Below are 57,671 nucleotides of genomic sequence, written 5' to 3'. Positions count from 1 at the left end.
CCGGCAGCTCGATTGGCAATGTGGATATCCGCTTTGGCCTGCGGGGCAACGAGAACGAGTTGGACGACTTCAAGGGCAAGGATGTGCTGGTGGTCGCCTCACTGGCTCAGCGCGCCTTCTATCAGCGGCTGTTGCAACAGGTGCCTTTTGCGCTGAACGATAGCGGCGGGCTGGTGGTGAAGGCGCAGTCTACGCTGGAAAAACTGCAGTCCTACCTGAAAGGTAACTGGCGGACCCAGGGCATCGACGCCGATCGTTATCTCTCCTCAGTGACGGACTGGCGTGGATTTTTCAGTTTCCGTTCCGGTTGGGATCCGCAACGGGTAGTGGTGGTCGCCAGCGCCTCTTCCGATGATGGCCTGAACAAGATCTATGGCGATCTGAAATTGGCCCGGCTCAACGCCGGGGTGCGTGGCGATCTGGCGGTGATCACCGATCAGAACGGCGTACGCAGTTTCCAGGTTGGCGAACAGTTCCCGAGCGGGGAGCTACCCTGGTATCTGATTTTTATCTGGTATGCCAGTAAACATGTGGTGCTTTTATCGCTGACCGTGTTGGGGATTTCCGTGGTGTTGGGGCTAGGGCTGTATATTTTGCTCCGCAAGCATGCCGCCAAACGCCTGGGGAGAGATGCAGAAGATGAAAGTTAAAACACGTCTCGACCAGAAGCTAGACAGGAGCCGCCAATGAACCTATTGCTGAAAAAGAAACTGTATTGGGTCTCTCTGGCAGGGCTGACGATTTTTTCGGTGTCGGCGTTGGCGGATGACAATAACCCGGCGCTGAAAGCCCTGTTTCAACAGGCGGCTTACTGGCATGACAAATCGCATGACGAGCTGGCCCAGGGGGCGTTGCAGAAAGTCCTGTTGATCGACGAGAACAACGCCGAGGCAATGTATCTGCTATCCCTGTATGCCATGCAGGGCGGGGATAAGGCCAAGGCCGAAATCTGGCGCAAAAAACTGAGCGCCGTCGTGCCTAACGATCCTCGTCTCCAGGCGTTGAGTAACACCGAAGCCGCTCCGTCGGTCTCCAAGAATCTGTTAGCACAGGCTCGGCAGTTGGCGGCCAAGGGGGAGTTTGCCCAGGCGGCTGCGGCCTATCAGACGGTGTTCAACGGTAAGACACCGATCGATAACCTTGCCAATGAGTATTACCTCACCTTGGCGGGGTCACCGGCAGGCAGGCAGGAGGCGATTGACGGCCTCAAACAGCGGCTGGCTATTCAGCCCAATGACACTCAAACCCGTGTGGTGCTGGGCAAGGTGCTGACCTATCAGGAATCGACCCGCCGTGAGGGGATCGATATGTTGGCGGCGATGGCCCCTGGCAATAATGAGGCGGACCAGGCGTTGAAACAGGCGCTGCTGTGGCTGGCACCGCAACCGGCTGACAAGCCGCTGTATGATGCCTATCAGCAACGGCACCCGGCAGACAAGGCCGTGGCGGGCTATTATCAGCAGACTATTGCCGGCTCGGCCAAAGGCGTTGGGTTCTCCGAACTGAATAAAGGGGATCTGGGCAGCGCCAAGGACCAGTTTGCCGCTATCCTGGCCAGCAACCCGAATGATGGGGATGCTCTGGCCGGGATGGGATTTACGGCGATGCGCAGCGGAGACTTCGCGCAGGCAGAAAATTATCTCACCCAGGCGGCAAAACAGGGCGGCCCACAGAGTGCACAGTGGGGAGCTTTGGCTCAGGAAGCGGCGTTTTACGCGACATTGGACAAAGCCAAGCAGGCTGCCAACGCAGGGCAATTGGATGAAGCCCTGGCGATCAGTGCGCCCCTGAGCCGTGCCACAGGGGATAAAGGCAACGCGGCGACGCTGTTCCGGGCCGATCTGGCTCGTAAGAAAGGGGATTTCATGGCGTCTGAGCAGATGTATCGCGGCTTGCTGACGCAAAATCCGCAGAATAATGATGCCAGGCTGGGGCTGTATTATTTGTTGCAGCAACAGCGTGACAAAGGCCCGGAAGCTGCCCAGATACTGCAAACGATTCCAGCCGAGCAACGACCTAAAGTCCCGCAGGCGGTGGTGGGGGTGAATGTCGATCCCCAGCGCAGGCAGGCCGAGGCCGCCATGCAGAATGGCGATCCGCAGCGAGCGATGATGATCCTGCAACAGGCGCTGGAAAAGCAGCCATCGAACGTTTGGGTGCGGCTGGATATGGCACGCATCCTGAACAAACAGGGGCAAGAGTTGCAGGCGCAAACCCTGATCTCCCCGCTGATGCAGGTTGGCGCTTCGCCAGACAGCCTGTACGCGGCAGCGCTGTTTGCCTCGGAACGTAACGACTGGCTGAACGTTTCCACCCTGATGGCGCGTATCCCGCAAGGGAGGCAGAACAGCAGCATGCGGGCTCTGGTGGCCACTGCGTCGGCCAACCAGCAGCGGGCCAGTGCAGAAAGTTATCTTCGCCAGGGCAACACGGCCAGCGCGGCGGCCATCTTGCGGCAGTTGGCGCAAAAGCCGCCGACTGAACCCGCGGCCCTTGGGGAGCTGGCAAAAGATTTGATGACGGTGGGGGATACCTCAACGGCGGTCCAACTGGTGCGTGACAACATGCGTCTGGGGGTTAAAGGCAATGCGGGTGATTACGCGGCCCAGATCGCGGTGCTCAATCAGGCCGGGTTAAGCCAGGAGGCCGATGCCTGGCTGAATAACCCGGCGTTGCGGGCGCGCAGTTCAACCCGCGAGATTGGCCAACTGCGCAACGGCAGCGTGATCAATGAGGCGGATAAACTGCGTTTACAGGGGCAGTACAGCGCCGCGTATGACAAGCTGATCGGCGCGTTGCAAAACGATCCGCAAAATACCGATATCATGCTGGCGATGGGGCGTCTCTATCAGTCTGGCAATATGAACAAAGAGGCCGGGCAGGTTTACAACTACCTGCTCAGCCGTGACAGCCTGAACCAGGGCGCGCGCGAAGGCGCCGTTGGGGTCGCATTGTCCGATGGCGATGTCGATCGGGCCAAACAGTTGCTGCGCGGCTTGCCTGCGCTTAAAACGCCGGATCAGTTGCTGCTGGCGGCGCGCGTGGCTCAAGCGGACGGTAACTATCCACAGGCGATGGTGTTCCTGCGCGAGGCGAAAAACCGAGTCAATGGCGTAAGCGGTGCGCCAGGCGGGGGGCCTGCAGTGATTGGCGGTTTGCGGCTGGCGGATAATCCGTTTGCCGCGCAGAGCACGGCATCGTCGAGCGTGAATACCTCTTCCTCGGCTTACGGTGAGGTGCTGCCTTGGCAGGTTGCAGCCCCGGGTTATGCTCGCGCTCCAACTGCGGTGGTGAAAAATCCTACCTTGCAGCAGATTGATAAGTTGATGGACGAGGTGCAGGGCAAGACTGCCACCTGGGTACAGGGGAATATTTCTCTGCGTGATAACAGCAGTGGTGAAAACGGCCTGAGTAATATCACGGAAGTGAGAAGTCCGATCACCCTGTCAGGCATGCCGTTCGATAATGGCAGGCTCAGTGTTGATGTGACGCCGGTGATGCTGAAATCCGGTACGCCATCCGACAGCGCCAACAGCCGTTTTGGTACCGGGGCGCTGCAACAGGCCAGGGCTATCGAGGCCGCAACTCAGGCCTCAGTGATTGCCTCACAGACCTCAATTGCTGCCGCACAGGCCGCCGATCTGCGTTATCAGCAACTGCATGCTACCCGCGATAGCCTGTGTTCTATTGACGCCACCTCGCCAGAGTGTGCTGCCGCCACGGTGGCGCAGGATCAGGCCTTTAACGAAAGGCAGACGCTGGCTGGCCTGGTGACACAGCCGAAGACCTTTGGCCCTAACGATATCTATGCCGATTCACCGGGTCAGCAGCAAGATACCGGGGTAGAGCTGGCGTTAGCACTAAGCGGTGACAGCTATAAGTTGGACGTGGGCAGTACGCCTATGGGCAGCGGTATCAGTTCGGTGGTGGGAGGCGTGAAATGGTCACCCAAGCTGACCGAGCACTCAACGCTGGATATGACACTTGAACGCCGCGCGGTAAAAGATAGCCTGCTCTCCTATGTCGGGACCGAAGATACCATTACCGGCAAGAAATGGGGGGCGGTGACCAAGAACGGCGGTGGCGTAAATCTTGGATACGATGATGGCGTGCTCGGAGCTTACGGTGGCGCGGGTTATTACAGCTACGTGGGTGATAACGTGGCGGATAACCATAGTGTGACCGGCATCCTGGGAGCTTACATCCGCCCTTATAAGGATGATGATAGCGAGCTGAAGGTGGGCGTTAACGTCAACTATATGGATTTTGACAAAAACCTCAGCTACTTCAGCTACGGCCAAGGGGGTTATTTCAGCCCGCAGGACTATCTCAGCATCTCGCTGCCGGTGGAGTACACCAAAAAGCAGGATAACTTCACTTATATTCTGAGCGGCAACGTCGGTTATCAGACCTATAACAATCAGGAAAGCCTGTATTATCCGAACGATCCGGATCTTCAGTCTCAGTTGGAAAGCCTGGTCAGCCAGGGTTACGGCAAAGAGGCCAGATATGCCAGCGAGGACAAGAGTGGCATTGGCTACAGCCTGAAGGCGGGGGGGACCTATAAGGTCACGCCAAGCGTGTTGGTTGGGGGGCAGTTGGGTTATGACACTTTCGGCAGCTATTCCGAGAGCACGGCTTTGCTCTATTTTAAATATCTGTTAGATGGAAAATAACCATGCAAGATATTAACACTACCGGGTATGAGCTTGATTATTATCGTCAGCGTCAGTTTAAGGCGGGTTGGCAGGATCTGATCGAAGTGGTTTTTTCCGGCATTCTGGCTTCTGCTGATGATGCGGACAGCCGCGATTTTCTGCGTTTGATGGGGAGTAACCTGGCGAAGAAGCTGCCATTGCCGGAGGCGGAAACGGTGGGAGAGCTGGAGGATGCTCTCAATGCCTTACTACGCCAGTTTGACTGGGGCAGGGTGCAGATTGAGGCCAATGGCGAACAGATGGTCCTGACCCATTATGCCTACCCGCACAGTGCCGATCCGGCCAACGAAGACGTCTGGGCACTCTCTTTTGCCACGGTGCTTGAGGGGGCCTATGACGCCTGGCTGCTGGCTCAGGGCGGTGAGGCGCATGTTTCCCTACGCTGGCGCAGCCCGGCCAAGGATAACACCCTGGTCTTTTGCTACAGAAACGAGCAACGCAGGTAAACATGATGGCGAAAAGCAGGTTTGGTAGGCTCCGCGTACTCCTGCTTTGGCTGGGGTTGGTGTTGTCCCTTGGTGCCCAGGCTGCCGACAGCGGTTGGGCGCAATACAAACAGCGTTTTCTATTAGCTGACGGACGGATTGTCGATAGCGGCAATAACAACGTCAGCCATACCGAAGGGCAAGGGTTTGCCATGCTGTTGGCGGTCTACAATGACGACCGTCCTGCGTTTGACAATCTCTGGCAATGGACCCGCAAGACTTTGTATCGCCAGGATATCGGCCTGTTTTCCTGGCGCTATGAACCGGGGAAGGCGGTGCCGATAGCCGATAAAAACAATGCCACCGATGGCGATATCCTAATTGCCTGGGCCTTGTTGAAGGCGGGGAAACGCTGGAATGTGCCTGCTTATCTCGCTTCCTCGGCGCAGATACAGCAAGCCCTGCTCAAACATACCGTCATCGACTATGCCGGATATCGGGTGATGTTACCCGGTGCTAACGGTTTCAGGCAAAACGGTTCAGTGATCGTTAATCCTTCCTATTTTGTCTTTCCCGCCTGGCACGCATTTTACCAAGAAAGCCATTTGCCAGCGTGGAAAAAGCTCATCGACGATAGCATGACCATGGTCAGCCGAATGCGCTTTGGCAAACAGCATCTGCCCAGCGACTGGGTCACGCTACGGGCCAATGGGCAAATGGCTCCGGCTAGCGATTGGCCACCGCGCTTTGGTTTTGATGCGGTGCGGGTTCCGCTCTATCTCTATTGGGACAAGGCCGACAGCCTGTCACTGAGTCCGTTTGCCAGCTTTTGGCGCGGCTTTGATCGCCGGGCGACACCGGCCTGGTTGGATGTGCTTAGCGGCCAGCGCGCCGAGTATAATCAAAGCCCGGGAATGAGGGCGGTCAGGGATCTGACGGTGGGAGATCGGGGGCCGCTGAAAGATCGCCTGGCACCCGATGAGGATTACTACTCTGCCAGCCTGCACCTGCTGGCCTACTGGGCACAGCGCAGCCAGCTTGTCCCCTCACCCTAACCCTCTTCCGCAGGGAGAGGGAGCTGATAGCCCCTGCTCGTTTGGAAGTAAAGAAGTAGTCTCAGCAAACTCGATCTCCCCCCTCATCTAAGGTGAGTCACTCTAACTTCAAGCCAACTCGTGGGGAGAGGGTTAGGGTGAGGGGCGTTGCACCGCTCCCGTCATCCTACCATTTTGGCGCATTTCGCCTCAGCGGCAAGCGCCTCGCCGGGCTTTATGCTATCTTACGCGCCAGAAAACCCTTTCAGAGAGCCCGTCACGGTGGAAAAAAAGAAAAGTTTCCCGCAGCAGAAAAGCGGCCTGCATCCGCGCAATCGCCATCGCTCACGCTATGATTTCCCTACCTTGATCGCCACCTGTCCGGGATTGGAACCCTTTGTGAAGCCCAACGCCTGGGGCGATATCTCGGTGGATTTCGCCGATCCTGCCGCGGTGAAAATGCTCAACCGTGCCTTGCTGATGCACTTTTACGGCATCGAACATTGGGATATCCCGGCTGACTATCTTTGCCCACCGATCCCAGGGCGTGCTGACTATCTGCATCACCTGGCCGATCTGCTGGCGACCAGCAACGGCGGCGAGATCCCGCGTGGTAAAGGCGTGGCGATCCTGGATATCGGCGTGGGGGCCAACTGTATTTACCCGATCATCGGCCAGCGCGAATATGGCTGGCGCTTTACCGGCTCGGAAACCGATCCGGTCTCGCTGGGGGCTGCCAAGATGATAGTGGCCATGAACCCGACGTTAAAAAATACCGTGCGCCTGCGCCAGCAGAAACAGCTGGAGTGTATCTTCAACGGCATTATCGGCGTTGCCGAGCGCTTTGATGCCACCTTGTGTAACCCGCCGTTCCACGGTTCCGAGCAGGAAGCGCGCGCCAGCACCCGCCTCAAGTTGCATAAGTTGGGCAAAGGGGCGGTGGCAGAAAAGCCGGTGCAGAACTTCGGTGGCAAGAACAACGAACTGTGGTGCGAAGGAGGCGAAGAGGCCTTTGTTCGCAAGATGGTTGAAGAGAGCGTCGGCAAAGCCAAGAACTGCCTGTGGTTCACCTCGCTGATCTCTAAAAACACCACGCTGCCTGCCATTTATTATGCGCTCAAGCAGGCTGGGGCCGCTGAGGTGCGCACCATCGAAATGGCACAGGGGCAGAAGATTAGCCGCTTTGTGGCCTGGACCTTCCTTGATGCCGAGCAGCAAGCCGCCTGGGCGGCAGAACGCTGGCAGTAATTGCCCGACCGTTGCCGGCGAGATCGTGCCGGCAACGATTATTTATTCTGTCGTTCCTTTCATTCTGTCTGGCTTGCGTTATCCTCAATATTGTTAATAAATTCCACGCTGCTCATTAGTTAAAAAAACAATAATTACCTAGCTTAATAACCGTTTTTATCCAGTTAATCTGGAGCATTGTCGTGCGCAATGTTCAGGGCGATAGCGCGCTTACTGGCGAGCAATAGATGCAGAAAAAATAGAGAGTGCTTGCCGTTAACTCCATCTGCCAGAAGGATTTACCCGATGTTTTTAAACCTCCGTCAGTCAAGCAGCCCGTGGCGTGCCGAATTGGACGCCATTGAAGATGCGGTAGCGATGATCGTATTTAAACCCGACGGCATCGTATTACGTGCCAACGAACTGTTCTTGCAAACTATGGGGTTTGAGCGCCAGGAAGTCATTGGTCAGCATCATCGTATTTTCTGCGATCAAAGCTATGTCGCCAGCCCGGCCTATCAGCGGCATTGGCAAAGGTTAAATAGCGGCGAGGCCATTACCGATAATATCAGGCGTATTCGCAAGGGCGGTGAAGTGGTCTGGCTGCAGGGAACTTATACCCCGGTGTTAAATAAGCACGGTGAGGTGGTGGAGATCATCAAGATCGCCAGCGAGGTGACCAGCCGTATCATTCAGGCTCAGGAGCATCAGAGCCTGTTAACGGCGCTGAATCGCTCAATGGCGATGATCACCTTCTCGCCAACCGGCATTATTCTGGATGCCAACGACAATATGCTCGATCTGATGGGCTATCGGCTGGAAGAGGCACGCGGCCAGGCGCACAGCATACTTTGTACGCCGGAGTTCGCCGACTCTGACGAATATCATCAGCACTGGCAACGGCTGGCCCAGGGGGAGTTTTTGACCGGGCGTTTCGAACGCCTCAACCGGCGTGGGGAGCGGGTATGGCTGGAGGCCAGCTATAACCCAATCATCGACAATGAAGGGCGGGTATTAAAGGTGGTGAAAATTGCCCAGGACATCACCCGCGAGACTTTCCAACAGCAGCATGAAGAGGAAATGGTGCGAAATGTTCACCATCTCTCCCTGGGGACCGATAAAACCGCTGCTCAAGGGGCGATCATTGTTCAGCAGGCGGTGCAGGGCATGCAACAGGTAGAGGTGGCCGCGCGGCAGACCTCGGACGTGGTCAGCGACTTGGGGCGCTGTTCGCAACAGATTGGCAATATGGTTGAGGCGATCCGCAAAATTGCCGCCCAGACCAATCTACTGGCGATTAACGCCTCGATCGAAGCGGCGCATGCGGGGGAGCATGGGCGCGGTTTCTCGGTAGTGGCTAATGAGGTGCGTACCTTGGCCGAACAGTCCCGTAAGGCGGCCAGCGAGATTGAGCAAGTCACCAAAACCATTCAGCAAGGGGTAACGGCTGCAATCAACAAGATGGTGACCTGCGTGGAACAGGCGGGCGGCGGCGTGGCGCTAGCCAAGGATGCCGGGGAGGTGATCAATCAGGTCAATGTGGGCATGCAGGACGTGGTCAAGCTGATGCAGGCGTTTACCTCGGTCAAACAGGGTGATGTGATCCACTGAGGTTCTGTATCTGAGGCGGTTAAACGGACGCAGCATCCAGCGCCTCTTAGGTCGAACAGGTCATTGAGCAACATTGTCATCAATAAAAAGCCCCTTGCGGGGCTTTTTAATATCGCTTCAGGAAACGTGCTGTAAGAATTCGCGCAGGCGTGGGCTTGGCGGGTTGTTGATCAGGTCATGAGGGTTGCCATCTTCGGCGATCCGGCCTTTGTCGATAAAGATCAGGCGTGAGGCCACTTTTTCGGCAAAGCCGACTTCGTGAGTCACGATCACCATCGTCATGCCTTCTTCGGCCAAATCCTGCATGACCTTCAGCACCTCGTGACGCAATTCCGGATCGAGCGCCGAGGTTGGCTCATCGAACAGCATCATTTTAGGCTTCACCGCCAACGCCCGGGCGATAGCTACACGCTGTTGCTGCCCACCCGAAAGCTCGGAAGGGTAGTGGTGAGCACGTTCGGCCAGGCCCACCTTGGCTAACAGCACGCGCGCATACTTCTCGGCTTCTGCCTTCTTCATACCCCGAACGCGGATCGGGCCGAAGGCCACGTTTTCCAGCGCCGTTAGGTGTGGGAACAGGTAGAACTGTTGGAACACCATACCGGCTTCCTGACGGATCAGGCGGTCATCTACCTTCGGATCGTTAACCCTCAGGCCGTCGACAACCAGCTCACCGCTGGTGATCTCCTCCAGCTTATTGATGCAGCGCAGCAAGGTTGACTTACCGGAGCCAGAAGGCCCGATGATCACCACCACTTCACCCTGTTTGATGTTCAGGTCGATATTGTGCAGCACCTGGGTCTGGCCGAAGTGCTTGGAGACGTTTTTAAATTCAATCACAGGATTTTCATCCTTCTTTCCAGACGACGCAGCACGAAGCTAAGCATCAGGGTAATAATCAGGTACACCACCGCAACGGCGCTCCAGATTTCCAGCGCGCGGAAGTTACCGGCAATAATTTCCTGCCCTTGTCGGGTCAGTTCCGCTACCCCTATCACGATGAACAGCGAAGTATCCTTGATGCTGATGATCCATTGGTTACCCAACGGCGGCAGCATACGGCGCAGTGCCAACGGCATAATCACATAGCGGATGGTCTCGCGGCGTGATAGACCCAGCGCCAGCCCGGCCTCACGGAAACCGCTGTGGATCGACAACACTGCGCCACGGGTAATTTCCGCAATGTAGGCGCCCGAGTTGATCATGATGGTGACCACGGCGGCGGTGAAAGGATCGATGCGGAAATCGCTAAAGGCCATGGGCAGGGCGAAGTAGATAAACATCACCTGTACCACAATCGGCGTACCGCGGATCACTTCAATAAATACCAGTGCCACATGGTTGGCGATCCAGCCGCCATAGGTGCGGGCGAAACCGGCAACCAGGCCGATGATCAGGCCGCCAATCAGACCGAGGACCGAAATCCACAGGGTCATCTTGGCGCCTTCTAACAAAATTGGGATGGCGGGCCAAATGGCGCTCCAGTCGAATTGCATAGTGTTATCTCCCGGTGATCCAAGCAAGGGGATCAATAAACAACAAAGCACAGGGGGCGGGTACACCTCCCCTGTGCTTAACTAATAACTTATTGGCTTATTAACTTCATCAATTACTTAGGTTCGGTACCAAACCATTTTTTGTAGATTTCGTTGTAAGTCCCGTTGTCGCGCAGCGTTTTCAGTGCGGCGTTGACCTTTTCACGCAGCTCGTCGCTGCCTTTCGGGAAGGCGATGCCATACTGCTGGGCTTCAAGGGAATCGCCTACGGTTTTGAACTTGCCAGCGCCTGCAGTTTTGATGAAGTACAGGATGTTTGGCGTATCGTGCAGCACGGCGTCAGCACGCTTGGTGCCCAGTTCCATATAGGCGTTGTCGATGTTCGGGAACTGGCGCAGATCTTTGGTTTTGATGTGCTGCTTGGCGTAATCCACCGAGCCGGTGCCGCTCTTCACTGCTACCACTTTGCCGTCCAGATCCTGGATGCCTTTCACGCTGTCGTTGTTAGCGTTGACCATCACCAGCAGGCCGCTTTTGTAGTAGCCATCGGAGAAGTCGATCGCTTTTTTGCGTTCGTCGGTAATGGTGATACCGGCCAGCGCCAGATCGACGTTCTTGGTTTGCAGCGCAGGAATGATGCCGCTAAAGTCCATTGGCTTCAGGGTGTAATCCAGCTTCAGCTCTTTGGCAATCGCCGCCCACAAGTCGATATCGAAACCGACGTATTGGTCACCTTGTTTGAATTCAAACGGCACGAAAGCGGTGTCCGTGGCGACAACCAGCTTGTCTGCTGCGTGAGAGCTAACGGCGAAGGCCAGGGAAAGTGCGGCCAGGGAAACTTTAAAAATAGACTTCATGAGAGGAATTCCTGTACAGGTTGCGGATTACCCATTTTTTATGTTGCATTTTGTGCTATGGAAGAATCGTGCCAAGTTTGCAATCATTATAAAAACAAGGGGTTGCGTTGTGATGTTGAGTTTGGATAGCCAATTATAATTTTTATGCACCACTGGTGGGCACCAAAATGGTGCAATAAGACCGTGGTGGTGCATCTGAGCTATCATCAACTAAACAATAGCCGGGAAACAACCGATAATTAACAATTATCGATCAATAATGATAACTAACTCTAACTTTATAGTCATAGTCCGATTTCATTTGGTGCAAACAGGCGTGTTTTGGAGGGAAGTTAGTGTTAGCGCAGCTGGCTGTCTTTGCTGCCCCGGCGATTGAATAGGCTGCTGGCAGCCTGTTTTTTATCCATTTCAGCCTGGCAGTTAACACAATAACGCACCCCTTGCAGCGCCAGACGTCGGGCTTCGGGGATCTCTGTGCCACATTCCTGGCAATAATGTTCGCTTTCGCCGTGGCCGAGCGCCTGACGAGCACGTTGCACGGCATCATCTACCGTTGAGTCGATTTGATCCTGCACCGCGCCGTCCGCAGTCCATCCGCCTGCCATGCCCACCTCACTATTGAACCTGTGAATGCTTGCAATCCTGATTGGATTATAATCAGTGTAATCCAGCCTATTTTTTATACAACTCGGCTTGCAGATAAAAAAACAGGTTGGGGCAAGGCCCACAACCTGTTGTTTCGCGTAAAGACGCCTGCCTTATTCGATGTTGGATTCGATAAACCACAGGAACTTGTCCAGATCGCGCGATGCGGCGGTGAACATGTCTGCGGTGTCTTCATCCGGAACTTCTGTAATGGCTTGGCGGATGTCGTTGGCGACGGCGGCATAACGATCGGCCAGCGCTTTCAGGTGATCTTGCACGCTGTGAATATTGGTCGGATAGCTTTTCAGCGGGGTTTTGTCATTCACCACCTGTACCGTACCCAGCGCAACGCCACCGAGCTGTACGACACGTTCTGCAAAAGTATCTTGATGGTCGGTGATGGCGGTGCGGAAGCCGTCGAGCATTTCATGCACGGCAATAAAATTGGCACCACGCATGTTCCAATGCGCCTGCTTGGTGATCAACGACAGATCGATGAACTGCACAACCTGACGGTTCAGCGCCTTGATGGCGGCCTGCTTGGTTTGCTCATCCACGTCATTACGGGTGTACAACAGGTCAGAAGATTTCGTTTTCACCAGTTTAGCGGTACTCATATAGATATCCTCTTCTTGATGGGTGTGATCCTATTTTGTTACGGGAGAAATTATAGCAGCTTAAATTTATTTTGCAGGGCGAAAAGGGCGATTAAATAAATAGGCAATAACCGCTGGATATTTTTATCAGAAAGGCGTATGGCATATTTTATGATTCGTGAGGTGTTGATAAGAAACGTTTTTTAAGCTTTTAGAGGATAAGGGTTGAGATCCCCCACTAATAATAGACACCGATTGAAGGGATATTTCAATGCGTAATTATTGCAGGGTGTTTCTGAGTGTTGAAATAGGGCTTGTTTTTTCCATTAATTCATATTGATAGCCAATTATCCCCAGGGTGTGCGCCGTAACTCTTTTTGTACAATCACAGCTTGATATGGATCGAGTCTCTGTTGAGTAAGGGCGCGGGTATTTTGACCGTATCGGTCTGCGTCTTGCCCTGGATAATATGCAGCGCAGCATGGCGACCTATTTCGTAATGCGGTAGTTGTACCGTCGAGAGCGGCGGTAAGAATAGCTCGCCAATGCCAACCATATTGTCGTAACCCACGACCGCCACATCTTGCGGGATGCGCAGGCCCTGCGCCAGTAGCGTCTGATAGACCATAAAGGCGATACGATCGTTGCCGCAAATGACCGAGTCGAACATCGGATTACCCTGCTTGATATGCGCCAGCACAATGGCTGGGATATCACGGTAGTGCTCATCGCCATGCTCCATATAGACATGCATGAGGGTGTCAGGGTTGATACCTGCTTGCCGGCAGGCGCGCTCCAATCCCTGACGGCGGCGCAAGGTGGCAAGATGGTGTTTTGGCAGATGCAGGCAGAGTGGTTGACGATTACCTGCCGCGAGCAGAGCCTGCACCGCCTCGAACTGACCTTGTTCGTCGTCTGGAATGTAGCTGGCTACCGGATCGTGCAAACTTTCACAGTTGGCCAGCACGCACGGGAGGGTGAGCAGTTTGGGCGGCAGTGGCACCTGACGTAGCCCCATGGTGGTGTAGATGATGCCGTCTGGCCGGTGTGAAAGCAGAAGGTCGACAATGGTATCTGGGTTATCGTCAGAGAACATATTTACCACGAAACTGTTCCAGCCATACGCCCGGGCGGTCTCTTCGATCGACAGAGTGATTTCCACCGAGAATGGTGTGGTAACAGTATCGAGAGCCAGCACCCCGATGGTATTCGGCGTAGCATGAGCACCGCGCATTTTTTTCGCTGACAAATCGGGAACGTAATTGGTCTCATTGATGGCGATCTGCACGCGTGCCAGGGTCTCAGGCTTTAGCCTTTCCGGGCTATTGAGCGCGCGGGAGACCGTCATGAGCGACACATTGGCCAGTTTCGCCACATCCTTCAGAGATGCCATATCTATTACTCCCGTCATTACTTTCAGGTAACAGGCTATACGACGAAGTTACTGATGTAAAAGGTTCAGCGGCTATTCTGTCGTAGAAAGCGAAAGAACCGTAGCGAGTAATTTTTGATCTCGATCTCACTTTTTTAATGTTAACGTTAACTTTTGTGATTAACATCATGAATCTCAGCAAAACGACAAGCGCTTTTTTATTTGTTAACGTTACCATGCTGGCATTACTCCAATACGAGAATGCCATAATGAAAGCGCATCACTCTCATAGCTACCCACTACTCAGTGCATTACTGTTCTTCTTTTTCGTGTCCTGGTCCTCTACTGGCTCTTTACTCTCTATCTGGTTGCACCAGGAAGTGGGGCTCAAAGCCGGAGATACCGGTATTATCTACGCGGTGTTGTCTGTCTCCGCGCTACTGGCGCAAATCTTCTACGGCTTTATCCAGGATAAACTCGGCCTGCGTAAAAACCTGCTCTGGACCCTTACCGGGCTGTTAATCCTTTCCGGGCCTGCCTATTTGCTGTTTAGTTATCTGTTACAAATCAATATATTGCTCGGAAGTCTCTTCGGTGGGATCTATATCGGTATAACCTTCAACGGCGGTATCGGCGTACTGGAATCGTATACCGAACGCGTGGCGCGCCAGAGCCAGTTCGAATTCGGCAAGGCGCGGATGTGGGGATCGCTGGGTTGGGCAGTGGCGACGTTCTTCGCAGGGCTCCTGTTTAACATCAACCCGAAACTCAACTTCGCGGTCTCCAGCTGTGCCGGGCTGGTGTTCTTTATCCTGCTGGCGCGGTTGCGGGTGTCTTCTGCACCGCACGCGATGCAGGAGGCGGTGTCCGGTGGCAAAGTGAAGCTGGATGACGTGCTGCGTCTGCTGACGTTACCGCGTTTCTGGGCGCTGGTGTTTTTCGTCATCGGTACCTGTATTTACGGCGTTTACGATCAGCAGTTCCCGGTTTACTTCTCTTCACAATTCGCCACGTTGCAGGAAGGCAACGCCATGTACGGTTATCTCAACTCGTTCCAGGTGTTCCTCGAAGCCGCCGGGATGTTTTGCGCCCCGTGGTTAGTGAACCGCATCGGCGCAAAAAATGGCCTGATTTTCGCCGGGATGGTGATGGCGTTACGTATGGTGGCCTCCGGGCTGGTGGAAGGGCCGCTGCTGATTTCCATCACTAAACTGTTGCACGCGGTAGAGCTGCCGATCCTGCTGGTCGCTATCTTTAAATACAACAGCTTGAATTTCGACAAACGCCTGTCTGCCACCCTCTATCTGGTGGGGTTCGCCTGTACCAGCTCGGTTATCGCTTCGGTACTGTCACCGCTGGCAGGCTATAGCTACGAAAAATACGGCTTTGCCCAGTCTTATCTGATTATGGGACTACTGGTGTTCTGCACCACCTTTATCTCCATCTTCCTGTTGCGCTCCAGTAAGTTATCTTCAGATCCTCTGATGTCGCAACCTTCCGCTATATGATTGAAAAGAGTAAAGAATATGACGTATTCAATATCCAAGGCTGAACAGGAACTGCAGGCTAAACGTGAAACGCTGAACTTGCGTTGGTATCCGCGCTACCATCTTGCCGCGCGCGCGGGCTGGATTAACGATCCTAACGGTCTGGTGTGGTTTAACGGTTGGTATCACGCTTTTTACCAGCATCATCCGTATTCCACGCAGTGGGGGCCGATGCACTGGGGCCATGCGCGCAGTAAAGATCTGGTTCATTGGGAGCACCTGCCGGTCGCGCTGGCCCCGGAAGGCCCGGAGGATAAAGACGGCTGTTTCTCTGGCTCGGCGGTTGTTGATGGCGACACCCTGGCGTTGATTTATACCGGGCATAAATTCCATGGCGACGCCAGCGATGAGGCTAACCTTTATCAGGTGCAGTGTCTTGCGACTAGCCGCGACGGGGTCTGCTTCGAGCGTCAGGGGATCGTGGTGGATACTCCGCCGGGCCTGCACCATTTCCGCGATCCGAAGGTGTGGCGTGAAGGGGATAGCTGGTACATGATCGTCGGCGCTCGCGATGGCGAGACCGGCCAGGTGCGCCTGTATCGTTCCGCCGACCTGCATCAGTGGCACGATGCCGGAGTCCTTGATGAGGCGGAAAAAGAGATGGGTTATATGTGGGAGTGCCCGGACTTCTTCACCCTCGAGGATAAACGCATACTGATGTTTTCTCCTCAGGGGATGGCGGCTGAAGGTTTCAACAACCGTAATCTGTTCCAGAGCGGCTATCTGATTGGTGAATGGCAGCCGGGGCAGCCGTTTGTTCGCAAAAGCGAGTTTATTGAAATCGACCACGGTCACGATTTTTATGCACCGCAAAGCTTCCTGACTCCCGATGGCCGCCGCATCGTTATCGGCTGGCTGGATATGTGGGAATCACCGTTGCCCGAACAGCAAGATGGCTGGGCGGGAATGCTTTCTCTTCCGCGAGAACTGAGCCTCGGTGCAGATAACCGTCTGCAAATGCGTCCGGCCAAAGAGGTAGAAGGTCTGCGTGGTGCGTGGTTCCCATGGCCAGTGAGTACGTTGAAAAATCAGCAGACCACGATGGTGGAAAACTGCGAGGCGATGGAGGTGATCCTAAACTGGGATTGTGCTAACAGCAGCGCAGAACAGTATGGCATCAGCTTCGGCGACGGTCTGCGCGTGTATGTTGACGCGCAGATGCAGCGTCTGGTTCTGGAGCGCCGTTATCCGCAGCATGGCCTGTGCGGGGTACGAAGCGTACCGTTGACAACCGGAGCATCGCTGAAACTGCGGTTGTTCTTTGATAGCTCTTCAGTGGAAGTTTTTGCCAATGATGGTGAAGCGTGTCTCAGCAGTCGTATTTACCCGGACGCTGCGCGCCGTGAGCTAATGCTATTTGCCTGGAGCGGTTCGGCCTCCATATCCGAGGCGGGGGCCTGGCAGCTCGAATAATCTATTTTCATATGTAAGGGATGTGGAAAACAAATTTTGTGCACACTTGTACCGCATCCCGAATTCTTCAAGTCATAGGATTTAAATATTTTAATAACCCGTTTGGTGTGACGGGGTAATTGTTGTCGTCATCATCGAGTTTCACCCATAAATATAAATTAAATAATAATGGATTAACGATGAAAAATAATGATGGTTTACATGTAAAAAAAATCCGGGTCGGATGTTTGCTCACGTTTTTAGCAAGCGCTTGCGCGAACGCCCAAGCACCTCAATCTATTGAGGAGCGTTTGGCGCACCTGGAACAGCGACTGAAAGAGACCGAGCAGCGGGCCGTCCGTGCGGAAATGGAGATTCGTGCGCTGAAACGGCAGGATACACCGGTAACGATGGCCAACGCGACGCCAACCAAGCCGGCATTACAGCTTAATGACTATGGTGAATTAAAATTCTATGGTGACGTTGAGTTTAATATGGATGGCGCTAGCCGTACCGGCAGTCTGACCTCGTTGAAAACCAGCGCTAATAAAAACTGGGCGCCGGGCGATAAAGAGCGCTGGGATATTAACGGGCGTATCCTGCTTGGCTTTGATGGATTACGTAAAGGGTCGAATGGGAAATATGCCGGTTTCAGCGTACAGCCGCTTGCGGATATGAATGGTAAAATGAATCTTGATGACGCGGCATTTTTCTTCGGCCAGCAGGATGACTGGAAGATTAAAATGGGTCGTTTTGAGGCCTTTGATATGTTTCCGCTTAATCAGGATACCTTTATTGAATATTCTGGTAATACGGCCAACGACCTGTATTCCGACGGCTACGGTTACATTTACATGATGAAAGAGGGGCGTGGGCGCAGCAGCAGCGGAGGCAACTTCCTGCTCAGTAAAACACTTGATAACTGGTATTTTGAAGTGAATACGCTGGTGGAGGACGGTAGTTCGCTGTTTGTCGATCAGAACTATCACGGCAACGCGCTGGATAGCCGTAAAAACGTGGTTTACGTGCGCCCTGTAGCCGCGTGGCAATCCGGAGAGTGGTCGGTGGCTGCAGCGTTGGAGAGCAACCTTGTTAATAATGCTTACGGCTATCAGAATCAGCAGGGCCTTTGGGTCGACCAGTCCAGGCGTACCGGCTACGGTATGACCATGAGCTGGAACACGCTGAAAACCGATGCGCAGAACGGGGCGGTGGTGAACCTGAGCACCGCATATCTTGATGCGACGGATGAAAAGAACTTCAGCGCAGGTATCAATGCACTATGGCACCGCGTTGAGCTGGGCTATATCTACGCGCATAATAAAATCGACCGTTTCAATATGGATAGTGTGAATGCTGAATGCGACGGCGATTGCGCGATCCTGGCACCAGGAAACTACGATATCCACACCATTCATACTTCCTGGCAACTGCCGAATATTATGGATATGCCAAACTTTAATACCTACCTAGGGGCTTATGCTTCCTGGCTGGATGCGTCGACGATAAATCCAGGTGACACCGATATGCGCTATGGCATGAGGGTGCGCTTCAAATATTTATTCTAAAATTGGGGGGTTAAGGAAACACTATGAAACTGTGGACAGTTGGCGATGCGGTAATCGATTTATTACCTCAGCCAGATATGCAATATAAAGCTTGCGCTGGTGGTGCGCCGTTAAATGTTGCTGTGGGTGCAGCTCGTTTGGGATGTGATTGTGGTTTTATTGGCAGAGTCGGTGATGACCCATTTGGCCACTTTCTCCAGCAAACACTCTATTCAGAGGGAGTCGAAACGCAGCATATACAATTTGATGAGCAATATCATACCAGTACCGTGCTGGTAGCGCTGGGGAATGATGGCGATCGCAGTTTTACATTTCTGGTAAATCCTTCTGCCGACCAGTTTTTATCCTCTAAAAATCTACCCGATTTTGATGATGATATATTGCACTTTTGTTCGTTGGCTCTGGTTGCCAAGCAGAGCCGGGAAACCTTGGTCAAGGCGATAAGTTTAATAAAGCAACGCGGTGGCATCTTGAGCTTTGATGTCAATCTGCGGGAGAAAATGTGGGGGAATCCACAGGAGATGCTGGCAACGGTAACTGAATTTGCTCATCAGTCCGATATTTTAAAACTCTCAGAGGAAGAATTATACTGGATAACCGGTACGACTCATTATGAAAAAGCGTTGGAAAGAGTTAAGCGATTTCCTTCTAGCCTTAAAATTGTCACCCGTGATATCCAAGGGGCTATCGCCTTATGGCAAGACCTGGTCATACACGTAGACTCGTACAAGGTGAACAGTTTAGATACGACGGGGGCAGGAGATGCCTTTATCGCTGGGCTGTTGGCAAATATCTCTCTTGGAAATGGTTTGCTTGATTTTGAACAATTGAAATTAGCCCTGACGCAAGCCAGCGCCTGTGGAGCGCTGGCGACGACACAAAAAGGAGCTTTATCAGCATTACCCGATGCGGAGGGTGTCAGAAGTTTTATTGAATCTGAGCATAGACTGACATTTAAGGTTAATTCTCTAAACCCTCATGAGTAAAATGCAGCAGACCTATTGTAATATAAGATGTCTATAAGTCAGTTAAAATGGATATCGACGGAAAGCATGAAAATTAACGTGGTGGGCACCAGCGGCAGCGGTAAAAGCACCGTTGCCCGCCAATTGGCGCAAAAGCTTACCGTACCCTATATCGAGATGGATAAGCTTTACTGGCGGCCAAACTGGCAAAATGCCTCAGATGACGAGTTCTTGCACCTGGTCAAACAGGCGCTGGTATCAGCCCCTGCGGGCTGGGTATTGGATGGCAACTATACCCGGACCAAAGCCGTGAAATGGCGGGATGTTGACTGGGTTGTCTGGGTTGACTACGGATTTTGTCGCACGCTGTGGCAGGCCGTTCGTCGCGCATCGGTGCGGGCTTGGTACCAGACTGAGCTCTGGTCCGATACCGGCAATTGTGAGAGCTTTCGCCGCTCTTTCTTTAGCCGTGAGTCGATCATCCTGTGGACCATCAAAACCTACCGCAAGAATCGTATAAAGTATCTGGCAGACCAGCAGGACCCAGCCAATCGCCATGTTCGTTTTATCCAACTGCGCTCTCCGGCGGAAACAGCGGCTTTTCTGGCTAGCCTCTGTTAGTGAGCTTTACTCGATTCAGCTTTTTATGTTCGCCATGCATGAGCCTCTGTTTCAGGCTGAATCTACTTCAGCCTGAAACACGATCTTCATCTGATTAATTTGTCAGCTAAGCTTCAATGCTCATTATTTTTCTCGCTGTTAGTCACGGAATTTTTGTTTTTTCCATCCTCATTGTAGAAAAAGTGACCCTCATCGCATTTTAAAATGGGCTAAGAACTTAGTTTGTGATGGTTTTGCTAAAACCATTCAGCTAATCAGGAAGGAATAATAAATGAACAAGCTTACTGTGCTTTCTCTCGCTATCTCTTTGATTTCTGGGTATGCCGGTGCTCAAACTATCGTATTGACCGACAGTGAGAACGGTATTGAACTGGGCAATTGGCGGATTGACAGCTCACAGCTGAAAATCCCCGCTCCGCGTTTCAGCCTGCAACAGCAAGTCTTGCATGGTGGCAAGCAAGAGGGATCGAAAGTCCTTACCCTGACCAGTGAGGGGTTGACCATCACCCTTAGCCCAACGCGCGGTATGGATATTCTGCATGTCAACGGCTCCGGCGTAAGGTTGGGATGGGATTCGCCGGTGACTGAGGTGGTCAATCCGGCTTATATCAACCTTGAGAGTCGTAACGGGGTGGGTTGGCTTGACGGTTTTAATGAAATGATGGTGCGCTGCGGCTACGAATGGACCGGGCACCCGGGCGTAGAAAACGGCACGCTGTATACGTTACATGGCCGCGCAGGAAATACCCCGGCTTCCAAAGTGGTAGTAGATATTGCTGAAAAAGCGCCTTATGAAATCCGTATCCGCGGTCTGCTGAAAGAAAATACCTTTAAGAAAAGTAATCTGGAAACCTGGACTGAACTGCGTTACGTCCCCGGCACACAGCAGTTTACGGTTCACGATCGTCTAACCAATCGTGCTGACTATCCTCGTGACTATCAGATCATTTATCACAGCAATTTCGGTAAGCCGCTGCTGGAAGAGGGCGCCGTGTTCAGTGCGGCAATCAAAGAGATTTCGCCGTTTAATGATTATGCCAAGGGCGGTTTGAAAGATTGGCATACTTACCAGGGGCCTACCAAAGGCTTCGATGAAATGGTGTTCAACATCGTGCCTTACAGTGATTCGCAGGGTAAAACTCTGGCGATGATGAACAACAGGAAAGGGGATCGGGGAGTTGCAATTGGTTTTGATACCCACCAGTTGCCGGTTTTGACGTTGTGGAAAAACACGGATACTGAACGTCAGGGTTATGTTACCGGGATTGAGCCCGGGACCAACTACGCGTATCCGGTAAAAATCGAACGTGAGCAGGGGCGAATCAAACAGTTACAGCCAGGGAAGAGTACCGATTTCGAGCTGACTTACACTTTGCTGAACAATGCTGAACAAGTAAAAGAATACCAAAACAAGATAAAAACGCTGCAAGGTGACCGTGACGTTAAACTGGTCGATACTCCAATTGCGGTGGAATAGCGTCTGGTGAGGGGGAGCCGGTCAAGCGACCGGCTCTTTGGCGTCAAAGCAGCAGTTCGTAATGGACTTTCACCACCACTTTCTTGATGTTTTTCGGCTCAGTGATCTGGCAGCCGGGTTTGTGCGGCTCCAACGGGAAGAAGATTACATACATGCCCGGCATTAGGTTCAGGGTTTGCGGGCTGCGTTTGATATCCAGCCATTGCAGATCTTTGCTTTCATCGTAAAGATCGTTGCTTTCCCAACTGTCTGGCAGGCCAAAATCGATCCGCTCTTCGCCGCCGATCAGGATCTGGATATCCAGATATTCCTGGTGAAGCTCGGCGCGTTTGCTTTCTGCTGGCTCTGTCATCAGCTCCATCACGTTCATAAACACTCGATCGCCATCGATCTCGTGCCGGCCCAACGGCAGGCTAGGCAAATCATACTGACGTACGGTATTGAGGATATTGGCTAAAGCGGGTGAGAGACCACGTCCGAAGCGGGGGTTGTACAAACTGCCATAGATCATCCTGATTCTCCCTAATAAAAAAGACCTGCTGAGAGTATGTCTATTATTGTTCAGGAAAAAAGTTAACTGGCTTGCAATCATGCAACCTTTTGAGGGTGGCGCCGGGGACTTGCCGCCAGGCGCCAGCGGGCTCACGAGAGGCTTTCAACCTGTGGCTTGGGTTTGATGGTTAACGTGGCTCCCATGGAGGCGGTAATGATGGCGGCCAATGCCAACCATTGTGTCTGGTTAAGATGTTCGTTGAGGAAGATCATGCCGGAAAGGGCTGCCATTGCCGGTTCCAGACTCATCAGGGTGCCAAAGGTACGGGCAGGGATCTTGGGTAACGCGATAATTTCCAACGAGTAAGGCAAGGCGGTAGACAGCACCGCGACGGCCAACGCCACCGGTAGAATATCCACGTTCAACAGTGCACAGCCGGTTTGCCAGGCACCGATCGGGCAGAACACGATGGCGGCGATCAGTGACCCCACGGCTACGGTGCCAGGCCCGTGATCTCCCCCGGCCTTCTGGCCGAAAATAATGTATATCGCCCAGCAGGCACCGGCACCCAACGCACAGGCTGCCCCCACGGGATCGATACTGCCCATATCGTGGCCAAGCGGCAGCAGAAACCACAAACCGGCAATCGCCAATGCCACCCAGATAAAATCGATGGGGCGGCGGGAAGAGAACATTGCCACCGCCAGCGGGCCGGTAAACTCCAGCGCCACCGCAATGCCCAGTGGCACCGTGCGTAATGAAAGATAAAACAGGTAGTTCATCGCCCCCAGTGACAGACCATAGATCAGCAATGGCAACCGGCTACCGGCGGCGAAACGCATGCGCCACGGACGGAAAATGATAAACAGGATCAGCGTACCGATGCTCAGGCGCAGGGTGGTGATGCCTTCGGCACCCACCAGCGGGAACAGGCTTTTGGCTAATGAAGCCCCGCTCTGGATCGAGATCATTGCAATGATCAGTAAACACACGGGCACCAGCGTGGAAGACGCTTTAGTGGTTACAGACGAAGACATCCTTTCTGGCCTTATGGAACTCCCCAGCGTCTGGGAAGGTATTGAGTACAGGTGTTGCACAGTGTAAAGGAATTGACAGCAAGGTGTTGGCGAAAAACGGGGGGCCGAGTTGAATCTGTCAAAAATATGCGCCAACTTGGTTCAAGCAACCAATAAGTGCTCTTTTTTTAAGAGTATTCTGGATCTCGGATAGGTGATTAGCGTCACAAAAAGGAGTATAATTCGGGAAAAATACAGGAAAATTAGCATGCTATAGTGTTCTTGAAATCTTCTGTTACACGATACAAAGATTTAGACACTCATTTAAAGGCAGAGTTTCACGCTAATTTTTGCTATATTTTCAATGTATGAGAAATTGAAGCACTTTAATAATAAAACGCGTTTGAGGTGGTTATGAAAAAAATTGCATGTCTTTCCGCAGTAGCAGCTTGTGTATTGGCCGTAACAGCAGGTACCGCATTTGCTGGTGAGAGCACCGTATCCGCTGGCTATGCCCAGGGCGATCTCCAAGGCGTTGCCAACAAGGCCGACGGTTTCAACCTGAAGTACCGTTACGAGTACGACAACAGCCCACTGGGTGTGATCGGTTCTTTCACCCACCTGGAAAAGAACGGTTCTGAAGACGGCTTCTACAACAAAGCACAATACAACTCCATCACTGCTGGCCCGGCTTATCGTTTCAACGATTGGGCGAGCATCTACGGTGTGATCGGTGTGGGCTATGGTAAGTTCACTTCCAACGCTCAAAACGGTACTGACCACAACAACACCAGCGACTACGGCTTCACCTACGGTGCTGGTCTGCAGTTCAACCCAATGCAACAGGTTGCTCTGGACGTGGGTTACGAGCAGAGCCGTATCCGCAGCGTTGACGTTGGCACCTGGAACGTGGGCGTAGGTTACCGCTTCTAAGATTTCCCCATGCCTTCGGGCATGTGCGTGTGACCCTGTTGGTCATGCTCAATGAAAATCCGCCTTTTAGGGGCGGATTTTTTTTTGCCGGTAACAGATCGAAACCGCAGACAAACGTGTTAATCCATCGATTTATTTGGCTTGCCCAATTCCGTGGTCGGTTGCATTGAAAAACGCGCCGTACGGGGATCGCGCTCATATCCCTGTGGCTCGGTAAGCAACCCATAGAGCTCTGGCCGACGGCCATGGATCCAACGCCGCCCGCTGCTCATGGGGATTAGGCTCAGATCCAGATCGGCGGTGACCATGGCGTCCTGCGCAGCCCAGGTCTCTGACAGGATGCGGCCATAAGGATCCAGCAGCATCGCATTGCCGGTGCGCACCTCATCATCGTCTCGCCCCACGCCGTTGCTGAACAAAATAAACAGGCCATTATCATGGGCGCGAGAAGGCAACCAGCGCAGAAGCCAACCGCGGCCAGTGTCGCCGCGAAAAGCCTCTTCGATCGCCGCCGGATTTTCTTTACGTTGCTGCCATAGCGCCAGCGGTATCGGCTTCATGCCGTGCGGGCTGCGTGAATTTGTCCCCCCCGTCTGGTGAGGGGCGAATAGAATATCGGCACCCAGCAGCGTAGTGGCACGGGCGTTCTCCACCAGGTTGTTGTCCCAGCAGATCAGGATCCCCATGCGTACGCCCCAAGGGGTGTCAAACACGGTATAACTATCGCCTTTAGCGATGAGCGGATGTTCAAAAGGATGGAGCTTGCGGTGCACATGGGTTTGGCCATCTGGCAGGCAAACTGCATAAGCATTGTACAGCTGGCCGTCTTCACCCAGCTCAATCAGCCCAACGCCGATGGCCATCCGATACCGCTCTGCCAGTGGGCGGATGCGCGCCAGCGAGGGGCTGGTGGCGATAGGCTCAGCCAAAGCGGTGATTTCGCTGTCGGCCAGATGGCGTACGTGCCAATAACCGGTAATGCACATTTCCGGGAAGGCGAGGACCTGCACGTTGTCGGCGGCGGCCTGGACGATAAAGTCTTCCATAACGCCGAGATTGTAGTTCTTGTCGTTGGCGCGGTGTTGAAATTGTACCGACGCAGCGCGAAGGGTGGTGGTCATAGCAAGCTCCTGTGGGTTTTTTGTTCGCTAATTACAGCAGCCGCATCGATTACTGTATAATCAATTAAAATCCTCTTTTGATAACTTAATGGAATGGATAATCGTCAACTACGTGCCTTTGTCGCGTTGGCCGAACTGGGTCGCTATCACCTGGCCGCCGAGCGGCTGTGCATCACCCAGCCCGCGTTGAGCAAGCAAATTCAAGCCATCGAACTACAACTAGGCACCCGCCTGTTTGAACGGGGTCGCCAAGGTGCACAACTGACGGCCAACGGTGCTGCACTGCTCCCCAGAGCGCGGGAATTATTGGCCCAACACGAGCAGTTTCATCTGTATGCGTTGCAGCTAGTGAAGGGGGAAACCGGGCGTCTGGCCTTAGGCTTTGGGCTTTCCAGCTTTCATCTGGCCCCGCAACGGGTGGCAGCATTTCGCCAGCGCTTTCCTGCGGTGGTGGTGGGCCTGGAGGATCTTCCTTCGGAACGGCAATGTCAGTTGTTGCTAAGCGGCGATCTACAGGCTGGCTTTGTGCGCTTGCCCGTTGTTGCTCCTCTGCAGGTACTGCCTTTGCTGAACGATCGGCTGGTGCTGGCCGCGCCGCGAACGATGGCGTTGCAGGCGGAGAACCTGTTGGCGGATTTCCACCGTTTTCCTCTGTTGCAGTTGGAAGCTTCGCGTGGCCGAGGGTTGAGTGAGCAGGCGCTGCGTTTTATTGCCGCTCAGGGGTTGCGGGCCAATGTGGTACAGCAGGCAGAGGACATCCAAACCTTGTTGGCGTTGGTGGCGGCGGGGATAGGCGTGGCGCTGTTGCCGCAAAGCATTGTGTTTATTGCTCCTGCTGGGGTCGATATTCTACCGTTAAGCGGCGAGCAGACGCAGTGGCAGGTTGGGCTGGCTTGGAACCCGCAGCGGCCTGATGCGCTACGGGATAATTTTATCCAGGGTATCTTGGAATCAGAGCGGTCGGTATAACACCACCGTTGGCAACTGGTGGTATTCGCTGCGATGGCTTGCCACAAAGCCGACCTTTTTTGCCAGGCCAAGCGAAGGGCGGTTATCTGGCGAGATGATACAAACGACTTTGTCCTGTGAGAAATTCTCTTTGGCCCAGACCAGCGCGGCATTCAAGGCTTCGGTGGCATAGCCTTTACCGTGCGCAGCCGTGATCAGCGTCCAGCCCATTTCGGGGACATCGAGTGCAGGTTGAATATTACGGTGAAAATCGGCGAAGCCAATCCCGCCAATATATCTGCCGCTGTTTTTCTCCCGCACCGCCCAGTAGCCATATCCCAGCAATTTCCAGTGGCCGATGTAGCGCAACAGGCGTCCCCAGCTGTCCTCCTTGTCGCGTGGCGTGCTGCCGATATAGCGCACCACCGCAGGATCGGCCCACATGGCGGCCAAATCGTCAAAATCTTCCAGCCGGTGGGCATCCAGGATCAGACGTTCGGTGATCAAGGTGGGGGCAACGGTGTGAGTGGTCATGGCTTCCTTCCTGAACAAGGGAAAAGGCGTTGCCGGAGCAACGCCTCAAGATACTCACCACTGTAGCCGAACTGCTTTGGCTCTAGCAATACCGGGAAGTTACACTACCAGCCACAGCAGCCAGGTAAAGGCGAAGCCACTTAAACCGAGCAGGGTGGTTAATACCGTCCAGGTTTTCAGGCCATCAGCTACCGACAGGCCAAGGTATTTGGTGACAATCCAGAAGCCGGAGTCGTTAACGTGCGATAAGCCCAGGCCGCCAAAGCAGGTCGCGAGCGTGACCAACACCAACTGCATCGGGTTAAGCCCGATAACCGCTTCGGACAGCAACCCGCCGGTCGTCAGAATGGCGACGGTAGCCGATCCCTGTGAAGCACGCAGTGCCAGCGAGATGATAAATGCAGCTGGGATCAGTGGCAGACCAATGGTGGTCAGCACATCTGCCAGCGCCTTACCCACGCCAGACTCAACCAGTACCTTGCCAAACACGCCGCCCGCACCGGTAACCATAATGACTACTGCCGCAGTCGGTAACGCCCCTCCCATCACATCGCTGGTGTGTTGCAGACTCCAGCCACGACGGATTGCCAGCAGATAGAACGCCAACACCAGGGCGATCATTAACGCTACGCCCGGTGAGCCGATTAATGACAAGGCATCACGCACCGGCGAACCTGCTGGCAGCAGGGTGGCAGAAACGGTGCCCAGCATAATGATGGCGATAGGAATAACGATCAGCGCGGTAATCAATCCGGCACTAGGAGGATTGATCCGATCGCTGAGTTGCGCTTTGCCTTCCGGTGCAGGTTCAGGGGCTGCCAGTTGCAGCTGTTCCAACACCTCAATAGAGAGTGGGTAGGCTTTACGGTTGAGATATTTTGCCGCGAAGTAACCGATAACGCCCACCGGGATACAGATGATCAGGCCGAGAATGGTCAGCCAACCGATATCGGCATTCAACAGCCCCGCCGCCGCGACCGGGCCTGGGTGCGGTGGCAGAGCTACGTGCACCGTCAGCATCACACCGGCCATCGGCAAGCCAAACTTCAACGGTGAGACTTTAGCCACTTTGGCAAAGCCATAGATGATCGGGGCCAGGATGATAAAGCCGACGTCGAAAAACACCGGAATGCCCAGGACGAACGCGGCACTGGTAAGCGCGGCAATGGTGCGCTTTGGCCCCAGCGCTTTGCTGAAACGCTGCGCCAGGGATTCTGCGCCGCCCGAATGTTCGATCATTCTACCCAGCATCGCACCCAGGCCGATGATAATGGTCACCGAGCCGAGTACGCCGCCCATCCCGGCGGTCATCACTTTCATGACTTCACCGGTTGGGATCCCGCTGGCAAGCGCGACCAGTAGACTAACGACCAGCAGGGCGACAAACGGCTGAACCTTCGCCTTGATGACCATCAATAGCAGCAGTACGACACCCAGTACGGCAATGATCAGTAGCATAGTTGGAGACATAGCATAGCCTTTAATTCAGGTAAGAGTCCGGCACCGCGATCGCCCTGGGGCGATACGGGTGCGTTTATTTTTTATGTTAGTGAAACTGGTGTTGGCGCGACGAGTTCTTGATTACAGGTAAGGTTTCACCCAACCCAGACCCGCCGTCGTTTCTCCACGGGGTTTATATTCACAACCGATCCAGCCTTGGTAACCCACCTTATCCAGTTGGGCGAATAGCCAAGGATAATTCAGTTCACCGTCATCGGGTTCATTTCGGTCTGGCACCGAGGCGATCTGGATATGGGCATAGCGCCCGGCCAGTGAGGCGATCAGATTGCCGATATTGCCGTCCACCAGTTGCGCGTGGAAGAAGTCGAACTGAATAAACACGTTCGGGCGATCGATGGCGGCCACCAGCTCTGCCGCCTGATGCTGGCTGGAGAACAGGTAGTTGGGCTTGATCGGTGGGCTGAGCGCTTCGATCAACACCTTGATGCCGTGAGGGGCAAAGGCGTCGGCGGCGTAACGGATATTGCTGATAAAGGTTTCCCGATAGCGGGCAATATCTTCCCCTGGCGGCACTACGCCAGCCATCACGTGAACGCTAGGGCACTTGAGGGCGATGGCATATTCCAGAGCGCGATCGATATCCGCACGGGCATCCTGCTCGCGGCCGGGCAACGCCGCCAGCCCCCATTCGCCTGCACCCACATCGCCCGGCGCGGTATTGAACAACACTTGCTGTAGACCGTTTTGTTGCAGTTTATCCGCCAGTAGATCGGCGGGATAATCATAAGGGAACAGGAACTCTACCGCTTTAAATCCGGCCTCCGCAGCGGCATCAAAACGATCCAGAAACGAGTGCTCGGTAAACATCATCGATAAATTGGCAGCAAATTTTGGCATGCTTCAGCTCCGTAACTCGGCAATTTCATCATCGGTTAAATAGCGAATTGGGCGGTTGCCGAGGGTGAAAATCAGCTTGGCCGCATCTTCCATTTCTTCGGTATTGTTCGCGGCTTCCCGCAGGCTCTCGCCGGTGACCACGGGGCCGTGGTTCGCCAACAGGAAAGCCTTGTAGCTTGGGGCCAGCTTGCCCAGATCTTCCGCCAGCCGCAGATCGCCGGGGCGGTAGTAAGGCACCACCGGCACCTGGCCGACGCGCATCACCACATAAGGGGTGAACGGCTTGATGGCGTTTGCCGTATCCAACCCTTGCAGGCAGGAAAGCGCGGTCAGATAGGTGCAATGCAGGTGCACTACCGCCTTGCACGCCGGGTTGTTCTGGTACAGCGCGCGGTGAAAGCTGATCTCTTTCGAGGGCTTGTCGCCGGAAATCCATTCACCACTCAGGCTGACTTTCGACAGTTTGTCTGCCTGCAACTCCCCCAGGCAAGAGCCAGTGGGGGTAGCCAGCAGGGTACCGTCTGGCAACAACAGCGAAAGGTTGCCTGCTGAACCGGTAGCGTAGCCGCGCTGGAAGAACGAAGCCCCCAGGCGCACCATCTCTTCCCTTGCCAGCCGTTCAGTGTCAGCGGTCATCGTCATACTGAAAACTCCGTTTGTGCTCTGGCGAAAAAGTTTTCATCGCCGAAATTGCCCGATTTCAGGGCCAGTGATACCGGTTGTTCAATCGCGCGTACCCAGGGCACGCCTGGAGAAATACAAGGGCCGATATGGAAGCCGCGGATCCCCAACGCCTGGGTGACCACGCCAGAGGTTTCACCACCGGCGACGATAAAGCGGCTGAAACCCTGTTGTTGCAGGCGTTTAACCACTTCGGCAAACAGGGCTTCAACCGCCTGGCTGGCGGCTTCGGTGCCGTATTGCTGCTGGGTCTGTTGCAGTTGCTCCGGCTCGGCGGTGGCGTACAGCAATGGGGCCAGTGGCTGTGCGGCCTGTTGTTCAACCCAGGTGCTTAGCTCGGCGGCGTAGGCGCTGCGATCTCCTGCTGTGATGCAGCGCGAGACATCAATACTCTGTGCCGGAGCCTGTTGGCGGTAGCGCGCTACCTGCTTGTTGGTCATGGTGGAGCAGGAGCCGGAAAGTACCACGGCTTTCTTTCCCTGTGGCGCTCCGGCAGATTGGGCTTTTTCCTGGCCCGGCTGTGCCCATTGGCGGGCAATGCCGATCGCCAACCCTGAACCTCCGGTGACCAACTTCATGGTTTTCAGCGCTTCGCCCTGTGTCAGCAGATGCTTTTCGTTCAGGGTATCCAATACCACGTAGCGCACGCCAAGCTGTGCCAACTGTTGCAACTTTTCCTTCACCGCACCGGCTCCACGATCCATCTCTGCCGCGTTGACCAGCCCGCAACGCCCGCTGGCCTGGGCCTCCATCAGCCGCATCAGATTACTGTCGGTCATTGGCGTCACCGGATGGTTGCGCATACCGGATTCCGACAGCAACTGGTCCATCACGAACAGATAGCCTTGATATACCGTGCGGCCATTTACCGGTAGTGCAGGGGAAATCACCGTTTGCTGTTCGCCAAGCGCATTGAGCAAGGCATCGGTAACCGGCCCGATATTGCCCTGGGCTGTGCTGTCGAAGGTGGAACAGTATTTAAAGTAGAACTGGCGGCAACCCTGGCGCTGTAGCCAGGCTAAAGCCTGCAACGACTGCTCGACTGCCTGGTCGACCGGGCAGGAGCGCGATTTCAGGCTGATCACCACCGCCTGCGAGTCGACAGGGGTATCATCCTGCGGCACGCCATTGAGCTGGACCGTAGGCAAACCGTTTTCCACCAGGAAGCTGGCGATATCGGTGGCGCCGGTAAAGTCGTCTGCAATCACTCCGAGTAACATTATGAGTTCTCCTTATTCTTCGGCAGTTCGATCCCGGCGAAGATCTTGATCACTGCACTGTCATCTTCCTTGCCGAAACCTGCGTTGCTGGCGGAGGTGAACATGTTGAACGCCGTGGAGGCCAATGGCAGCGGGAAGTGCAGCGCTTTGGCGGTATCGGCCACCAGCCCAAGATCCTTGACGAAGATATCTACGGCAGATTTTGGTGAGTAGTCGCCATCGACCACGTGGCGCATACGGTTCTCAAACATCCAGGAGTTGCCTGCGGCGTTGGTGACCACATCGTACATCACGTCCAGCGGGATACCGGCGCGAGCGGCCAGCGCCATCGCTTCGGCACCGGCGGCAATGTGTACGCCTGCCAACAATTGATGGATGATCTTGACCGTTGCCCCCAGGCCGATTTCGTCGCCAATGCGGTACACTTTCCCGGCGACGGCGTCCAGCACCGGTTGCAACTGGGCAAAGGTGCTCTCACTGCCCGAGGCCATCACGGTCATTTGACCCGCCGCTGCCTTGGCTGCACCGCCGGAAACCGGGGCATCCAGCATTGGCAGGTTGTAGGCCAACAGTTTTTGTTCGATCTCTTTGGCATCCGCAGCCGCAATGGTGGAAGACACCATCACCGGCGTATTCGGTTTCAACTGTGCCGCCAGGCCGTTATCCCCGAACAGGATCTGTTTTACCTGGTTGGCGTTAACTACCAACAGCAGCACCGCATCCAGTTCGGTTGCAAAGTCTGCTGCGCTGGTGGCGGCCTGTTTGGCACCAGCTTGCTGTAGCGCCGCCAGTGCCTGTGGGTTGAGATCGACGCCATAGGTAGTCAGCCCGGCATTGATGCAGGACGTTGCCGCGCCCATGCCCATTGAACCTAAACCGACGATACAAACTGCGTAGTTTCCTGGTTGTGCCATGATGCACCTCTGTTAATTTTAGTGATTATTTGTTTTGATGTGTTAAATGTAAGCGTTATTGGCGTGGATATCGGTGATCATCTTCACAATAATTAACAATGCAACGAACAGTCTAAAAAACGGTTACTCTTGCTAACATAATGCTTTTAAATGTTTTTTATGATTATGACCGGCTTCACAGCCTGAAAAGCTTTACTACCGTCGCATGAAAATTGACGTAAAATCACAATTATTATCATCGTAGTCACAGAGGGGGAACCGTGATACCTGTTGAACGCCACCAACAAATTTTGGCGCTGGTGTCCGAGCGCGGCGCAGTCAGCATAGCTGAACTGACCGAAAGGCTGGGGGTCTCACACATGACCATTCGGCGCGATCTGCAAAAATTGGAAGAGCAGGGCAGCGTACTGCCCGTTTCCGGCGGTGTGCAGTCGGCCGAACGAGTGGCGATTGAGCCTTCGCATCAGGATAAGGAAGGGATGTTTAGCCAGCAGAAAGCCGCCATTGGGCAACTGGCCGCGCGGCAGATCCCGGCCAACAGTTGCATCTATCTGGACGCAGGCACCACCACGTTGGCCCTCGCTCGCCAGCTCGGCGAGCGTGACGATATCACCGTGGTGACCAACGATTTTGTTATCGCCGCCTATCTGCTCGAACATAGCCAATGCAAGCTGATCCACACCGGCGGTACGGTATGCCGGGAAAACCGTTCCTGCGTGGGGGCGGCTGCGGCTCAGGCTTTACGTAATCTGTTTATCGATCTGGCATTTATCTCCGCTTCTTCATGGAGTATGCGTGGTTTGTCTACCCCGAACGAGGATAAAGTGGTGGTGAAAAACGCCATCGTTGAGGCCAGCCGCCGCCGCATTTTGCTGAGTGATACTTCCAAATATGGCAAGGTAGCCACCTATCTGGCGCTGCCGATTTCGGTCTTTGAGGTGATCATCACTGACGATCACCTGCCGGAAGCGGCGCGTGAGGCGATTATGCAGGCAAATATTACGTTGCTTACTGCGGCGCAGTGACTTTCAATCCCGCTAATCTGATAAACATCGGGGTGGTTATCGCTGCCCCAAGATCGTAGCCACAGACTCCACAACGGATAATACCTGGCATTGAGCTGCAATAATTCCATCACGTCCAGGTGCCTGCCGGTGGCACCGTCAGCCTGCTACCCCATAATATTTACCTATAAAAAGATAATAAGTTATTTTGAAGGATCCACCTTAATGTGGTGCTGGTATAGATCCTGATGATGTATGGGGCACACCAGGTTATATCGCTATGTAAAGTCAGAATCAGGCTAAGGCTAAGGCGGTTGTCTGGCGGTGTGACAGGTTAAAACCATTGATTTAAATGATAAAGGTTATCAATGCTGGCCGAAAACACCTACTTTCCCAGTTATGTAAGATCTTAGAGATGGTTAAATCTGCGATATTTTTACATTAAAACAGGCTTTACAAGGTGATTTTGTGAAGTTTTTCGCTGTAAATAAATTTAAATCAACATAAAAATCTAACCTTGTGAATTTTAATGAATCAATATATCAATAATCAGCGTGTTTCGATAATCTTTGTTTTGGTCATGAGAAAATTCTTATTCCAGGGAGAAGGAAAAATGCCACAGTTAATGACAATTACCCGCGGACTATTTACTAGCGATAGAAACGTTCACGAAGGCTTTTTTTAATTTCAATTAAATGATTTTATTAACGATTAATGCCTGGGCTGTCTGTTTTTATAGTGAAAGTCGTGAGTATAATGAAATATAAGATTAATGACCGTATTATCTTCGATGTCGATAGCGGAACGCTGAGTTTGAGCGATCTGTTTGACGATACTGTCACCATCTCCAACCCATCCAAGCGCTTGCTACAGTTACTGATTGTCCACCAGGGCGATGCCGTGAGCCGTGAAGTGATCTTCAAAAAGGTGTGGGATGATTATGGGATGATTTCCAGTAACAATAATCTTAACCAGTGTGTGAGCAAGTTACGTAGAGTGATCAAGGCGCTGGGAATTGATGAGGAGGTGATCGTCACGGTTCCCAAAGTGGGTTTTATGCTGCACAGCGAAATCCAGATTGTGTCTTGTGAGGATGAAAAGGATACGCCGATCCTTGCTGCCGAACCGCCGGTATCAGCCGCTAAAACCATACCCGTGGTGGTAGGCAGGGTGTTCTCCCGTGCTTCCTTGCGCTATGGTTGGGGGATAGTGGGCTTTGTGTGTGTGGTATTGGCCAGCATTGCGTTCTATATTTTCAATCCAAGCATCCGGCAAGAGAGCTATTTGGGCAAATCGGGTAACTGCGCGGTATTTATGTCGAACTCCACGGTTCAGGCAGATCCGGCATTCAGCGATGATGTGTTGGCGCAGGTGGTAAGGCAAAAAATCCAATGCCAGCCGGATGAATACCTGTTGCTGATGCGTGGCAATCAGGTGAAGTCGTATATTTCTGGCATCTCACGGCTATTTTTTCTCCGCTGCAAGATTTTGCGAGAGCATAAGATTGAACTTTGCTCTGGTCTGGAAAGCGAATCCTCACTTTAACTGAATGATGCTGATTGGCTGGCGGGAAAAACACCCGACAGCCAGAGCATCTTTGTCTTAGATTAAACCACTTCATTAACGTTATCCCCCTTATTCCGTCAGCGTACTCGTACTACCCCGAAATAGTAATGCCCCTCACCCTAGCCCTCTCCCAAAAGGAGAGGGGATCGAACATGCCACAATTTTATTACGGCACTCAGCCTCTGTATCACCCCTGTCGCCGCACATTTCTGCACCTGAACACGGCAATGTACCAACTTCCTCGTCCAAAAGGAGAGGGGACCAAACATGCCACAATTTTATTACGGTACTCCGCCTCTGCATCTCCCCTGTCGCCGCACACTTCTGCACCTGAACACGGCAATGTACCAACTCCCTAGTCCAAAAGGAGAGGGGACCAAACATGCCACAATTTTATTACGGCACTCCGCCTCTGCATCACCCCTGTCGCCGCACACTTCTGCACCTGAATACGGCAATGTACCAACTCCCTGGTTCAAAAGGAGAGGGGACCAAACATGCCACAATTTTATTACGGCACTCCGCCTCTGCATCACCCCTGTCGCCGCACACTTCTGCACCTGAACACGGCAATGTACCAACTCCCTCGTCTAAAAGGAGAGAGGACCGAACGTGCCACAATTTTATTACGGCACTCCGCCTCTGCATCACCCCTGTCGCCGCTCACCTCTGCACCTGAATACGGCACCGAACCTGCTCCCTCGCCCTTTGGGAGAGGGTTGGAGTGAGGGGAAATGGGTTGCCTTAACGGACAAGCATTAAATGTATAGGCTAATTTTTCACCAGAAAGGGCACCGAATAACGATAGTTGTAATGTCGTTAATGTCTGCTCGAATTAATCTAGGATAATTCTGCTACCCACCTTGCGTGGGTGGGATTTCTATCCTTAATTGAGTATTAAAAAGATTAAACACAGGATTTAAATCTAAACATTTCACATTTACTAGTTAATGATTATCTTAAGATTAATTTGGGTTAAGATTTTTCTCGCCAAGTAGGACGAGAGGCACACTCACGTTGCATATCAATACTTGGCGTTATCCCGCTAGCAACTGGCAATACCGGAGTGAGTGGAGATGACAAAGATCGGCACATTTAACGGACAATAGAAATCTATAACTTAGGGAGTTTTACCATGAAAAAGATCACACTTGCTCTGGCAATCGTTTCAGCATTCGCAGTAGTGGGCACCGCTCAGGCAGCAGACGTTACCGCACAAGCCTTGGCTACCTGGTCAGCCACTGCCAAGAAAGATACCACCAGCAAGTTGGTTGTGACGCCAATCGGCAGCCTGTCTTTCCAATATGCTGAAGGCATCAAAGGCTTCAACAGCCAGAAAGGTCTGTTCGACGTGACTATCGAGGGCGAAGGAACCGCCACCGATTTTAAACTGACCTCCAAGCTGGTGGCCAATACTCTGACTCAGCTCGACACCTCTGGTTCTACCCTGGAAGTGGGCGTTAACTACAATGGCGCAGCAGTAGAGAAAACCGCTGAAACCACCATGATCGACGTTAATGCCGGTATTATGGGTGGCAACCTGAGCGCACTGTCTGGCGCTTACGACAAAGCTGTTCGTACCAGCGCACAAGATCAGTTCACCTTCAGCATCATCGGCGCAACGGCTGATGGCGCAACTGCTGTGACTGATTTCAGCACCCTGCCTGAAGGTATCTGGAGTGGCGACGTGAGCGTAGAGTTCAACGCTACCTGGACTACCGCATAATCGTTTCCCCAGAGTAATGCGTCTTAACAGGGGGGAAACCCCCTGTTTTTGTCAGCTAAAGAGTTTGGAATACCGCTATGAATCGTTTCTATTTTTCTATTCCCCTGTTGCTTTCCCTATGCCATAGCGCCTTTGCGCTGGATGTTGGCGCGGTCAGTTCCTTTATGCCCAGTAATAGCGCGACGCTAAGTAAAGAAATTAAAAATACGACGGATAGCGGCCGCCTGGTGAATATAAAAATAGAAAGGATTTCCGACCCGACGGAATCCGGCGTGGTGATCCCGATGGCGAAGAAGGACGAAATGCTGTTGTCACCGGCCAGCCTGATGATGCCAGCTAACGCCAGGGACGTGATCCGTTTTTATTATAAGGGCCCAGAAGATAACCAAGAGCGCTATTACCGGATTGTCTGGTTCGATCAGGCATTAACGGATGCGGGGCAGAATACCGCCAAACGCAATGGCGTGGCCACCACCTCGGCGCGTATTGGCACCATTTTAGTGGTTACGCCACGCCAGGTTAATTTTAATCATCAGTTTGCCAAAAACAAAGTCACCAATACCGGCAATGCCACTTTCAAAATGGTGGCCTACGGCCCCTGCAAGAATAAGAAAGAAGGCAGCAACTGCAAAGAAAACTATTTTGTTATGCCAGGTAAAGATCGTGGCCTGTCCAAAGTAGATATCAATGATAAGAAAAGCCACGTTGCGCTTTGGTATGGAGAGCAATTTATTCAAGTCAAATAACACCAAGTTGGACTGCCACGGGATGTTGCAGTAAAGGGATGCATAATAGTTCAAGGAGTTAGACGTGAAACTAGCACTGGATAGTGCATTACTCAAGATATCAGTAGCGGTAGGGATGAGCGTTATCCCGGCCGTGATGATCCCTGGGCAGTCGGCTCTTGCCGCCGGGTTAACCCAAATTGATGGCGTGTTGATCCCCCAGACTTTCAGCATGGCATTGCGTGAGGGGATGAGCATCCCGTTATTGCTGCATTTTGAACAAAACAGCACCCTGAAAGACGATCAACGCATTGGGCGCGCATTGTTGGTGCTTGATGATAACCATCTAAAAATTAGCGAAATTACCCTGGAAGATAACGAGGGTGGCGCACAACTGACCGCCGCGATCACCAAGCAGCTCAATGCACTCAATGACGCCAACTTTGACGATAAGCAACGCATTACGCTGTCGGATGATGCCTGGCTGGCGCTGGATTTCCGCCAGTTGAACCTGCAATTGGTGGTGAAGCAATCGGCCCTGGGGACGGTATTGCGTGAGCGCGCCAGCGATATTGGTGCGTCGAGTGTTGATCAGATAAGCAGCACGCTGGCCTATAACCTGGGCGTTTACGACAACCGCACCAAAGCCAGTGAAGGTTTTACCTCCAGTTATTTATCACTGAATAACGTCACCTCTCTGCGTGAGCATCATGTGGAAGTGAACGGTTCTGTCTATGGGATTGGCAGCAGCAACCAGGATTCGACGCTGTATAAGGTGATGTATGAGCGTGACTTCGCTGGCCGACGCTTTGCCGCAGGCATGCTCGACAGTTGGAACCTGCAATCGCTGGGCCCAGTGACCACCATCAATTCGAGCAAAATCTACGGCATGTCCTATGGTAGCCGGGCCAATTCGACGGTGTTTGATAATACCCAGTCGTTAACGCCGATTGTTGCCTTCTTCCCTTCGGCGGGTGAGGTTCACCTGTCGCGTGATGGCCGCCTGCTCAGCGTACAGAATTTCGCCATGGGTAACCATGAAGTGGATACCGGCACGCTGCCTTTTGGTATTTACGATGTGCAGGTTGAGGTGATCGTCAATGGTCAGGTGATTAACCGCCGTATGCAGCGGGTTAACAAACTCTATAGTCCGCTGCACGCCGCGGGTGCGCCGATGTTCTGGCAGTATTGGGGCGGCATGGTGCGTATGGATGAGTGGCGTGGCGACAACGATCGTTTCGCTGAGGCTAAAGATAGCTACCTGTTGGGGGCTTCAGCCTCTGGCAACCTGTCTCGCTTCAACTGGGCGCTGTCCGGTTATTCTCTGGACAGCACCTCGGTGGCGGAAGGCCGTTTAAGCATACCCATCATTGATTCAGTGCAGGTTAGCACGCAGAGTATGGTGGCCACCGACCGATCCTGGACGCTGATCAACACCGTGAGCGCCACGCTGCCCGGCGGTTTCAGTACGCTGTGGGCCAACGAAGAAAAAACGGTGATCGGCGATAAACTGCGCCAAAACGATGCCCATAACCGGGCGATCGGTGGCTCGCTGAACTTGGGGGCGATTGTGCCTCATCTCGGCACGCTCAGCGTCAGTTATAACGATGACAAGAAAAATAGCAGCCATTACTACAACGTGGATTACTACCAGAATCTGTTCACCGGCCGTTACGGCACGCTGGGCATACGTGCCGGGGTACAGCGATACAATAATGGCCACTCCGGCGGCAATACCGGTAAGTACATTGCGCTCGATTTCTCCTTGCCGCTGGGCAACTGGTTCAGTGCCGGGGTTTCTAACCAGAACGGCTACACCACGGCCAATATTGCGGCGCGTAAAGAGATTGCCGATGGGCCGATCCGTACCGTGGGGGCCAATATGTCGCGCGCCATCTCCGGGGACACCAACGGTGATAACAGCTTTAACGGCGGTGCCTACGCTCGTTTTGACACCAAGTATTCTACCGGCACCGTCAACGTTAGCAGCTCCGCAGACGGCTATGTGAATACCAGCCTGACCGCTAACGGCAGCGTCGGTTGGCAGGGGCGTCATATCGCGGCAAGTGGGCGTAATGAAGGTAACTCAGGGATCATTATCAATACCGGCCTGGAAAATGAAGGCATGCTGACCGCGCGCGTGGATGGCCGCGTCGTCAAGTTGACCGGAGACAAGAACTATCTGCCACTGTCTCCTTATGGCCAGTATGTCGTGGAGTTGATGAACAACAAAAACTCGGCGGAAAGCTTCGACATCGTCACCAACCGTAAGAACAGCCTGACGCTGTACCCGGGCAACGTGGCGGTCATCGAACCGCAAATCAAACAGATGGTCACGGTATTTGGCCGCATCAAGGCCGAGGACGGTACGCTGCTGGCCAACGCCAATATCAACAACCATATCGGGCGTACCCGTACGGATGAAAAAGGGGAGTTCGTGATGGATGTGGATAAGAAATTCCCGGTAATCGATTTTACCTACCGTCATAATCAAAGCTGTGAGGTGGCACTGGACCTGAGTAAGGCACAGGGTGCGGTCTGGGTCGGCGACGTGGTTTGCCGCGGCTTGAAGTCCTACGCCAAAGTGGGCCAACCAGGAGATATGAGCAATGAAGGCTAATAGCATACGTTTGGCGTTGTTGATCGGCGGCCTGCTGAGCATCACCCCGGCGCAGGCGGTGAATCCGACCAATCTTGGAGACGCCGCCACGATGAAGTTTGTCTTTGTTGAGAACAATGCGGACGATAACTTCTTTGTGACCCCGGCAGGGGGGCTCGAGCCACGTCTGACCGGTGCCAATAAATGGACCGGCCTGAAATACGGTGGTTCTGGCACCATTTATCAACAGAGCCTGGGCTACGTCGACAATGGTTTCAACTATGGTCTGATAGCCAACTGGCGTTACGATATGTGGCTGGAAAATGCGCCGATCAAAAATCCATTCCTTGGCCTGCGCTGTATCAACTGGTATGCCGGTTGCAATATGGATACCAGTCTGATCCTGCCAGATACCACCGATGAAAAAGGGTTCTATGGGGCGGTTGTTACTCCCGGGGGACAAAAATGGATGCACGGCATGATGTCACCGAGTTTTTATCAGTACCTCAGGCAGATGGGGGCTGGTGAGTCATTCAGCATGCAAATCAACGGCTGTCAGACTTCTGCGGTCTACAGTGCCAGCAGTGGCCAACGCTGCAAGGATCAAAGCTCAGGCACCTGGTATCGACGTACCGTCACCCATGCCAAGGCGGCACACCTGCGTTTTATCAATACCAATGCGGTATCGGAAGTGTTCGTCAACAGTGATGGGATACCGATCATCGGTGAAGGTAATGCGGACTGCCGCAACCAAACTGTCGGTGCCCGCAGCGGTATCATGTGCAAGATGGTCAGCTACGATCTGCAAACGGATGGCAGCGTCAGTAACACCTCGATCCATATTTTTCCGTCGATCAACCATGCTGCACTGTCATCGGCGGTTAATGCGGCCGATCTGCAATTCAGTTTGAATGGCAACAGTTGGAAAAATACCTCGGGCACCGGCAGCTACTATACGTTTAACGAGTTGAAGAGCAGCAATGCCGTTTACGTGTTTTTTGCCAGTAATTTCTTCAAACAGATGGTCAAGCTGGGGATCACCGACGGAGGTACGCGCGATCTGATTAACTTCCGTTTCCAGAACACCACCTCGCCAGAATCGGGCTGGTATGAGTTCTCGACCTCTAACCAACTGATCATCAAGCCTCGTGATTTCAGCATCAGCATTATCTCCGAGGATTTCGATAACAACCCGCACCGGGAAGGCTATGTTGGCCCCTCAGAGCCACCATTGGAGTTTGGCTATATTGTGACCACCAGCGCCAAGACCAATGCCGATCAGGTCAGGGTAATGGCGAGCGGCCCAACGCAGTCACTGGGAGGGATCAACTACTGTATTTTCTCCTCGCCGGACAATACCACGAAGGTTCCATTCCCGGCCCAGCTTAGTATCACCACCAGCACGGGGACGGAGCAGGTGTTTGATGCAGGTTGTGACAGCCAGTGGCACGATATGACCAACGCTCTGTGGAGCAGTACCCCATGGAACGATATTTCTGGTGACGTGGGGGTGATGAACAAGACCAAGGTCAAGTTCAGGATCCCGATGAGCGCGCCGATCTCGCTGAAAACGGTGGAAGGTAATGCCTGGTATGGCGATGTGCATGCCGCCGGTGAAATTCACGTTGAGGCAACCTGGCGCAATATCAATTAAAGGGGGTAATGTGAAAACTCTGCTGCTATGGCTAATATTCCTGCCCTTTACCGCCGGGGCGATCAACGTGGGTACCATGACGTTTGCGATGGATCAGGATCAGTCCTTTGTCGCCAAGCGGGTGTTGAACAATAACGCCAGCGCCCGGTTTTATCAGGTTTCCATTCGTGCCATCGATCGGCCAGGGGAGCAAGAGGTGCGAACCCGCCCGGCAGAGGGTGAATTGCTGTTTGCTCCCAAGCAACTGACGCTGCGGGCAGGGCAGGGGGAATATTACAAGTTCTATTACCATGGGCCGAAGGATAATAAAGAACGTTATTATCGTGTCTCATTTCGCGAGGTACCGACTAACCTGCTGACCACCGGGCAGAGCAACAAAGCCGGTGCCAACCTGGAGCCGATCGTGGTAATGGATACCATTCTGGTGGTCAGACCGCGTGTCACCCAGTTTGACTACCAGCTTGACAAGCAGCGCGGTACGCTCAAAAACACCGGTAATACCTTTTTTAAGTTTCTGTTGAAACCCGGCTGTGAAAGCACCGACGAAGAGGGGATCACCGAGTATTTACGCCCTGGGGATACGCTGTCGCATCCGGGTATCAAACTGCAAGGTCAGAAATTTATTATTTATAGCGATAAGTTTATCAACGTGGATAAAAGTTGTATTTAATCGGCTAGTTTTTATTTTATTGACCGTTCGGCAAGGAACGCTGGTTTCAGGTGGTTTTTATAAACTAAAAAATATAATATTTTCAATGGGATAATTAATTATGCATGCCTTATATAACGAGACTTTTATTCTCTTTGAACCCCATCCTTTGGTGAATATCGGCCTGCAGGCATTGATTGACCCGAATAATAAAAAAATCAGCAGTCTAAGTAGACTGAGGGATATTGTCTCGTCACTCAATGATAATGAACAGCAAACGGTTATTATGGAGCTCTACCATCATACCGAAGACATTTATCAGGTAGTGCGATTCGTGTTGACCTTCGGTACGCTTTGGCCAAAGGCATCCTTGGTGGTTTTCACCGATATCATCAACCCGGATATTTTGTCGCTGCTTGCAACGCAAAAACACCTCTCACTAGTGGCCAAGCGCGATAGTGTGAATTATTTGCTGGCAGCCATTTCGGCGGCCCATCCCACTGCCAGTTATCGTAGCCCAGCGATGCGGCAACTGTTGTTGCAGGAACAGCGCCCATTATCCGGCTGTGAATGGCGCATTCTGGGATTGATGGTTGCTGGAGCCAATGCGCAGCATGCCGCTCAGGTTATCGGGCGCAGTTATAAGACCGTCTGCACTCATAAGCTGAATATTATGCGCAAGCTGGGGCTGAATCAGGTTGGCTTTATGCAGCTGCTGTTGGCGTTCAGAACCCGTTACTGGGATGAAACTGCCATTTCGGGCATACATCCAGCTCCACCTCACTGAGAGAGAAGGGTTTTTTCTGAGGTTATGCCCGCTGTGCTAGTTCAAACAATTCCTCTGTCAATCGGCCTGGCTTAAATCAGTGCAGATCGCCTTTATTCTGGGTTTGTTCTTAATTTCAGGCTGTTTCTTAATGATATATATATATGTCACTTGTAAGCAAACCAGGTCGCTGTTTTACATTACAATTGGTTATAAAACGATCGGTCTTGGTGTTATTAATAGCATGATAATATTATCATTTCTAGTATTTATTTGAGAATTAACTGGCTATATTAAAGAATTTCTCATGAAAGATCTGAAAGTAAAACATTTCAGCTGAATTTTATTGTCTTAATAAATGCTATAAATTAAGGTCCTTCTGCCTTTAAGAACGGCGTATTCATGTTTTTAATTAATTATTCTAGAAGGATCTATATAGATGAATAAAAGCAAAATTGGGCTTTTGATGCTCGGGACTCTGGCGTTCTCTGCGAATGCTTTTGCTGGTATCAGCAGCCAAGAGCAAAATATGCGTAATGAAGTCACCAAGTGCGTCAGTGATATCCAGTCATATGGCAATGATCCTCGGGATAAATCACCTCTGTGGGTTATTTATGGCACCCGCGGTGGTGCGCATAAATATTGCGGTTCCGTTGCCGCTAAAACCAGAACTGCAATCACCCCAGGGTACAACCAGCAAGAGGCTTGGGAAGCAGAGTGGCAGGATCTCTTTGCAGAATATAGCGCCATTCCTAAGGCAGATGCCAACCAACCCAATACCCTGAAATTGGTTAAAAAGCTTCGTGATCTTGCCGCAGCAAACAAATTGGATGGGCGCCATGCTCAGTCCAAACTTTATGTTTATCGTGCTATGATGCGTGAGCTTGATAAATTGGATGCGATCCTGCCTTCTGTCGAAGGTAAGTAACCTGTTCTAATTAAATAATAATGCACCGGCATATTTAATTATGACTGCCGGTGCATTTTTACACATCCCATAATTTCCATTCGCACTATATGAATAAAAATTTATTCGCTTTCCCTATTCTATTAATGGCAGCCTGGTTTGCCAATGCAGGGGAGTATTTTTATATCTCCCAAGGGGAGCGGGATATAGGCCATATAGAATTGGACATGGCGGACGACGGTTTTCCATGTTTTGATAGACAAAAGCTTATAGAATGGGAAATCCTTTCATCAGCAAACATGAGTGAAGTACAAGGGTCCGGCTGTATCAAAGTTAAAGATCTTTATCCATTAAACATTACCGTTACCTTAATTGATAAGGTGAATTTTCTCATTTTTACATTTTTGGAGTCGACGGAGGTCAAGGCCGATCCTCGCCTGGCTATCGAGTATAGAGATGAGGGTATTCCAGCTATCCTGATAAACTATGATGTTAACTATAAAAAATATCAGGGCGAGCGTTATGTCAGGAGGAAAAGAAAAGATAACTTAGTCGTTGAGTTAGAGTCTGGCATCAACTATCAACACTGGCGGTTAAGATCATGGCAGTTTCATGATAATGAGGATATGCCTCAGCAACGGATAAGGTTTTCCGATCTCTATGCTGAAAGAGATATCCCCGTGATAAACTCTCGCCTGCATTTTGGTGAGGGCTATAATAATACTTTCTATCTGGATCCCTTTCCCTATCGCGGGATAAAATTGTCCTCGGACGATAATATGTTTCCTTCGTCACAGGGGCCGGCGTTGCCTTGGGTGTACGGTGTGGCCACCAGTGATGCTGAAGTTGAGATCCGGCAGAACGGCAAATCGGTTTACCGCACGATGGTTCAAGCCGGGGATTTCGTGCTGAGAAATATCAAACTGTTTGACAAATCGGGTTCTATTACCATGACGGTGAGAGAAAGCGATGGTAGCATCATTTATTATGACGTGCCCTGGAGTCGACTGGACAATATCCTGGATGAGAACATGTGGAAATATGATGTCTCATTCGGCAAGTTTATGAGTAGTGAGCGCATGGAAGAGACTAACCCCATTTTCTTTCAGGGTGGTGCGGGATATGGCCTCACTGCACAAAGCTCTTTATTTGGTGGCGCGTTGGTATCGCAAAATTACTATAGCCACTCACTAGGTATTGGTCAACGACTCAAACAATTCGGTGATATTACCTTTAATCATCAGTACAGCAGTATAACATCGGCAGAGCAGGGCAAGGTAAACGGTGAGAAGTTGCGTTTACACTATGTGGCTAATTTCAACAAGGCGAATGCCAGCATCAGGTTAAATGGCGAGTATTATCTACAGCCTCATTTTAATGATTTCAATAGTTACTCCTATAATGCTAAAACAGATTATTATTGCTGTGATTACTATAAAAAAGAATATGGTTTTGATTTTTCGGTAAGTGCATTGCTCGGCTCATCACAGAGCTTATCGTTAAATATTAACCAGGAAAAATACAAAGAAGATCAAGGCAAGCGGACGTTCTACTCACTGAAGTTTATGCAAAACACCGTCAACGTATCCTATGATCTTGACCTGTCATACTATCAATATCCTACGCAAAAAAATGAAATGCTGTTTGGTATTACCTTCAGGATCCCCTTGAAGAGCATGGGGATTGATAACACCAGCCTGAATCTGGGATACAGCTATAATCCCTACGATCACTATCAAACTGAGCTTGGCGTGAGCGGTAGACATTTAAATAACAACCTTAACTATCGGGTGGCTAGCCGCAAGGGCAAACAGAGCAAGGCAAGTTATCAGGCGAATGCCAATTACCGTTATGCTGCGGGTGAATCGGCTATCAGATACCAGTCTGGAACAAACTATGCGCTTTACTCGGCGAACAGCTCAGGTTCATGGATTGCCCATCAGGCGGGGATCACCTTAGGGCCAACGTTAGGTGACACTAACGCACTGGTTTATAGCAAAAAGCATCCTAATGCGACGATCCCTGAGCAAGTTGATGTGGTTACCGACAGCCGCGGTTATGCCATTATCCCCAATCTCATTCCCTATCAGGTCAACGTGGTCAATGATGAGATAGGTCAAGAGAGGGAGTTTGGTGAGCCAGCCAATGAAGTCGTTAAAGTGCCGACATTAGGCGCCTTATCCTATTATGAGTTGCTCAATTAAATCGCTGTGCCGAAGAGGGCAACAGGTGGCAATCATACAGGACGCTGATACGCCCTAAGCCCTTCCCTGGGGACTGGTTGTCGGTACTTTAGTTAAAGTACCGACACGGAGAAACGAAAGCAGGCTCCAGCATGCTGCTGATCCACCAGCGTAATGTCACTGTCGTGTAACTGCAGAATGCGTTTGACAATCATCAGCCCCAACCCCCCCGCATTGCGGCGGGCATGGTTGAGAATTGACGGGCGGATAAACAGATCTGGGCGCAGCTCCAAGGGAATGCCTGGCCCGCTGTCATTGACCTGTACCATCACCTTATTACCCTGTGGCCACAGGCGTATTTCGATCTCTCCTCCGCTTGGCGTATGGCGGATCGCGTTATCGAGCAGGTTGGTCAGCACCCGTTCCATCATGCTCAAATCGGCAAACACCTGGGGGATGCCCGGCTGAATATCGGCAAGCAGGCGCTGCTGGCGAGCCTCGGCGGCCAATTCGAACTTCTGGAATACGTCCTGCACCAACTCACTGAGGGAGAACGGTTCTTTCTGAGGTTTCACTACGCCGTACTCCAGCCTGGCCAGCTCAAATAGCTCTTGCGCCAGCCGCCCGACTTTGCGGCTCTGCGCCAGAGCGATCTCCAGATAGCGTTGACGGTCGGTGGGGGTCAGGCTGGCGGATTTCACCGACAGCGTTTCCAGATAACCATGCAGCGAGGTCAATGGAGTACGCAGATCGTGAGAGATATTGGCGATAAACTCGCGCCGTTGCTGGTCCTGTTGCGACAGGGTTTGCCACTGTTCGGTAATGCGCTGTGCCATACGGCGGAATGCCTGCTGCAACTGGCTGACCTCATCACGGCTGTGACTCTCCGCAGGGGTATTGGCATAGGTTTGCAGTGCTGCGATGCCGTCGTTATCCAGCGCACTAACCTGCTGGGTCAAACGGCGAATCGGGCGTGTCACCCAGTGGAAGGCAAAGCCACCAGCCAGCAGCCCGAACAGCGCCACCAGCCCCATCGACCACAGCGCGGTATAAATGGCAGAGTTGATCTGGGCGCTATTGGCCAGCGCATCATAATCCTCCCCCAGCAGCACTACGTAGAGATAGCCTTCAATCTCACCATTTACCCGCAGCGGCGCGGCGCTGAAGACTTTTTGGTTATTGAGATTACGCGGGTCGTCACCATAGAGGGGCATTTCGGCCCCGTTCAACAATGTCTGTATCGGCAACAGATCGACCTTTTGGCGCTTCATGTGCCCGGCAGGTGCCGCGTTGCCGACGATATTGCCTTCTTTATCCAGCAGATAAACCTCAACGCTCGGATTAACCGCCATCAGTTTATCGAACAGGGTATGCACCGACCGATCGTTCCAACCCTGTGAACTCAACAGTGGGTTACTGGTGGCGATATGCTGCGCCAGATTGGTGGAAAGCCGTTGGATCACCGCCTGGCTATATTGCGTGCTGCTGCGCACCTGTAACCAACCGGAGATCGAACAGCAGATGAGCAGCAGCAGGGCGAAAACCAGGGTCAGGCGTTGTGTCAGCGTGAGATTTTTCATCATTTACCCTTGCGGCGAAGCCGCGAATTTATAGCCCATGCCCCACACGGTAAGGATGTGCTCGGGTTCTGCCGGGTTGCGCTCAATTTTGATCCGTAGCCGGTTAATGTGGGTATTCACCGTGTGTTCATACCCTTCATGTTGATAGCCCCAGACCTGATTGAGCAGGCTGAGGCGTGAAAATACTTTGCCGGGGTGGCGGGCGAAAAAATACAGCAGGTCGAACTCGCGCGGTGTCAGTTCCACCGGTTGCTGGTTTAGAAGAACTTCGCGGGCGATGGGATCGATCACCAGCCCGTTCATGCTTAACGTTCCCGCCTCCATCCGAAGGTTACGGGTCATCGCCTCCTGGCGGCGGAACAGGGCTTTGACGCGGGCGACCAGCTCCAGCATGGAAAAGGGTTTGGCCAAATAGTCGTCTGCACCCAGTTCCAACCCGAGTACCCGGTGGACTTCACTAGAGCGGGCGCTGGTGATAATGATTGGCGTATAGCGCGTCATATTGCGGGCGCGGCGGCAGATTTCCAGGCCATCGATGCCCGGCAGCATCAGATCGAGGATCAGCGCGTCCCAACCTCCTTGTTCCAGCATTGCCATGCCCAGATTGCCATCGGCCGCGTGGCTGATGTCATAGCCCTCATCGCGCAGATGCAGTTGCAACAGTTCGGCGATATGGCCGTCGTCTTCGACGATCAAAATTCGTTTTGCCTTTTCCATTTTCTCTACCGCAGTTAACTGGTCTACCTGAAGTCTACACAACCCCCACCTTGGAAGTGATCACATTTTATTTAACTTTGCGTGAGGTCTTGGGGAACAAATCCGTTGAATACTGCTGACATCGAACCGAGACGGGGCAGGAGAGAAGCGATGATCACGGCGAAACAGACCCTTATCCACCCGCTGTGGCTAAGGCTGACACATTGGCTGAACGCATTTGCCATGCTGATTATGGTCACCAGCGGTTGGCGCATTTATAACGCTTCCCCGTTGTTTAACTTTAGTTTTATCAACGAGCTGACGCTAGGCGGTTGGCTGGGGGGCGCGCTGCAATGGCATTTTGCCGGTATGTGGCTGTTTGGCATCAACGGCCTGTGCTATCTGCTGATCAACCTGCTCAGTGGCCGCTTTAAACGCCAATTCTGGCCGCTCAGCCCCAGGCAGTTTGCGGCCGATCTATGGGCCGCACTGCGCGGCAAGTTGTCACACGCCGATCTGCGCCATTACAACATGGTGCAGCGTGTGGCCTATCTGGTAGCCATCGTGGTCAGCGTCCTGATGTTGCTTTCTGGGCTGGTGTTGTGGAAGTCGGTGCAGTTTCCCCTGCTACGTACCCTGCTTGGGGGCTACGACGCGGCCCGCTATGTGCACTTTTTTGCCATGACGGCGCTGGTTGGCTTCGTGGTGATCCATCTGGTGATGGTGGCCCTGGTGCCACGTACGTTGCTGGCCATGTTGCGTGGACGCTAAGGAGACACCGATGAAAATGGAAAAACCCCCTCTCAGCCTGAGCGAAGGCCAGGATATCGTTAAAGAGGCGCAACGCCTGCTAGCACGCCAGTTGGCATCGTCGTCTCGCCGCCGTTTTCTGCGCAATGGTTTGACCCTGGGGGGCGTGGCGATGCTGACCGGCTGCGATCTCAGCGATAACGCTCAGGTAGATCAGGCCTTGAGCCGCATCTCACGCTTTAACGATCGGGTTCAGGGCTGGCTGTTCAATGCCAATCATCTGGCACCAGAGTATGCCGAATCGATGATCACTCGGCCATTCCCGTTCAATGCTTTCTATAGCGAGGATCAGGCGCCGGATATCAATGGTGATGACTATCGGCTGGAAGTGGCGGGGTTGGTGCTGCACAAGCAGCCCTGGACGTTGGCACAACTGCATCAGATGACGCAAATCAGCCAGATCACAAGGCACATCTGTGTGGAAGGCTGGAGCGCCATAGGCAAATGGGGTGGGGTACCGTTTGCCACCTTCCTGAAGGCGATTGGCGCGGATCTGAACGCCCGCTATATCGGCTTTAAATGTGCTGATGACTATTACACCAGCATCGATATGGCCACGGCGTTGCATCCGCAAACGCTGATGGCGCTGACCTACGACGGGCAGATTTTACCGCGTAAATACGGCTATCCGATGAAACTGCGGATGCCCACCAAGCTGGGTTACAAGAATCCCAAACATATTCAAGTGATCGAAGTCACCAACCACTTTCCCGGCGGTTACTGGGAAGACCAAGGATACAACTGGTTTGGCGGTAGTTGATTGCCGCCGGTGCAGTTTCATGGCACGACGCGTGCCGATTAACCAAGAAAAGGAAATACCATGAAAAAGTTATTTGCCATGATGATGTGTAGCGCACTGATGCTGGGTATCACCGGAGCCAATGCGGCCGATAGCATGGGCAAGGACGCGATGAAAAAGGACGGTATGAGCCAGATGTCCCACGATGGGATGGCTAAACAAGGCATGAAAAAAGAGTGTATGGAGAAAGACTGCGTGAAGACGGACTCTATGGCCAAAGACAGCATGAAAAAGGACTCTATGGCTAAAGATGGCATGAAGAAAGATGCAATGAGTCAGTAAAGGTGCCGATGACCGCCAATTTTCCGGTCTCTGGAACGGCGAGGGGCGTGCTCAATCGCAGAGTCTGCCCCTTTGCTCAATTGTCGGTGACGAAAATAGTGCTCATATTTCGCAGACGTAATTTCTTCAATGCACTGTATTTCTGTGAAAAAATAGTTTTCGGATGGGTGCCACGCTTGGCCGCAATGTTCAGTAGACTATCGCCGCGCAACAGGTTGAAAATCACATCGCTTTCTGCCGGGCTGAGCTCGCGGGTCTTCTGCACCTTCAATTGCCCTGACTCTTCGCTCGCCAGCAGGTTTTCCACTTTTTCCTCTAGTAAATAAAGCGGCATGCGAGCCGATACCAGTTCTACCGAGATCCCCAGGATCGCCAACAGCTTGGCCACCCGCTCATCATCATAAAACACCAGAATACGCGTTGAACTCATGTGTTGCTGATGCACAGACACCAGGCTTTCGATCACGTTGACACTTTGCTCCAGATTTTGCGAGGTGAAAATCAACGCAATATCATGCTTGATAATTTTCTCCGCCTTTGCGCCACCGTGCATAAAGTCCGAAAACAGCTTGATATCGTACTTGCCATAATGCTTTTTCAACAGCATGGAAAGCCCGACATAGCTGTACTTACACTCACTAATTACCAGGACATTGTTTTTAGACATATTGGGGATACCCATAATGAGTTAAAAGTATTCAGCAGCAAGCAGCAGATTTAAATCTTTGATGCTGGACTCCTGCCACAGCTTCCCCTGAAGTGCATAATAGGGCATTTCGTCCAGCCACTTTTTTTGTTCGTGTGTTTCAACCCCTTCAATAATCACCCGGTAATGATTCAGGTGAAAAAAGCGTAACAAGGCGCGCATCAAACCTTCTCCGCCGGGCTTTTTCATAAAGTCCCACAACAGCTGTCGATCGAGTTTAACGAAACGGAAACGGCTGTTATACAAGGCAGAAAACCCGGCATAGCCAGAACCAAAATCATCAAGCCAAAATGAATAGTTATTCAGAGAGGGGTCGTTATGGACGCGATTTTTTACCAGCCTGCTGGCGTTTTCGTTGATTTCGAAATGCAGGCAATTCATCGCGCGGATTTTATCGGCCAACGCGCCGTTCGCCAGCGCCTGTAGCGAATGGTCGTCGACATTGATGGTGGCAATGATCTGGTGTTGTTGAAACCAGTCACGGTATTTTTCTATCAATTCAATTTGTTGATGCAGGATCTCGACGCGGGTTTCCCGATCGGCCTGCTGGAAGAATTGTTCTGGAGAGAAATGCGCAAATTCGCTATCAAAAGAGAAACGCGATAAACATTCAACGGCCAGCAGTTGCCCTGATTTGGCGAACATAGGCTGGAAAACATAATTAATGCCGTTATTTTTATCGTTAAAAACGCTGCGCATTCCTCAATCCTTTGATTGAAATTTATCTGTATGATTTTAAACAATAAACAAAGAAATAAATGGCTGTTTATTGGTAAAAATCTTATTAAAGAAAGAATCATCTTACCTGGTGGTAAATTCCTCTAAAAGATTGAAATTTCAGAGGGAACACGGTGGCGCTCAAGATGGCTGAAAGCGCAATAACAGAGTTATATTCTGGTTTTTCGGCGTTTTATCGATTTTTTTGACCGACAAACTTGACGAATTAAGATTATTACGAACTGGGTAAATCGTCAACATCGATCGATAGGTATTTGTTGATAGTTTTTTCCTATCATGAGGGGCGTTATGAATGTTTTAAACGATTTATCAATGAGAATGTTCTTGGACTATATTTCGCCGGGCAATGGATTCATCGGGCTTCATTCCTGACAGGGAGTAGCATCGTTGAATGTACTTAACGGATGTATTAATTCACCGAGAGTCGAAAATATGAAAATCTCTAAGCTGTCTGCTGTATTAGCACTGACTGTATGCGCCACCGCCATTCCTTCTCTTTCAGCACAGGCTGCCGATGGTACTATTACTTTCAACGGTAAAGTGACCGACCAGACCTGTACTATCAGCACCCCGGGTGGTAAAGATTTTACCGTTACTCTGCCAACCGTATCTTCTTCTACTCTGAATGCGGTTAGCGCTACTGCAGGTCGTACTCCATTCGCCATTAACCTGACCAAATGCTCTAAAGGCCAGGTAGCAACCTATTTCGAACCAGGTTCAACCGTTGATTTCAAAACGGGTCGTTTGAATAACCAAACAAAAACCAATGCTGCGACCAACGTGCAAATCCAACTGCTGGGTAGCAACAACCAGTTCCTGCCAATTCTGGCTGCTACCAACAACGGCGCACAGGCTAACTCCCAGTGGGTTACCGTGGCCAATGAAGGTGATTCAGCTGACCTGAACTACTACGCTGAATATTTCGCAACCGCAGCGGCGGGTGCTGGTGATGTGACCTCAAACGTACAATACACCATCATCTACCAATAAATTATTACCCGTCCCTTTACTAATTAAATGTTGCTTCCTCCCTGTGACCTTTCGGGGCGAATAGTTTCGCCCTGATAGCCTCTAATTGCAGGGAGTGAAAATCATCGGGTATCTATTCTGGCGGGTGGAAACTTTTCCCCCGCTGTATTTCTATAGTAGTGATATTAAAATGAAAACATCGTTTAAGAAATACAGCGTATTGCTGATGGCCGTGCTTTTCAGCAGCAGCGCTTTTGCCAGCGTTATTGTGAACGGTACACGCGTTATTTATCCGGCCAAACAGCGGGAAGTGACCGTCCAACTATCCAATAATGGGACCGCCCCAGCGCTGGTCCAGGCCTGGATCGATGAGGGCAACGCGGAAACGACGCCAGAAAACAGCAAGGCTCCTTTTATTATTTCGCCTCCGATCAGCCGCATTGAGCCAAACGGCGGCCAGGCGCTGCGCGTTTCGCTGACCACTACGGCGTTGACGCAAGACAAAGAATCGTTGTTCTGGTTGAACGTGCTGGAAATTCCCCCTGCACCAACCGGAACGGCCGCCGACACCACGCCAGAAAACTTCCTGCAGGTGGCCTTCAGAACCCGTGTGAAGTTGTTCTATCGCCCGCAAGGCCTGAGCGGCGTAGCCAATGACGCGCCAGAAAAACTGCAGTGGAGCTTCGTGGCGGGCGGTGTGAAAGTGAAAAATCCCACGCCGTTTTATGTCTCCTTCACCGAAATCAATGCCGTTGCCAATCGCAAGAAAGTCACGTTGGCACCGCACGGCGACATGCTGGCACCTGGCCAGGAAAAAACGCTGGCCTTTTCCGGTGACAGTTCACGGATCGCTGATATTGAGTACACCACCATCAATGACTTTGGCGGCCGGGTTCAACGCAGCAAAAATCAGCAAAAGTAACTCCTGGAAAGCCCCATGCCGCGATGTGAAGTCAGCCGACGGGGACGCTTAATTTGGTAAAGGAATGCATGGATATGAACGAGTTACCTATCTCTGCCGCCGTCAAGTCGGCACTTTTCAATTACAGATCCATCCTGCTGTTGACCGGAAGTGCCCTTTGCCTGACCACCCCGGCATTTTCGCTGGCAGCGGCTCAACGCGATGTCAACCAGGCTACTGCACCGGTTGAAGCCACTTTCAACAGCAATTTTCTGGTTGGCCAGGCACAAGGCGTGGATCTTTCGCGCTTTCGTGATGGTAACCCGGTATTGGCGGGGAAATATTCTCTGGATGTTTACGTCAATGGGGAATGGAAGGGCAAAAAGAACATTGAATTCAAGAGTGTGCCGGGTAAAGACAGTGCCGATACCTGCTTTAGCCTGCTGTCTCTGGAAGAGTTTGGCGTCGATACGGCGGCAATGGGCAGCGATCCTGCGGTGACGACCAGCAGCTGTAAGCCGCTGGGGGAATGGGTGCCCGAAGCGTCTTACCGCCTCAATACCAGCACCTTGCGTATGGATGTCAGCGTTCCCCAGGTCGCGCTGCGCCGTACCGCACGCGGTTATGTCGATCCGAAATTCTGGGATCGCGGCATCACCGCGGGCTTTCTGTCCTATAACTTCAACGCTTTTAATTCGCACAGCTCCAATTCCGGTGGGAATTCGGATTCGACCAACGCTTATCTGACGATGAACGCCGGGGTGAATATTGCCGGTTGGCAGTTGCGCCATGACTCGAATGTGAACTGGCGTAGTCAGGAAAGCACCCATTGGCAGAACACGGCCACCTATGCGCAGCGTGCCATTCCGGGTGTGCGCGGCATGCTGACCTTGGGGGATGCGTTTACCAGCGGGGACTTCTTTGATTCGATCGGTTTTCGCGGGGCGCAACTGAGTACCGACGATCGCATGCTGCCGGATTCCCTTAACGGCTATGCACCCGTAGTGCGCGGTGTGGCACAAAGCAACGCCTTGGTGGAAGTTCGCCAGAACAACCAGTTGATCTATCAAACCACGGTAGCGCCGGGCGAGTTCGTGATTAACGATCTGTTCCCGACCGGCTACGGCGGCGATCTGGACGTTACGGTCAATGAGGCCGATGGTTCCGTGCGCCAGTTCAGCGTTCCCTATGCTTCGGTGGCACAGATGTTGCGCCCGGGGATCCAGCGCTATGCGTTAACCGCAGGCCAAGTTCGCGATGATAATTTACATACCTTGCCCGAGATGTTCCAGGCGACTTATCAGCGCGGGTTTACCAATATTCTGACTGGTTACACCGGGGCGACCGTGAGTGACGGTTACAGCGCGGTGCTGCTGGGGAGTGCAGTGGCAACACCGTTGGGGGCTTTTGCCGTCGACGTGACTCAGGCTAACACCCGCCTGAAACAGGGGGATCTGTCCGGCCAGAGCTACAAGATCAGCTACAGCAAGCTGATGTCGGAAACCAACACCAACTTCACCATTGCGGCTTACCGCTACTCGACTTCCGGCTATCTGTCACTGCGTGATGCGGTGTATGCCCGTGATAACGAGAGCCGGGGCTTAAGTGCCGATGCGGTTAACCGCCAGCGCAGTGAATATCAGCTCACGCTGAATCAGGGCCTGGGTGCCAATCTGGGATCGCTGTATATTACCGGTTCGGTGCGCGATTACTGGAACCGTGGCGGTACCTCCAAACAGTATCAGGTGGGTTACAACAACTTCATCGGCCGAGTTACCTACGGTTTGTCCGCCATGCGTACTACCGATACTTATAACCACGATGAAACCCGTTACTTCCTGAACTTCTCGATCCCGTTCAACATTGGCTCGCAAAACATCAGCCTGAACAGCGCATTGGCCTACAACGACCAAGGCTACGACAGCAGCCGCATCGGGATTAACGGTTCCACCGGGGAGGATAACAACATCAGCTACAGTGCCACCTTGGCTAACGATCAAAGCGGCGGGACCAACACCAGTGTGAATGGGGAATACCGTAGTCGTTTCGCCACCATGAACGGTTCTTACAGCTATGGCCGTGATTTCCGCCAGTCGTCCATCGGGGCTTCCGGCAGTGTGGTGGCACATGCCGGTGGCGTGACCATGACGCCTCAGCGTGGCCAAACCATGGTGCTGGTTGAAGCGCCGGATGCCGCAGGGGCAATCGTCACCAACTCTCCTGGGGTGCGAATCGATGACAACGGCTATGCGGTGGTGCCTTATGTTGCCCCATACCGCATGACCAACGTCACGCTGGATCCTAACGGCATGTCACGCGATGTCGAGTTGGAAAGCAGCAGCCAGCAGGTAGCGCCTTATGCCGGTGCGATTGCCAAGCTGGAGTTCAAGACCATCAAAGGCCAGGCGCTGATTATCCATGCGTTGGGCCCGAACAACACGGCATTACCTTTTGGTGCCGAAGTATTGGATACCCGTAACCAAGTGATCGGTATCGTCGGCCAAGGCAGCCGCATCTATCTGCGTACCGAAGCGTTACAGGGGCTGCTGTTGGTGAAATGGGGTACTCAGCCGACACAACAGTGTTCCGTGAATTACCAAGCCAAAACACAAAACAGCACTGATTACGAAATTATCGAGGCGAGCTGCAAATGATCAACGTTATCCATAAATTCACCGCCATGCGCCAGCGCCCTAAACAAGTCATGCTGTTTTTGTTACTGATGTTGGCCGGGCAACAGGCATATGCTCAATGTCGGGTTAACACGACCAGGCCGCAGGACATCATTATGAACGTCGGCAGGGTATTGATTACGCCGGATACCAAGGTGGGCGATATCCTGGCCACCGGCAAGTTCGATATCAGCCGGGATAACAATATTTCTTGCAGCGGTAATAGCACGTTGTATGGTCGCATTTTACAAGGCGGCCCGAGCTCCATCAGCGACAAAATCTGGACCACCAACGTGCCGGGGGTGGGGTTGCGGCTTTATCGCCAGATCGGCTCGCAGGAAGGTGCCTATTACCCGCACGAGATCTACCGTAACGGCGGGGTGTATCTGGCTGAGGGGTATTTTGTGGTTGAGGTGATCAAAATTGCCCAGAATACCGGTACCGGCTCGTTAGCCCCCGGGCAGTATTCTTCTTACTATGCGGATGGGACGGGTCCTGCAAGACCGATCCTGATCTCCCACGTATTGGCGAACAGTATCACCATTGTCACCTCGTCCTGTTCGGTGGACGCCGGTTCGAAAAACAAGGTGATCAACCTGAGTACGGTGGCTACTGCGGCGTTTAAAGGCGTGGGCAGTACCGCCGCAGAGCAGGACTTTTCGATTAACATCAACTGTGTGGGTGGTACGGGGACGGAACTGTTACCTGGCGGCACAGGGGAGGGGCTGGTTAACGTACGTTTTGACTATACTCGCGATGCCTCGAATGCACCGGGCGTACTCCAGCCGGTACAGGATAGCAATGCCGCCAGCGGCGTCGGTGTCCAACTGCTGACCGGCAATAACTCAACGCCAATCACTAGCGGCACGGCGGTGTATGCCGGGCATACTATTGCCAACCAGACCAATACCATCACTTTGCCGCTCAAGGCGCGTTACTACCAGACCGCAGCGAAAATGAAGGGCGGCACCATCAAATCGATTGCCACCTTTACCCTCGAATATAACTGATAAAACATCACTCATTCAATGGGGTGAGGTGCTGCTGCGCCCGTTTAGCGGGAGCTGAAAAGGCCAATGGGTTTATACACCCGTTGGCCTTTTTGCTTTTAACGCTGGCCGACCCAGTGAGTGCAGCCTTCGTCTACGCATTGGCGCTTGTACAGTGAATGCAGGCTCGGTGTGCCGTGCCGATAGCTGTGCTCTGAGGAGAGGGCCACTTCATCTTGCTGCGGCGTGCGGCGATAGACCGCTGGCGTTTCACCAAACTGCTTTTTAAAGGCCCGGGAAAATGAAGGCTGGGAATCAAAATGGAACTGCAGGGCAATATCCAGAATTGGGCGAGGGGTAGCGCGTAGTGCCTGTGCGGCCTTGGACAAACGGCGCTCGCGGATATAGCTGCCGAGCGCATGGCCTGTGGTACTGCGGAACATACGTTGCAGATGCCATTTGGAGTAGCCAGATTTTGCTGCCACGTTATCCAGCAGCAGCGGTTGATCCAGGTGGTTTTCGATCCAGTTCAGCAAGTCGTGAATGATATTGGCGCGATCCATTGGTTTAATTCTCCTGCAGCGACGACATTCGGGTCACAGTCAAATGGGACTTAATAATCCAAGTTTATTCTTTGATAATAGGCGCGCATGGGCGGTTACGCAAGGGTAAACTTGGATAATTGACGTGGCGAAAAATGCTCCGCCAGGGGTAGGGGTTTAGCTTCTCCTCGACCCAAAGGGTGAGGGAGTTGCCCTGTGTCTCTGATGAGGCCGTGCTGTTCCGGAACGTGATGAGAAAGATAGATGGGTGATGTATTACGCAGAAAAATCAGCGAACTCGATTGGTCCCCTCTCCTTTTGGGAGAGGGAGTTGCCCTGCGTCTCTGATGAGGCCGTGCTGTTCCGGAACGTGATGAGAAAGATAGATGGGTGATGTATTGCGCAGAATAATCAGCGAACTCGATCGGTCCCTCTCCTT

General features: G+C 52.6%; 51 protein-coding genes (1 of these 51 running past the window's edge). 31 read left to right on the top strand and 20 right to left on the bottom strand.

Annotated features, from left to right (window positions below; translation table 11 throughout):
- The 6 genes from bcsB to IMQ33_RS01040 form a co-directional block, all read left to right on the top strand.
- On the top strand, positions 1 to 650 hold the final stretch of the coding sequence (gene bcsB / locus IMQ33_RS01065; protein ID WP_196061431.1) for a cellulose biosynthesis cyclic di-GMP-binding regulatory protein BcsB. The gene continues 1,774 nt to the left of window position 1, outside the view; the window shows 650 of its 2,424 coding nt (coding positions 1,775-2,424); its start codon lies off the left edge, out of view; its stop codon occupies positions 648 to 650.
- A gap of 36 nt (positions 651 to 686) precedes the next feature.
- Positions 687 to 4,676, top strand: coding sequence for a cellulose biosynthesis protein BcsC (locus tag IMQ33_RS01060; RefSeq protein ID WP_196061430.1), 3,990 nt, complete (start codon positions 687 to 689; stop codon positions 4,674 to 4,676).
- A gap of 2 nt (positions 4,677 to 4,678) precedes the next feature.
- Positions 4,679 to 5,164, top strand: coding sequence for a cellulose biosynthesis protein BcsD (gene bcsD, locus IMQ33_RS01055; protein WP_098928057.1), 486 nt, complete (start codon positions 4,679 to 4,681; stop codon positions 5,162 to 5,164).
- A 2-nt stretch (positions 5,165 to 5,166) separates the two neighbouring features.
- Positions 5,167 to 6,198 (top strand): glycosyl hydrolase family 8, encoded by a 1,032-nt coding sequence (locus IMQ33_RS01050; RefSeq protein WP_161711807.1) that lies wholly within the window; start codon positions 5,167 to 5,169, stop codon positions 6,196 to 6,198.
- A gap of 261 nt (positions 6,199 to 6,459) precedes the next feature.
- Positions 6,460 to 7,425, top strand: coding sequence for a 23S rRNA (adenine(1618)-N(6))-methyltransferase RlmF (gene rlmF, locus IMQ33_RS01045; protein WP_186530747.1), 966 nt, complete (start codon positions 6,460 to 6,462; stop codon positions 7,423 to 7,425).
- Positions 7,426 to 7,710: 285 nt separating this feature from the next.
- The gene (locus IMQ33_RS01040) at positions 7,711 to 9,015 is read left to right on the top strand and encodes a PAS domain-containing methyl-accepting chemotaxis protein (RefSeq protein ID WP_196061429.1); all 1,305 of its coding nucleotides are present in this window, start codon (positions 7,711 to 7,713) and stop codon (positions 9,013 to 9,015) included.
- A 117-nt stretch (positions 9,016 to 9,132) separates the two neighbouring features.
- On the opposite strand, the gene glnQ is transcribed toward IMQ33_RS01040, so the two are convergent.
- The 6 genes from glnQ to IMQ33_RS01010 all read right to left on the bottom strand — a co-directional run bounded on the left by glnQ (position 9,133) and on the right by IMQ33_RS01010 (position 14,002).
- The gene (gene glnQ, locus IMQ33_RS01035; protein WP_065686846.1) at positions 9,133 to 9,855 is read right to left on the bottom strand and encodes a glutamine ABC transporter ATP-binding protein GlnQ; all 723 of its coding nucleotides are present in this window, start codon (positions 9,853 to 9,855) and stop codon (positions 9,133 to 9,135) included.
- Positions 9,852 to 10,511, bottom strand: a complete 660-nt coding sequence (glnP, locus tag IMQ33_RS01030; RefSeq protein ID WP_021805129.1) for a glutamine ABC transporter permease GlnP — start codon at positions 10,509 to 10,511, stop codon at positions 9,852 to 9,854. Before glnP ends, glnQ begins: the two co-directional genes overlap by 4 nt.
- Before the next feature lie 113 nt (positions 10,512 to 10,624).
- Complete coding sequence (gene glnH, locus IMQ33_RS01025) at positions 10,625 to 11,368, bottom strand: glutamine ABC transporter substrate-binding protein GlnH (RefSeq protein WP_021805128.1); 744 nt, start codon at positions 11,366 to 11,368, stop codon at positions 10,625 to 10,627.
- Between the two features lie 338 nt (positions 11,369 to 11,706).
- Positions 11,707 to 11,973 (bottom strand): DksA/TraR family C4-type zinc finger protein, encoded by a 267-nt coding sequence (locus IMQ33_RS01020; RefSeq protein ID WP_021805127.1) that lies wholly within the window; start codon positions 11,971 to 11,973, stop codon positions 11,707 to 11,709.
- A 153-nt stretch (positions 11,974 to 12,126) separates the two neighbouring features.
- On the bottom strand, positions 12,127 to 12,630 hold the full coding sequence (dps, locus tag IMQ33_RS01015) for a DNA starvation/stationary phase protection protein Dps (RefSeq protein ID WP_098928049.1): 504 nt from the start codon (positions 12,628 to 12,630) through the stop codon (positions 12,127 to 12,129).
- A 364-nt stretch (positions 12,631 to 12,994) separates the two neighbouring features.
- The gene (locus IMQ33_RS01010; RefSeq protein WP_196061428.1) at positions 12,995 to 14,002 is read right to left on the bottom strand and encodes a LacI family DNA-binding transcriptional regulator; all 1,008 of its coding nucleotides are present in this window, start codon (positions 14,000 to 14,002) and stop codon (positions 12,995 to 12,997) included.
- A gap of 245 nt (positions 14,003 to 14,247) precedes the next feature.
- On the opposite strand from IMQ33_RS01010, the gene IMQ33_RS01005 reads away from it, so the two are divergent.
- The 6 genes from IMQ33_RS01005 (at position 14,248) to IMQ33_RS00980 (ending at position 21,551) form a co-directional block, all read left to right on the top strand.
- Positions 14,248 to 15,489: an MFS transporter gene (locus IMQ33_RS01005; protein ID WP_065686931.1), complete on the top strand. Its 1,242-nt coding sequence runs from the start codon at positions 14,248 to 14,250 to the stop codon at positions 15,487 to 15,489.
- 18 nt (positions 15,490 to 15,507) lie between these two features.
- Entirely contained in the window at positions 15,508 to 16,941 is a 1,434-nt protein-coding gene (locus IMQ33_RS01000) for a glycoside hydrolase family 32 protein (RefSeq protein ID WP_186580446.1), read from the top strand.
- 179 nt (positions 16,942 to 17,120) lie between these two features.
- Positions 17,121 to 18,488: a carbohydrate porin gene (locus tag IMQ33_RS00995; protein ID WP_065686850.1), complete on the top strand. Its 1,368-nt coding sequence runs from the start codon at positions 17,121 to 17,123 to the stop codon at positions 18,486 to 18,488.
- 23 nt (positions 18,489 to 18,511) lie between these two features.
- Positions 18,512 to 19,474, top strand: coding sequence for an aminoimidazole riboside kinase (locus IMQ33_RS00990; RefSeq protein WP_196061427.1), 963 nt, complete (start codon positions 18,512 to 18,514; stop codon positions 19,472 to 19,474).
- A 66-nt stretch (positions 19,475 to 19,540) separates the two neighbouring features.
- Positions 19,541 to 20,074 carry a (d)CMP kinase gene (locus IMQ33_RS00985; protein ID WP_196061426.1) on the top strand — a complete coding sequence of 178 codons (534 nt, stop codon included), beginning with the start codon at positions 19,541 to 19,543 and terminating at the stop codon, positions 20,072 to 20,074.
- Positions 20,075 to 20,345: 271 nt separating this feature from the next.
- Entirely contained in the window at positions 20,346 to 21,551 is a 1,206-nt protein-coding gene (locus IMQ33_RS00980; protein ID WP_196061425.1) for an aldose 1-epimerase family protein, read from the top strand.
- 43 nt (positions 21,552 to 21,594) lie between these two features.
- Here the strand turns inward: IMQ33_RS00980 and nanQ are convergent, their stop codons facing one another.
- Both nanQ and rhtA read right to left on the bottom strand, forming a co-directional pair.
- A complete protein-coding gene (gene nanQ / locus IMQ33_RS00975) occupies positions 21,595 to 22,062 on the bottom strand; it encodes an N-acetylneuraminate anomerase (RefSeq protein ID WP_065686854.1) in 468 nt (155 codons plus the stop codon).
- 131 nt (positions 22,063 to 22,193) lie between these two features.
- Entirely contained in the window at positions 22,194 to 23,081 is an 888-nt protein-coding gene (gene rhtA / locus IMQ33_RS00970) for a threonine/homoserine exporter RhtA (protein ID WP_196061424.1), read from the bottom strand.
- 393 nt (positions 23,082 to 23,474) lie between these two features.
- Here rhtA and ompX point away from each other — a divergent pair, with 393 nt between their 5' ends.
- Positions 23,475 to 23,993 carry an outer membrane protein OmpX gene (ompX, locus tag IMQ33_RS00965; protein WP_065686856.1) on the top strand — a complete coding sequence of 173 codons (519 nt, stop codon included), beginning with the start codon at positions 23,475 to 23,477 and terminating at the stop codon, positions 23,991 to 23,993.
- Positions 23,994 to 24,112: 119 nt separating this feature from the next.
- On the opposite strand, the gene IMQ33_RS00960 is transcribed toward ompX, so the two are convergent.
- A complete protein-coding gene (locus IMQ33_RS00960; protein WP_065686857.1) occupies positions 24,113 to 25,114 on the bottom strand; it encodes a nitrilase family protein in 1,002 nt (333 codons plus the stop codon).
- A 93-nt stretch (positions 25,115 to 25,207) separates the two neighbouring features.
- Between IMQ33_RS00960 and IMQ33_RS00955 the strand changes: the two genes are divergently transcribed.
- Positions 25,208 to 26,083: a LysR family transcriptional regulator gene (locus IMQ33_RS00955; protein WP_196061423.1), complete on the top strand. Its 876-nt coding sequence runs from the start codon at positions 25,208 to 25,210 to the stop codon at positions 26,081 to 26,083.
- On the opposite strand, the gene IMQ33_RS00950 is transcribed toward IMQ33_RS00955, so the two are convergent.
- The 6 genes from IMQ33_RS00950 to ltnD all read right to left on the bottom strand — a co-directional run bounded on the left by IMQ33_RS00950 (position 26,066) and on the right by ltnD (position 31,769).
- The gene (locus IMQ33_RS00950; protein ID WP_065686859.1) at positions 26,066 to 26,596 is read right to left on the bottom strand and encodes a GNAT family N-acetyltransferase; all 531 of its coding nucleotides are present in this window, start codon (positions 26,594 to 26,596) and stop codon (positions 26,066 to 26,068) included. The genes IMQ33_RS00955 and IMQ33_RS00950 overlap by 18 nt on opposite strands.
- 99 nt (positions 26,597 to 26,695) lie before the next feature.
- Complete coding sequence (locus tag IMQ33_RS00945) at positions 26,696 to 28,066, bottom strand: GntP family transporter (protein ID WP_065686860.1); 1,371 nt, start codon at positions 28,064 to 28,066, stop codon at positions 26,696 to 26,698.
- A gap of 111 nt (positions 28,067 to 28,177) precedes the next feature.
- Positions 28,178 to 28,954 carry an HPr family phosphocarrier protein gene (locus IMQ33_RS00940; protein ID WP_161711766.1) on the bottom strand — a complete coding sequence of 259 codons (777 nt, stop codon included), beginning with the start codon at positions 28,952 to 28,954 and terminating at the stop codon, positions 28,178 to 28,180.
- 3 nt (positions 28,955 to 28,957) lie between these two features.
- Positions 28,958 to 29,590, bottom strand: a complete 633-nt coding sequence (otnC, locus tag IMQ33_RS00935) for a 3-oxo-tetronate 4-phosphate decarboxylase (protein WP_037375203.1) — start codon at positions 29,588 to 29,590, stop codon at positions 28,958 to 28,960.
- Positions 29,591 to 29,592: 2 nt separating this feature from the next.
- Complete coding sequence (gene otnK / locus IMQ33_RS00930) at positions 29,593 to 30,855, bottom strand: 3-oxo-tetronate kinase (RefSeq protein WP_230326618.1); 1,263 nt, start codon at positions 30,853 to 30,855, stop codon at positions 29,593 to 29,595.
- Positions 30,855 to 31,769, bottom strand: a complete 915-nt coding sequence (gene ltnD / locus IMQ33_RS00925; protein WP_065686863.1) for an L-threonate dehydrogenase — start codon at positions 31,767 to 31,769, stop codon at positions 30,855 to 30,857. Before ltnD ends, otnK begins: the two co-directional genes overlap by 1 nt.
- Before the next feature lie 260 nt (positions 31,770 to 32,029).
- On the opposite strand from ltnD, the gene ygbI reads away from it, so the two are divergent.
- From ygbI to IMQ33_RS00875, 10 genes are all read left to right on the top strand, one after another.
- A complete protein-coding gene (gene ygbI / locus IMQ33_RS00920; protein WP_065686864.1) occupies positions 32,030 to 32,794 on the top strand; it encodes a DNA-binding transcriptional repressor YgbI in 765 nt (254 codons plus the stop codon).
- Between the two features lie 735 nt (positions 32,795 to 33,529).
- The gene (locus tag IMQ33_RS00915) at positions 33,530 to 34,318 is read left to right on the top strand and encodes a winged helix-turn-helix domain-containing protein (RefSeq protein WP_065686865.1); all 789 of its coding nucleotides are present in this window, start codon (positions 33,530 to 33,532) and stop codon (positions 34,316 to 34,318) included.
- 1,156 nt (positions 34,319 to 35,474) lie between these two features.
- A complete protein-coding gene (locus IMQ33_RS00910) occupies positions 35,475 to 36,065 on the top strand; it encodes a common pilus major fimbrillin subunit EcpA (protein ID WP_065686866.1) in 591 nt (196 codons plus the stop codon).
- Between the two features lie 77 nt (positions 36,066 to 36,142).
- Entirely contained in the window at positions 36,143 to 36,811 is a 669-nt protein-coding gene (locus IMQ33_RS00905) for a hypothetical protein (protein ID WP_196061422.1), read from the top strand.
- Between the two features lie 115 nt (positions 36,812 to 36,926).
- Positions 36,927 to 39,410, top strand: a complete 2,484-nt coding sequence (locus IMQ33_RS00900) for a fimbrial biogenesis outer membrane usher protein (protein ID WP_065686868.1) — start codon at positions 36,927 to 36,929, stop codon at positions 39,408 to 39,410.
- Positions 39,400 to 41,043 carry a hypothetical protein gene (locus IMQ33_RS00895; protein ID WP_196061421.1) on the top strand — a complete coding sequence of 548 codons (1,644 nt, stop codon included), beginning with the start codon at positions 39,400 to 39,402 and terminating at the stop codon, positions 41,041 to 41,043. The genes IMQ33_RS00900 and IMQ33_RS00895 overlap by 11 nt, the downstream gene beginning before the upstream one ends.
- 10 nt (positions 41,044 to 41,053) lie before the next feature.
- Positions 41,054 to 41,713, top strand: a complete 660-nt coding sequence (locus tag IMQ33_RS00890) for a fimbria/pilus periplasmic chaperone (protein WP_065686870.1) — start codon at positions 41,054 to 41,056, stop codon at positions 41,711 to 41,713.
- A 100-nt stretch (positions 41,714 to 41,813) separates the two neighbouring features.
- On the top strand, positions 41,814 to 42,479 hold the full coding sequence (locus IMQ33_RS00885; RefSeq protein ID WP_230326617.1) for a LuxR C-terminal-related transcriptional regulator: 666 nt from the start codon (positions 41,814 to 41,816) through the stop codon (positions 42,477 to 42,479).
- A gap of 418 nt (positions 42,480 to 42,897) precedes the next feature.
- Positions 42,898 to 43,386 carry a hypothetical protein gene (locus IMQ33_RS00880; protein WP_024527536.1) on the top strand — a complete coding sequence of 163 codons (489 nt, stop codon included), beginning with the start codon at positions 42,898 to 42,900 and terminating at the stop codon, positions 43,384 to 43,386.
- An 89-nt stretch (positions 43,387 to 43,475) separates the two neighbouring features.
- Entirely contained in the window at positions 43,476 to 45,569 is a 2,094-nt protein-coding gene (locus IMQ33_RS00875) for a fimbria/pilus outer membrane usher protein (protein ID WP_196061398.1), read from the top strand.
- 92 nt (positions 45,570 to 45,661) lie between these two features.
- Here the strand turns inward: IMQ33_RS00875 and IMQ33_RS00870 are convergent, their stop codons facing one another.
- A complete protein-coding gene (locus IMQ33_RS00870) occupies positions 45,662 to 47,128 on the bottom strand; it encodes a HAMP domain-containing sensor histidine kinase (protein WP_065686873.1) in 1,467 nt (488 codons plus the stop codon).
- 3 nt (positions 47,129 to 47,131) lie between these two features.
- Entirely contained in the window at positions 47,132 to 47,845 is a 714-nt protein-coding gene (locus tag IMQ33_RS00865; protein WP_065686874.1) for a response regulator transcription factor, read from the bottom strand.
- A gap of 150 nt (positions 47,846 to 47,995) precedes the next feature.
- Here IMQ33_RS00865 and IMQ33_RS00860 point away from each other — a divergent pair, with 150 nt between their 5' ends.
- From IMQ33_RS00860 to IMQ33_RS00850, 3 genes are read left to right on the top strand one after another with little or no spacing between them, the layout of a single operon-like run.
- Positions 47,996 to 48,595, top strand: a complete 600-nt coding sequence (locus IMQ33_RS00860; protein WP_196061397.1) for a cytochrome b/b6 domain-containing protein — start codon at positions 47,996 to 47,998, stop codon at positions 48,593 to 48,595.
- 10 nt (positions 48,596 to 48,605) lie between these two features.
- Positions 48,606 to 49,394: a molybdopterin-dependent oxidoreductase gene (locus IMQ33_RS00855; protein WP_024484535.1), complete on the top strand. Its 789-nt coding sequence runs from the start codon at positions 48,606 to 48,608 to the stop codon at positions 49,392 to 49,394.
- Positions 49,395 to 49,454: 60 nt separating this feature from the next.
- On the top strand, positions 49,455 to 49,715 hold the full coding sequence (locus tag IMQ33_RS00850; protein WP_196061396.1) for a pentapeptide MXKDX repeat protein: 261 nt from the start codon (positions 49,455 to 49,457) through the stop codon (positions 49,713 to 49,715).
- 76 nt (positions 49,716 to 49,791) lie between these two features.
- On the opposite strand, the gene IMQ33_RS00845 is transcribed toward IMQ33_RS00850, so the two are convergent.
- Positions 49,792 to 50,382 carry a LuxR family transcriptional regulator gene (locus IMQ33_RS00845; protein ID WP_098928013.1) on the bottom strand — a complete coding sequence of 197 codons (591 nt, stop codon included), beginning with the start codon at positions 50,380 to 50,382 and terminating at the stop codon, positions 49,792 to 49,794.
- 21 nt (positions 50,383 to 50,403) lie between these two features.
- Positions 50,404 to 51,120 carry an EAL domain-containing protein gene (locus tag IMQ33_RS00840; protein WP_161711774.1) on the bottom strand — a complete coding sequence of 239 codons (717 nt, stop codon included), beginning with the start codon at positions 51,118 to 51,120 and terminating at the stop codon, positions 50,404 to 50,406.
- A gap of 471 nt (positions 51,121 to 51,591) precedes the next feature.
- On the opposite strand from IMQ33_RS00840, the gene IMQ33_RS00835 reads away from it, so the two are divergent.
- The 4 genes from IMQ33_RS00835 (at position 51,592) to IMQ33_RS00820 (ending at position 56,711) form a co-directional block, all read left to right on the top strand.
- A complete protein-coding gene (locus IMQ33_RS00835; RefSeq protein ID WP_037412058.1) occupies positions 51,592 to 52,149 on the top strand; it encodes a fimbrial protein in 558 nt (185 codons plus the stop codon).
- A 169-nt stretch (positions 52,150 to 52,318) separates the two neighbouring features.
- Positions 52,319 to 53,050 (top strand): molecular chaperone, encoded by a 732-nt coding sequence (locus IMQ33_RS00830; protein WP_161711775.1) that lies wholly within the window; start codon positions 52,319 to 52,321, stop codon positions 53,048 to 53,050.
- A 74-nt stretch (positions 53,051 to 53,124) separates the two neighbouring features.
- Entirely contained in the window at positions 53,125 to 55,683 is a 2,559-nt protein-coding gene (locus tag IMQ33_RS00825) for a fimbria/pilus outer membrane usher protein (RefSeq protein ID WP_196061395.1), read from the top strand.
- Positions 55,680 to 56,711, top strand: a complete 1,032-nt coding sequence (locus tag IMQ33_RS00820) for a fimbrial protein (RefSeq protein WP_196061394.1) — start codon at positions 55,680 to 55,682, stop codon at positions 56,709 to 56,711. Before IMQ33_RS00825 ends, IMQ33_RS00820 begins: the two co-directional genes overlap by 4 nt.
- A 98-nt stretch (positions 56,712 to 56,809) precedes the next feature.
- On the opposite strand, the gene IMQ33_RS00815 is transcribed toward IMQ33_RS00820, so the two are convergent.
- Entirely contained in the window at positions 56,810 to 57,253 is a 444-nt protein-coding gene (locus IMQ33_RS00815) for a helix-turn-helix domain-containing protein (protein ID WP_065686882.1), read from the bottom strand.
- Positions 57,254 to 57,671 lie beyond the last annotated feature (418 nt).

This window comes from Serratia sp. Res13-Sevr-LER1-36-b, assembly GCF_015673035.1.
GTDB classification, from domain to species: Bacteria; Pseudomonadota; Gammaproteobacteria; order Enterobacterales; family Enterobacteriaceae; genus Chania; species Chania fonticola_C.
The sequence above is the reverse complement of the archived record's forward strand: the minus strand, read 5'-3'. Positions and strand labels throughout refer to the sequence as shown.

Bases quoted from the DNA above. Each gene is read 5' to 3' on its own strand.
- IMQ33_RS01060 (WP_196061430.1), top strand. From the start codon at position 687: ATGAACCTATTGCTGAAAAAGAAACTGTATTGGGTCTCTCTGGCAGGG.
- bcsD (WP_098928057.1), top strand. From the start codon at position 4,679: ATGCAAGATATTAACACTACCGGGTATGAGCTTGATTATTATCGTCAG.
- IMQ33_RS01050 (WP_161711807.1), top strand. From the start codon at position 5,167: ATGATGGCGAAAAGCAGGTTTGGTAGGCTCCGCGTACTCCTGCTTTGG.
- IMQ33_RS01040 (WP_196061429.1), top strand. From the start codon at position 7,711: ATGTTTTTAAACCTCCGTCAGTCAAGCAGCCCGTGGCGTGCCGAATTG.
- glnP (WP_021805129.1), bottom strand. From the start codon at position 10,511: ATGCAATTCGACTGGAGCGCCATTTGGCCCGCCATCCCAATTTTGTTA.
- glnH (WP_021805128.1), bottom strand. From the start codon at position 11,368: ATGAAGTCTATTTTTAAAGTTTCCCTGGCCGCACTTTCCCTGGCCTTC.
- IMQ33_RS01020 (WP_021805127.1), bottom strand. From the start codon at position 11,973: ATGGCAGGCGGATGGACTGCGGACGGCGCGGTGCAGGATCAAATCGAC.
- dps (WP_098928049.1), bottom strand. From the start codon at position 12,630: ATGAGTACCGCTAAACTGGTGAAAACGAAATCTTCTGACCTGTTGTAC.
- IMQ33_RS01010 (WP_196061428.1), bottom strand. From the start codon at position 14,002: ATGGCATCTCTGAAGGATGTGGCGAAACTGGCCAATGTGTCGCTCATG.
- IMQ33_RS01000 (WP_186580446.1), top strand. From the start codon at position 15,508: ATGACGTATTCAATATCCAAGGCTGAACAGGAACTGCAGGCTAAACGT.
- IMQ33_RS00995 (WP_065686850.1), top strand. From the start codon at position 17,121: ATGAAAAATAATGATGGTTTACATGTAAAAAAAATCCGGGTCGGATGT.
- IMQ33_RS00990 (WP_196061427.1), top strand. From the start codon at position 18,512: ATGAAACTGTGGACAGTTGGCGATGCGGTAATCGATTTATTACCTCAG.
- IMQ33_RS00985 (WP_196061426.1), top strand. From the start codon at position 19,541: ATGAAAATTAACGTGGTGGGCACCAGCGGCAGCGGTAAAAGCACCGTT.
- IMQ33_RS00980 (WP_196061425.1), top strand. From the start codon at position 20,346: ATGAACAAGCTTACTGTGCTTTCTCTCGCTATCTCTTTGATTTCTGGG.
- nanQ (WP_065686854.1), bottom strand. From the start codon at position 22,062: ATGATCTATGGCAGTTTGTACAACCCCCGCTTCGGACGTGGTCTCTCA.
- rhtA (WP_196061424.1), bottom strand. From the start codon at position 23,081: ATGTCTTCGTCTGTAACCACTAAAGCGTCTTCCACGCTGGTGCCCGTG.
- ompX (WP_065686856.1), top strand. From the start codon at position 23,475: ATGAAAAAAATTGCATGTCTTTCCGCAGTAGCAGCTTGTGTATTGGCC.
- IMQ33_RS00960 (WP_065686857.1), bottom strand. From the start codon at position 25,114: ATGACCACCACCCTTCGCGCTGCGTCGGTACAATTTCAACACCGCGCC.
- IMQ33_RS00955 (WP_196061423.1), top strand. From the start codon at position 25,208: ATGGATAATCGTCAACTACGTGCCTTTGTCGCGTTGGCCGAACTGGGT.
- IMQ33_RS00950 (WP_065686859.1), bottom strand. From the start codon at position 26,596: ATGACCACTCACACCGTTGCCCCCACCTTGATCACCGAACGTCTGATC.
- IMQ33_RS00945 (WP_065686860.1), bottom strand. From the start codon at position 28,066: ATGTCTCCAACTATGCTACTGATCATTGCCGTACTGGGTGTCGTACTG.
- IMQ33_RS00940 (WP_161711766.1), bottom strand. From the start codon at position 28,954: ATGCCAAAATTTGCTGCCAATTTATCGATGATGTTTACCGAGCACTCG.
- otnC (WP_037375203.1), bottom strand. From the start codon at position 29,590: ATGACCGCTGACACTGAACGGCTGGCAAGGGAAGAGATGGTGCGCCTG.
- otnK (WP_230326618.1), bottom strand. From the start codon at position 30,855: ATGTTACTCGGAGTGATTGCAGACGACTTTACCGGCGCCACCGATATC.
- ltnD (WP_065686863.1), bottom strand. From the start codon at position 31,769: ATGGCACAACCAGGAAACTACGCAGTTTGTATCGTCGGTTTAGGTTCA.
- IMQ33_RS00915 (WP_065686865.1), top strand. From the start codon at position 33,530: ATGAAATATAAGATTAATGACCGTATTATCTTCGATGTCGATAGCGGA.
- IMQ33_RS00910 (WP_065686866.1), top strand. From the start codon at position 35,475: ATGAAAAAGATCACACTTGCTCTGGCAATCGTTTCAGCATTCGCAGTA.
- IMQ33_RS00905 (WP_196061422.1), top strand. From the start codon at position 36,143: ATGAATCGTTTCTATTTTTCTATTCCCCTGTTGCTTTCCCTATGCCAT.
- IMQ33_RS00900 (WP_065686868.1), top strand. From the start codon at position 36,927: ATGAGCGTTATCCCGGCCGTGATGATCCCTGGGCAGTCGGCTCTTGCC.
- IMQ33_RS00895 (WP_196061421.1), top strand. From the start codon at position 39,400: ATGAAGGCTAATAGCATACGTTTGGCGTTGTTGATCGGCGGCCTGCTG.
- IMQ33_RS00885 (WP_230326617.1), top strand. From the start codon at position 41,814: ATGCATGCCTTATATAACGAGACTTTTATTCTCTTTGAACCCCATCCT.
- IMQ33_RS00880 (WP_024527536.1), top strand. From the start codon at position 42,898: ATGAATAAAAGCAAAATTGGGCTTTTGATGCTCGGGACTCTGGCGTTC.
- IMQ33_RS00875 (WP_196061398.1), top strand. From the start codon at position 43,476: ATGAATAAAAATTTATTCGCTTTCCCTATTCTATTAATGGCAGCCTGG.
- IMQ33_RS00870 (WP_065686873.1), bottom strand. From the start codon at position 47,128: ATGAAAAATCTCACGCTGACACAACGCCTGACCCTGGTTTTCGCCCTG.
- IMQ33_RS00865 (WP_065686874.1), bottom strand. From the start codon at position 47,845: ATGGAAAAGGCAAAACGAATTTTGATCGTCGAAGACGACGGCCATATC.
- IMQ33_RS00860 (WP_196061397.1), top strand. From the start codon at position 47,996: ATGATCACGGCGAAACAGACCCTTATCCACCCGCTGTGGCTAAGGCTG.
- IMQ33_RS00855 (WP_024484535.1), top strand. From the start codon at position 48,606: ATGAAAATGGAAAAACCCCCTCTCAGCCTGAGCGAAGGCCAGGATATC.
- IMQ33_RS00850 (WP_196061396.1), top strand. From the start codon at position 49,455: ATGAAAAAGTTATTTGCCATGATGATGTGTAGCGCACTGATGCTGGGT.
- IMQ33_RS00845 (WP_098928013.1), bottom strand. From the start codon at position 50,382: ATGTCTAAAAACAATGTCCTGGTAATTAGTGAGTGTAAGTACAGCTAT.
- IMQ33_RS00840 (WP_161711774.1), bottom strand. From the start codon at position 51,120: ATGCGCAGCGTTTTTAACGATAAAAATAACGGCATTAATTATGTTTTC.
- IMQ33_RS00835 (WP_037412058.1), top strand. From the start codon at position 51,592: ATGAAAATCTCTAAGCTGTCTGCTGTATTAGCACTGACTGTATGCGCC.
- IMQ33_RS00830 (WP_161711775.1), top strand. From the start codon at position 52,319: ATGAAAACATCGTTTAAGAAATACAGCGTATTGCTGATGGCCGTGCTT.
- IMQ33_RS00825 (WP_196061395.1), top strand. From the start codon at position 53,125: ATGAACGAGTTACCTATCTCTGCCGCCGTCAAGTCGGCACTTTTCAAT.
- IMQ33_RS00820 (WP_196061394.1), top strand. From the start codon at position 55,680: ATGATCAACGTTATCCATAAATTCACCGCCATGCGCCAGCGCCCTAAA.
- IMQ33_RS00815 (WP_065686882.1), bottom strand. From the start codon at position 57,253: ATGGATCGCGCCAATATCATTCACGACTTGCTGAACTGGATCGAAAAC.